Source organism: Mesorhizobium sp. 2RAF45 (genome assembly GCF_052115225.1).
Classification (GTDB): Bacteria; Pseudomonadota; Alphaproteobacteria; order Rhizobiales; family Rhizobiaceae; genus Mesorhizobium; species Mesorhizobium jarvisii.
Genome location: NZ_JBFRGG010000011.1, coordinates 165,186 through 216,702 on the forward strand (window position 1 = coordinate 165,186; position 51,517 = coordinate 216,702).

Annotated in this window: 70 protein-coding genes, 2 tRNA genes and 1 pseudogene; 51 read left to right on the forward strand and 22 right to left on the reverse strand. The window is 61.0% G+C overall.

The genetic code is table 11. From position 1 onward, the window contains the following. Nucleotides 1–96 precede the first annotated feature (96 nt). From AB4Z43_RS24780 to AB4Z43_RS24800, 5 genes are all read left to right on the forward strand, one after another. Nucleotides 97–300 carry a DUF680 domain-containing protein gene (locus AB4Z43_RS24780; protein ID WP_019857363.1) on the forward strand — a complete coding sequence of 68 codons (204 nt, stop codon included), beginning with the start codon at nt 97–99 and terminating at the stop codon, nt 298–300. Between the two features lie 46 nt (nt 301–346). Continuing rightward, entirely contained in the window at nt 347–550 is a 204-nt protein-coding gene (locus AB4Z43_RS24785; protein ID WP_019857363.1) for a DUF680 domain-containing protein, read from the forward strand. Nucleotides 551–598: 48 nt separating this feature from the next. Beyond that, nucleotides 599–826 (forward strand): DUF680 domain-containing protein, encoded by a 228-nt coding sequence (locus AB4Z43_RS24790; RefSeq protein WP_019857364.1) that lies wholly within the window; start codon nt 599–601, stop codon nt 824–826. A gap of 386 nt (nt 827–1,212) precedes the next feature. Further along, complete coding sequence (locus AB4Z43_RS24795) at nt 1,213–1,446, forward strand: DUF680 domain-containing protein (RefSeq protein WP_019857365.1); 234 nt, start codon at nt 1,213–1,215, stop codon at nt 1,444–1,446. Nucleotides 1,447–1,658: 212 nt separating this feature from the next. Then, nucleotides 1,659–1,898, forward strand: a complete 240-nt coding sequence (locus AB4Z43_RS24800; protein ID WP_019857366.1) for a DUF680 domain-containing protein — start codon at nt 1,659–1,661, stop codon at nt 1,896–1,898. Between the two features lie 46 nt (nt 1,899–1,944). Here AB4Z43_RS24800 and AB4Z43_RS24805 read toward each other — a convergent pair whose 3' ends face one another. The 4 genes from AB4Z43_RS24805 to purM are packed head-to-tail and all read right to left on the reverse strand — an operon-like array spanning nt 1,945 to nt 4,642. Beyond that, complete coding sequence (locus tag AB4Z43_RS24805) at nt 1,945–2,454, reverse strand: SixA phosphatase family protein (RefSeq protein ID WP_019857367.1); 510 nt, start codon at nt 2,452–2,454, stop codon at nt 1,945–1,947. Then, nucleotides 2,454–2,795: a hypothetical protein gene (locus AB4Z43_RS24810; protein WP_019857368.1), complete on the reverse strand. Its 342-nt coding sequence runs from the start codon at nt 2,793–2,795 to the stop codon at nt 2,454–2,456. The genes AB4Z43_RS24805 and AB4Z43_RS24810 overlap by 1 nt, the downstream gene beginning before the upstream one ends. A gap of 12 nt (nt 2,796–2,807) precedes the next feature. Further along, nucleotides 2,808–3,521 (reverse strand): phosphoribosylglycinamide formyltransferase, encoded by a 714-nt coding sequence (gene purN / locus AB4Z43_RS24815; RefSeq protein ID WP_441939228.1) that lies wholly within the window; start codon nt 3,519–3,521, stop codon nt 2,808–2,810. After that, nucleotides 3,518–4,642, reverse strand: a complete 1,125-nt coding sequence (purM, locus tag AB4Z43_RS24820) for a phosphoribosylformylglycinamidine cyclo-ligase (RefSeq protein WP_441939230.1) — start codon at nt 4,640–4,642, stop codon at nt 3,518–3,520. Before purM ends, purN begins: the two co-directional genes overlap by 4 nt. Before the next feature lie 205 nt (nt 4,643–4,847). Here purM and AB4Z43_RS24825 point away from each other — a divergent pair, with 205 nt between their 5' ends. The 3 genes from AB4Z43_RS24825 to hdaA are packed head-to-tail and all read left to right on the forward strand — an operon-like array spanning nt 4,848 to nt 7,286. Next, a complete protein-coding gene (locus AB4Z43_RS24825) occupies nt 4,848–5,405 on the forward strand; it encodes a CDP-alcohol phosphatidyltransferase family protein (RefSeq protein WP_441939232.1) in 558 nt (185 codons plus the stop codon). Beyond that, on the forward strand, nt 5,377–6,585 hold the full coding sequence (locus tag AB4Z43_RS24830; RefSeq protein ID WP_020628823.1) for an AI-2E family transporter: 1,209 nt from the start codon (nt 5,377–5,379) through the stop codon (nt 6,583–6,585). Before AB4Z43_RS24825 ends, AB4Z43_RS24830 begins: the two co-directional genes overlap by 29 nt. Next, entirely contained in the window at nt 6,582–7,286 is a 705-nt protein-coding gene (gene hdaA / locus AB4Z43_RS24835) for a DnaA regulatory inactivator HdaA (RefSeq protein ID WP_069091839.1), read from the forward strand. Before AB4Z43_RS24830 ends, hdaA begins: the two co-directional genes overlap by 4 nt. Before the next feature lie 403 nt (nt 7,287–7,689). Here hdaA and AB4Z43_RS24840 read toward each other — a convergent pair. Beyond that, nucleotides 7,690–7,766 (reverse strand) — tRNA-Pro (locus tag AB4Z43_RS24840). 125 nt (nt 7,767–7,891) lie between these two features. Between AB4Z43_RS24840 and AB4Z43_RS24845 the strand changes: the two genes are divergently transcribed. Together AB4Z43_RS24845 and AB4Z43_RS24850 are read left to right on the forward strand one after the other, a co-directional pair. Then, nucleotides 7,892–8,197 carry an ETC complex I subunit gene (locus tag AB4Z43_RS24845; RefSeq protein WP_015318428.1) on the forward strand — a complete coding sequence of 102 codons (306 nt, stop codon included), beginning with the start codon at nt 7,892–7,894 and terminating at the stop codon, nt 8,195–8,197. A gap of 45 nt (nt 8,198–8,242) precedes the next feature. Next, nucleotides 8,243–8,319: transfer RNA gene (locus tag AB4Z43_RS24850), tRNA-Arg, on the forward strand. A gap of 87 nt (nt 8,320–8,406) precedes the next feature. On the opposite strand, the gene AB4Z43_RS24855 is transcribed toward AB4Z43_RS24850, so the two are convergent. From AB4Z43_RS24855 to AB4Z43_RS24885, 7 genes are all read right to left on the reverse strand, one after another. Beyond that, nucleotides 8,407–9,432 (reverse strand): tyrosine-type recombinase/integrase, encoded by a 1,026-nt coding sequence (locus AB4Z43_RS24855; protein WP_441939235.1) that lies wholly within the window; start codon nt 9,430–9,432, stop codon nt 8,407–8,409. Between the two features lie 216 nt (nt 9,433–9,648). Further along, on the reverse strand, nt 9,649–10,053 hold the full coding sequence (locus AB4Z43_RS24860) for an HNH endonuclease (RefSeq protein ID WP_051726762.1): 405 nt from the start codon (nt 10,051–10,053) through the stop codon (nt 9,649–9,651). Continuing rightward, complete coding sequence (locus tag AB4Z43_RS24865; protein ID WP_441939237.1) at nt 10,050–10,562, reverse strand: hypothetical protein; 513 nt, start codon at nt 10,560–10,562, stop codon at nt 10,050–10,052. The genes AB4Z43_RS24860 and AB4Z43_RS24865 overlap by 4 nt, the downstream gene beginning before the upstream one ends. A gap of 65 nt (nt 10,563–10,627) precedes the next feature. After that, nucleotides 10,628–11,650 carry a phage recombination protein Bet gene (bet, locus tag AB4Z43_RS24870; protein ID WP_441939239.1) on the reverse strand — a complete coding sequence of 341 codons (1,023 nt, stop codon included), beginning with the start codon at nt 11,648–11,650 and terminating at the stop codon, nt 10,628–10,630. Continuing rightward, complete coding sequence (locus tag AB4Z43_RS24875; protein WP_441939241.1) at nt 11,650–12,174, reverse strand: siphovirus Gp157 family protein; 525 nt, start codon at nt 12,172–12,174, stop codon at nt 11,650–11,652. Before AB4Z43_RS24875 ends, bet begins: the two co-directional genes overlap by 1 nt. Further along, on the reverse strand, nt 12,171–12,377 hold the full coding sequence (locus tag AB4Z43_RS24880; RefSeq protein ID WP_441939243.1) for a hypothetical protein: 207 nt from the start codon (nt 12,375–12,377) through the stop codon (nt 12,171–12,173). The genes AB4Z43_RS24875 and AB4Z43_RS24880 overlap by 4 nt, the downstream gene beginning before the upstream one ends. Continuing rightward, nucleotides 12,377–12,595 carry a hypothetical protein gene (locus AB4Z43_RS24885; RefSeq protein WP_441939245.1) on the reverse strand — a complete coding sequence of 73 codons (219 nt, stop codon included), beginning with the start codon at nt 12,593–12,595 and terminating at the stop codon, nt 12,377–12,379. Before AB4Z43_RS24885 ends, AB4Z43_RS24880 begins: the two co-directional genes overlap by 1 nt. 398 nt (nt 12,596–12,993) lie before the next feature. Between AB4Z43_RS24885 and AB4Z43_RS24890 the strand changes: the two genes are divergently transcribed. Further along, nucleotides 12,994–13,293, forward strand: a complete 300-nt coding sequence (locus AB4Z43_RS24890; RefSeq protein WP_441939247.1) for a hypothetical protein — start codon at nt 12,994–12,996, stop codon at nt 13,291–13,293. Here AB4Z43_RS24890 and AB4Z43_RS24895 read toward each other — a convergent pair. Then, a complete protein-coding gene (locus AB4Z43_RS24895) occupies nt 13,290–13,976 on the reverse strand; it encodes a LexA family protein (protein WP_441939249.1) in 687 nt (228 codons plus the stop codon). The two genes, AB4Z43_RS24890 and AB4Z43_RS24895, sit on opposite strands and share 4 nt — an antisense overlap. Nucleotides 13,977–14,313: 337 nt before the next feature. Between AB4Z43_RS24895 and AB4Z43_RS24900 the strand changes: the two are divergent. From AB4Z43_RS24900 to nusG, 11 genes and pseudogenes are all read left to right on the forward strand, one after another. After that, a pseudogene (locus tag AB4Z43_RS24900) lies at nt 14,314–14,559 on the forward strand (DUF2312 domain-containing protein); the annotation flags it as partial. Nucleotides 14,560–15,095: 536 nt separating this feature from the next. After that, nucleotides 15,096–15,281, forward strand: coding sequence for a hypothetical protein (locus AB4Z43_RS24905; protein WP_441939251.1), 186 nt, complete (start codon nt 15,096–15,098; stop codon nt 15,279–15,281). A gap of 377 nt (nt 15,282–15,658) precedes the next feature. Beyond that, entirely contained in the window at nt 15,659–15,979 is a 321-nt protein-coding gene (locus AB4Z43_RS24910) for a transcriptional regulator (protein ID WP_044549986.1), read from the forward strand. Nucleotides 15,980–15,995: 16 nt separating this feature from the next. Then, the gene (locus tag AB4Z43_RS24915; protein ID WP_441939253.1) at nt 15,996–16,253 is read left to right on the forward strand and encodes a hypothetical protein; all 258 of its coding nucleotides are present in this window, start codon (nt 15,996–15,998) and stop codon (nt 16,251–16,253) included. Next, the gene (locus AB4Z43_RS24920; protein ID WP_441939255.1) at nt 16,250–16,975 is read left to right on the forward strand and encodes a hypothetical protein; all 726 of its coding nucleotides are present in this window, start codon (nt 16,250–16,252) and stop codon (nt 16,973–16,975) included. Before AB4Z43_RS24915 ends, AB4Z43_RS24920 begins: the two co-directional genes overlap by 4 nt. Continuing rightward, complete coding sequence (locus AB4Z43_RS24925; protein WP_441939256.1) at nt 16,972–17,193, forward strand: hypothetical protein; 222 nt, start codon at nt 16,972–16,974, stop codon at nt 17,191–17,193. Before AB4Z43_RS24920 ends, AB4Z43_RS24925 begins: the two co-directional genes overlap by 4 nt. A gap of 2 nt (nt 17,194–17,195) precedes the next feature. Next, nucleotides 17,196–18,032 carry a DNA cytosine methyltransferase gene (locus AB4Z43_RS24930; protein WP_441939347.1) on the forward strand — a complete coding sequence of 279 codons (837 nt, stop codon included), beginning with the start codon at nt 17,196–17,198 and terminating at the stop codon, nt 18,030–18,032. Beyond that, nucleotides 18,029–18,250, forward strand: a complete 222-nt coding sequence (locus AB4Z43_RS24935; protein WP_441939258.1) for a hypothetical protein — start codon at nt 18,029–18,031, stop codon at nt 18,248–18,250. Before AB4Z43_RS24930 ends, AB4Z43_RS24935 begins: the two co-directional genes overlap by 4 nt. Nucleotides 18,251–18,270: 20 nt before the next feature. Then, nucleotides 18,271–18,732, forward strand: a complete 462-nt coding sequence (locus tag AB4Z43_RS24940) for a DUF1376 domain-containing protein (protein ID WP_441939260.1) — start codon at nt 18,271–18,273, stop codon at nt 18,730–18,732. Beyond that, nucleotides 18,725–19,360: a hypothetical protein gene (locus AB4Z43_RS24945; protein ID WP_441939262.1), complete on the forward strand. Its 636-nt coding sequence runs from the start codon at nt 18,725–18,727 to the stop codon at nt 19,358–19,360. Before AB4Z43_RS24940 ends, AB4Z43_RS24945 begins: the two co-directional genes overlap by 8 nt. Then, on the forward strand, nt 19,357–20,001 hold the full coding sequence (nusG, locus tag AB4Z43_RS24950; RefSeq protein WP_441939264.1) for a transcription termination/antitermination protein NusG: 645 nt from the start codon (nt 19,357–19,359) through the stop codon (nt 19,999–20,001). Before AB4Z43_RS24945 ends, nusG begins: the two co-directional genes overlap by 4 nt. A gap of 282 nt (nt 20,002–20,283) precedes the next feature. Here the strand turns inward: nusG and AB4Z43_RS24955 are convergent, their stop codons facing one another. From AB4Z43_RS24955 to AB4Z43_RS24970, 4 genes are all read right to left on the reverse strand, one after another. Further along, entirely contained in the window at nt 20,284–20,670 is a 387-nt protein-coding gene (locus AB4Z43_RS24955; protein WP_441939266.1) for a response regulator, read from the reverse strand. A 123-nt stretch (nt 20,671–20,793) separates the two neighbouring features. Continuing rightward, on the reverse strand, nt 20,794–21,186 hold the full coding sequence (locus AB4Z43_RS24960; protein WP_441939349.1) for a response regulator: 393 nt from the start codon (nt 21,184–21,186) through the stop codon (nt 20,794–20,796). Nucleotides 21,187–21,265: 79 nt separating this feature from the next. Beyond that, on the reverse strand, nt 21,266–22,306 hold the full coding sequence (locus AB4Z43_RS24965) for a sensor histidine kinase (RefSeq protein WP_441939268.1): 1,041 nt from the start codon (nt 22,304–22,306) through the stop codon (nt 21,266–21,268). Between the two features lie 548 nt (nt 22,307–22,854). Beyond that, nucleotides 22,855–23,361 carry a hypothetical protein gene (locus AB4Z43_RS24970; protein WP_441939270.1) on the reverse strand — a complete coding sequence of 169 codons (507 nt, stop codon included), beginning with the start codon at nt 23,359–23,361 and terminating at the stop codon, nt 22,855–22,857. A 41-nt stretch (nt 23,362–23,402) separates the two neighbouring features. Between AB4Z43_RS24970 and AB4Z43_RS24975 the strand changes: the two genes are divergently transcribed. From AB4Z43_RS24975 to terL, 3 genes are all read left to right on the forward strand, one after another. Then, complete coding sequence (locus tag AB4Z43_RS24975; RefSeq protein WP_441939272.1) at nt 23,403–24,029, forward strand: putative metallopeptidase; 627 nt, start codon at nt 23,403–23,405, stop codon at nt 24,027–24,029. A gap of 285 nt (nt 24,030–24,314) precedes the next feature. Then, a complete protein-coding gene (locus tag AB4Z43_RS24980) occupies nt 24,315–24,779 on the forward strand; it encodes a DUF2280 domain-containing protein (RefSeq protein WP_441939274.1) in 465 nt (154 codons plus the stop codon). A 247-nt stretch (nt 24,780–25,026) separates the two neighbouring features. Then, on the forward strand, nt 25,027–26,154 hold the full coding sequence (gene terL / locus AB4Z43_RS24985) for a phage terminase large subunit (RefSeq protein ID WP_441939351.1): 1,128 nt from the start codon (nt 25,027–25,029) through the stop codon (nt 26,152–26,154). On the opposite strand, the gene AB4Z43_RS24990 is transcribed toward terL, so the two are convergent. After that, nucleotides 26,151–26,630, reverse strand: coding sequence for a pyridoxamine 5'-phosphate oxidase family protein (locus AB4Z43_RS24990; protein ID WP_441939276.1), 480 nt, complete (start codon nt 26,628–26,630; stop codon nt 26,151–26,153). The two genes, terL and AB4Z43_RS24990, sit on opposite strands and share 4 nt — an antisense overlap. A gap of 62 nt (nt 26,631–26,692) precedes the next feature. Between AB4Z43_RS24990 and AB4Z43_RS24995 the strand changes: the two genes are divergently transcribed. Continuing rightward, on the forward strand, nt 26,693–28,054 hold the full coding sequence (locus AB4Z43_RS24995) for a DUF1073 domain-containing protein (RefSeq protein ID WP_441939278.1): 1,362 nt from the start codon (nt 26,693–26,695) through the stop codon (nt 28,052–28,054). Here AB4Z43_RS24995 and AB4Z43_RS25000 read toward each other — a convergent pair. After that, the gene (locus AB4Z43_RS25000; RefSeq protein ID WP_441939280.1) at nt 28,051–28,821 is read right to left on the reverse strand and encodes a putative phage abortive infection protein; all 771 of its coding nucleotides are present in this window, start codon (nt 28,819–28,821) and stop codon (nt 28,051–28,053) included. The genes AB4Z43_RS24995 and AB4Z43_RS25000 overlap by 4 nt on opposite strands. Nucleotides 28,822–28,863: 42 nt before the next feature. Here AB4Z43_RS25000 and AB4Z43_RS25005 point away from each other — a divergent pair, with 42 nt between their 5' ends. Genes AB4Z43_RS25005 through AB4Z43_RS25030 form a run of 6 tightly spaced genes read left to right on the forward strand, consistent with a single transcriptional unit; the run spans nt 28,864 to nt 32,637 of the window. Continuing rightward, nucleotides 28,864–30,012: a DUF2213 domain-containing protein gene (locus tag AB4Z43_RS25005; RefSeq protein WP_441939281.1), complete on the forward strand. Its 1,149-nt coding sequence runs from the start codon at nt 28,864–28,866 to the stop codon at nt 30,010–30,012. Between the two features lie 2 nt (nt 30,013–30,014). Further along, complete coding sequence (locus AB4Z43_RS25010; RefSeq protein WP_441939283.1) at nt 30,015–30,452, forward strand: structural cement protein Gp24; 438 nt, start codon at nt 30,015–30,017, stop codon at nt 30,450–30,452. 14 nt (nt 30,453–30,466) lie between these two features. After that, on the forward strand, nt 30,467–31,420 hold the full coding sequence (locus tag AB4Z43_RS25015; protein ID WP_038645876.1) for a DUF2184 domain-containing protein: 954 nt from the start codon (nt 30,467–30,469) through the stop codon (nt 31,418–31,420). 10 nt (nt 31,421–31,430) lie between these two features. Next, entirely contained in the window at nt 31,431–31,766 is a 336-nt protein-coding gene (locus AB4Z43_RS25020) for a hypothetical protein (protein WP_441939285.1), read from the forward strand. A 5-nt stretch (nt 31,767–31,771) separates the two neighbouring features. Continuing rightward, complete coding sequence (locus tag AB4Z43_RS25025) at nt 31,772–32,257, forward strand: DnaT-like ssDNA-binding protein (protein ID WP_441939287.1); 486 nt, start codon at nt 31,772–31,774, stop codon at nt 32,255–32,257. Beyond that, nucleotides 32,257–32,637 carry a hypothetical protein gene (locus AB4Z43_RS25030; RefSeq protein WP_441939289.1) on the forward strand — a complete coding sequence of 127 codons (381 nt, stop codon included), beginning with the start codon at nt 32,257–32,259 and terminating at the stop codon, nt 32,635–32,637. The genes AB4Z43_RS25025 and AB4Z43_RS25030 overlap by 1 nt, the downstream gene beginning before the upstream one ends. On the opposite strand, the gene AB4Z43_RS25035 is transcribed toward AB4Z43_RS25030, so the two are convergent. After that, entirely contained in the window at nt 32,634–33,410 is a 777-nt protein-coding gene (locus AB4Z43_RS25035) for a hypothetical protein (RefSeq protein WP_441939291.1), read from the reverse strand. The genes AB4Z43_RS25030 and AB4Z43_RS25035 overlap by 4 nt on opposite strands. Before the next feature lie 25 nt (nt 33,411–33,435). Here AB4Z43_RS25035 and AB4Z43_RS25040 point away from each other — a divergent pair, with 25 nt between their 5' ends. From AB4Z43_RS25040 to AB4Z43_RS25115, 16 genes are all read left to right on the forward strand, one after another. Next, nucleotides 33,436–33,675, forward strand: a complete 240-nt coding sequence (locus AB4Z43_RS25040; RefSeq protein ID WP_441939293.1) for a hypothetical protein — start codon at nt 33,436–33,438, stop codon at nt 33,673–33,675. Next, entirely contained in the window at nt 33,675–34,715 is a 1,041-nt protein-coding gene (locus tag AB4Z43_RS25045) for a head morphogenesis protein (RefSeq protein ID WP_441939295.1), read from the forward strand. The genes AB4Z43_RS25040 and AB4Z43_RS25045 overlap by 1 nt, the downstream gene beginning before the upstream one ends. Continuing rightward, nucleotides 34,715–35,167, forward strand: a complete 453-nt coding sequence (locus AB4Z43_RS25050; protein ID WP_441939296.1) for an HK97 gp10 family phage protein — start codon at nt 34,715–34,717, stop codon at nt 35,165–35,167. Before AB4Z43_RS25045 ends, AB4Z43_RS25050 begins: the two co-directional genes overlap by 1 nt. A 1-nt stretch (nt 35,168) precedes the next feature. Continuing rightward, nucleotides 35,169–35,582 (forward strand): DUF4128 domain-containing protein, encoded by a 414-nt coding sequence (locus tag AB4Z43_RS25055; protein WP_441939298.1) that lies wholly within the window; start codon nt 35,169–35,171, stop codon nt 35,580–35,582. Nucleotides 35,583–35,634: 52 nt separating this feature from the next. Then, entirely contained in the window at nt 35,635–36,369 is a 735-nt protein-coding gene (locus AB4Z43_RS25060; protein WP_441939300.1) for a hypothetical protein, read from the forward strand. Nucleotides 36,370–36,381: 12 nt separating this feature from the next. Continuing rightward, the gene (locus AB4Z43_RS25065; protein ID WP_441939302.1) at nt 36,382–36,570 is read left to right on the forward strand and encodes a hypothetical protein; all 189 of its coding nucleotides are present in this window, start codon (nt 36,382–36,384) and stop codon (nt 36,568–36,570) included. Next, nucleotides 36,567–36,914 carry a hypothetical protein gene (locus AB4Z43_RS25070; RefSeq protein ID WP_441939304.1) on the forward strand — a complete coding sequence of 116 codons (348 nt, stop codon included), beginning with the start codon at nt 36,567–36,569 and terminating at the stop codon, nt 36,912–36,914. Before AB4Z43_RS25065 ends, AB4Z43_RS25070 begins: the two co-directional genes overlap by 4 nt. Nucleotides 36,915–36,952: 38 nt before the next feature. After that, nucleotides 36,953–37,150: a hypothetical protein gene (locus AB4Z43_RS25075; RefSeq protein WP_441939306.1), complete on the forward strand. Its 198-nt coding sequence runs from the start codon at nt 36,953–36,955 to the stop codon at nt 37,148–37,150. 9 nt (nt 37,151–37,159) lie between these two features. Then, on the forward strand, nt 37,160–40,249 hold the full coding sequence (locus tag AB4Z43_RS25080; protein WP_441939308.1) for a phage tail length tape measure family protein: 3,090 nt from the start codon (nt 37,160–37,162) through the stop codon (nt 40,247–40,249). A gap of 3 nt (nt 40,250–40,252) precedes the next feature. Next, on the forward strand, nt 40,253–41,008 hold the full coding sequence (locus AB4Z43_RS25085) for a hypothetical protein (protein ID WP_441939310.1): 756 nt from the start codon (nt 40,253–40,255) through the stop codon (nt 41,006–41,008). A gap of 3 nt (nt 41,009–41,011) precedes the next feature. Then, nucleotides 41,012–41,644 carry a hypothetical protein gene (locus AB4Z43_RS25090; RefSeq protein ID WP_441939311.1) on the forward strand — a complete coding sequence of 211 codons (633 nt, stop codon included), beginning with the start codon at nt 41,012–41,014 and terminating at the stop codon, nt 41,642–41,644. 8 nt (nt 41,645–41,652) lie between these two features. Then, nucleotides 41,653–42,060: a DUF6950 family protein gene (locus AB4Z43_RS25095; RefSeq protein WP_441939313.1), complete on the forward strand. Its 408-nt coding sequence runs from the start codon at nt 41,653–41,655 to the stop codon at nt 42,058–42,060. After that, on the forward strand, nt 42,045–44,327 hold the full coding sequence (locus tag AB4Z43_RS25100) for a hypothetical protein (RefSeq protein WP_441939315.1): 2,283 nt from the start codon (nt 42,045–42,047) through the stop codon (nt 44,325–44,327). The genes AB4Z43_RS25095 and AB4Z43_RS25100 overlap by 16 nt, the downstream gene beginning before the upstream one ends. Before the next feature lie 53 nt (nt 44,328–44,380). Next, entirely contained in the window at nt 44,381–46,168 is a 1,788-nt protein-coding gene (locus AB4Z43_RS25105; protein ID WP_441939317.1) for an SGNH/GDSL hydrolase family protein, read from the forward strand. 287 nt (nt 46,169–46,455) lie between these two features. After that, the gene (locus AB4Z43_RS25110) at nt 46,456–47,667 is read left to right on the forward strand and encodes an acyltransferase family protein (protein ID WP_441939319.1); all 1,212 of its coding nucleotides are present in this window, start codon (nt 46,456–46,458) and stop codon (nt 47,665–47,667) included. Between the two features lie 34 nt (nt 47,668–47,701). Further along, nucleotides 47,702–48,778, forward strand: a complete 1,077-nt coding sequence (locus tag AB4Z43_RS25115; protein WP_441939321.1) for an acyltransferase family protein — start codon at nt 47,702–47,704, stop codon at nt 48,776–48,778. On the opposite strand, the gene AB4Z43_RS25120 is transcribed toward AB4Z43_RS25115, so the two are convergent. Continuing rightward, nucleotides 48,775–49,155: a hypothetical protein gene (locus AB4Z43_RS25120; RefSeq protein ID WP_441939323.1), complete on the reverse strand. Its 381-nt coding sequence runs from the start codon at nt 49,153–49,155 to the stop codon at nt 48,775–48,777. The genes AB4Z43_RS25115 and AB4Z43_RS25120 overlap by 4 nt on opposite strands. Between AB4Z43_RS25120 and AB4Z43_RS25125 the strand changes: the two genes are divergently transcribed. From AB4Z43_RS25125 to AB4Z43_RS25135, 3 genes are all read left to right on the forward strand, one after another. Continuing rightward, complete coding sequence (locus tag AB4Z43_RS25125; RefSeq protein WP_441939325.1) at nt 49,144–49,959, forward strand: glycoside hydrolase family 108 protein; 816 nt, start codon at nt 49,144–49,146, stop codon at nt 49,957–49,959. The genes AB4Z43_RS25120 and AB4Z43_RS25125 overlap by 12 nt on opposite strands. Continuing rightward, nucleotides 49,956–50,249: a hypothetical protein gene (locus AB4Z43_RS25130; protein WP_441939327.1), complete on the forward strand. Its 294-nt coding sequence runs from the start codon at nt 49,956–49,958 to the stop codon at nt 50,247–50,249. Before AB4Z43_RS25125 ends, AB4Z43_RS25130 begins: the two co-directional genes overlap by 4 nt. 197 nt (nt 50,250–50,446) lie before the next feature. Continuing rightward, nucleotides 50,447–50,818 carry a DUF1515 family protein gene (locus AB4Z43_RS25135; RefSeq protein ID WP_441939329.1) on the forward strand — a complete coding sequence of 124 codons (372 nt, stop codon included), beginning with the start codon at nt 50,447–50,449 and terminating at the stop codon, nt 50,816–50,818. A 13-nt stretch (nt 50,819–50,831) separates the two neighbouring features. On the opposite strand, the gene AB4Z43_RS25140 is transcribed toward AB4Z43_RS25135, so the two are convergent. Continuing rightward, nucleotides 50,832–51,134, reverse strand: a complete 303-nt coding sequence (locus tag AB4Z43_RS25140; RefSeq protein ID WP_010916051.1) for a hypothetical protein — start codon at nt 51,132–51,134, stop codon at nt 50,832–50,834. Between the last annotated feature and the right edge of the window lie 383 nt (nt 51,135–51,517).

Here is a 51,517-nt window from a genome sequence, read left to right on the forward strand (position 1 = left end):
GGCATTCCCTACTTCGGGGTGGTCCGAGCGACGCGAAAATCCTCCCAAGGGCACGCCACTAGACGGACAGGACAGATAAATACTGGAGTAAAGAAAATGACCAAGATCGCTCTCACCGCCGCCGCCATCCTCGTCGCCACGGGCACCGCTTTTGCCGGCAGCGACAACTACGGCTCCAACAACGTCAATCAGCCCGCCGCCGCTGTCGACCATTCGGTCACCGCTTCGACCTCGAAGTCGACCGCGACCGTCCAGGCCCAGGCTCCGCAGGGCGCTGACCGCAACCTCTTCGGCCGCTAATCGCGACTGCCGAGATCAACCTAATTTGAATTCAGGAGTACTTAAAATGACCAAGATCGCTCTTACCGCCGCCGCCATCCTCGTCGCCACGGGCACCGCTTTCGCCGGCAGCGACAACTACGGCTCCAACAACGTCAACCAGCCCGCCGCCGCTGTCGATCATTCGGTCACCGCTTCGACCTCGAAGTCGACCGCGACCGTCCAGGCCCAGGCTCCGCAGGGCGCCGACCGCAACCTCTTCGGCCGCTAAATCGCGACTGCCGATATCAACCCGAACTTCAATTCAGGAGTACTTAAAATGACCAAGATCGCTCTCACCGCCGCTGCCATCCTCGTCGCCACGGGCGCCGCTTTTGCCGGCAGCGACAATTATGGATCCAACAATGTCAACCAGCCGGCTGTCAGCCAGTCGTCCTCTAACATCGACACCACGCATACCGGTTCGATCGTGAAGTCTTTGAAGGCACAGGGCGACGCCAATGCCGACGTCCCGGCTCAGTCGGGTCAGGGCATCTGGGGCCGTTAATTCCTTCAACCCCCCGGAAGACGACAAAGAGCGGTGGGCCTGGCCCGCCGCTCTTGTTTTTTATGCATGCGATTGTACCGATCTGAAATCGAACCGATCGGTTCAAATAATGTTGACGAACCGTGAGCGGACGGTCAACGCCGACTCGACAAATCGCCACAATGTGCACGGGCGCCTTCCGATAACCATATGATATTTATTAATAAATTTTCTTACACCTGACCCTTGGCCAAAATTCAAGGTCCGGATCTCGCGCGTGATGGAACATCTTCGTGATTGGAAGTCGGCGAACGAAAAACCCACTTCCAGCCTGTCCGAGCGACGCGAAATTCCTCCCAAGGGCACGCCACTAGACGGACAGAACTAGGAATACTGGAGTAAAGAAAATGACCAAGATTGCACTTACCGCTGCTGCCATCCTCGTTGCCACGGGCAGCGCCTTTGCCAGTAGCGACCATTATGGCTCGGACAACGTCAACCAGCCGGCCATCACAGCGCCTGCGGGCAACATCGACCACAGCCACACGGCCTCGATCCGCAAGCCGGTCGAGCATCACGGCTTCAAGCTGACGCCTGATTCTGTCCAGCCGGAATCCGGCCAGGGGATCTGGGGCAACTAAGCCAACGCTCAAGCAGGCCTCGATGACAAAGAGCGGTGGGTTCGGCCCGCCGCTCTTGTTTTTTGCGCAGCAGGGCAGGCACGGGCTGGCATCGGTTTGAGCAGCAGAGGGAAAGCTCCGCGTCCGGGAATAAAACCGGATGGCCTCGGGTCTTATTCCCAGCGGAACCGTCCTCCCAAGACGCCGCCTAACGGAGAAACCAGGAGATTGAAATGAACAAGATTGCTCTCGCTGCCGCCGCTATCTTCATTGCGACCGGCGGCGCCCTTGCCGGCAGTGACCACTACGGCTCCGACAATGCCAACCAGCCGGTTGCCTCGATTGCCGGCGTGGATCACGCCGCCACCAGCGCGGTCAAGAACACTGATATGGCCGGGCACAAGGCGGGCGATACCAGGATGAAGACCACCACCGACTGGCCGGAACCCGGCCAGGGTATCTGGGGCAACTGAGGTTTCGGGCGCGGCGGGCTTGCCCGCCGCATGCCCGGCAGGACTTCTAGCTCAGATCCTTGGGGCGCAGGCAATGCGTCAGTCGGGCGACCGACAAGCCAGACCAGTCGCCGTCGAAGACAAAGCGCGCGATGGCTGCCGTGGGGAACTTTTCCTCGAGCCTCTTGTGGGCCTTGGCCTCCGAGCCTGATCCGGCAAGCTGTTTCGCCAGATCCTCCAAGCCCGGATTGTGGCCGACCACCGCCAGGCAGCCGCTTGATGGGTCGACTTTACGAATCTGGCTTAGAATATCCGCCGCTGAAGTCTCGTAGAGCGCTTCGGCGAACACGACCTTGGGATACGCCGGCAGTTCCGCGGCGATCAGCCGCCATGTATCACGGGTGCGCAGAGCCGACGACACCAGCACCAGATCCGGCAGCCAGTCGCGCGCCGCAAGCTCCCGCCCTATCAATTTGGCCGCCTTCAACCCGCGTTCGGCCAGCGGCCGGTCGACATCATCGAGAGCAGGGTCGTCCCAGCTCGATTTGGCGTGGCGCAGAAGGAGTAGCTGTTTCATCATTTTGAGCCCGACCAGGGAATATCGGCATGAAAGTCTCTGCCATATCCGCCGCCGTGCTTGGTGCCGGCTTCAGTGTCGAAAGCTGCGGCAAGGGCACCGAAGATAAACAACCCGACGCGCCGCTCATCCTTATCCCACCGGACGACGATATCCGATCCGCTGATGGCCCAAGAGCCCGATCGTATGTGAATTGTATCAACGACGGAGCCTGACTCGTCTCCTTGGGCTCGATAGAGGTAAAAATATGCGGTGGCGTTTTGCGGGTCTCCCGCCTCGTCATATTCGAAAACGCCGGCCAGGTCGCCTCTCGTCCGGATCGCACTGTCGAAAACGCCCATTGGCCTCGGCCCTCAGGGCGTAATCCGCGCCAGATGTTCCAGATCGGCCTCCTCGCGCAGCGGATCGGGCGCCATCACCACCGAGGTGCCGTTGTCGGCATCGTCGGCAAAGTGGGCGAGCACCGTGCGCCCGGCCTCCATGCGCGCCTGGCCTTCGGCGACCAGCCCCAGCGCCAGCGGATAGAGCCGGTGCTCGGCCTTCAGCACCCGGGCAGCCAGCGTATCGGCATTGTCGCCGACCATCACCGGCACGGCCGCCTGGGCGATGATCGGCCCGTCGTCCATCTCTGATGTGACGAAATGCACGGTGCAGCCATGGATGCGCAGGCCCGCGGCCAGCGCGCGAGCATGGGTGTCGAGGCCCTTGAACGCCGGCAGCAGGGCAGGGTGGATGTTGATCATCCGGCCTTGCCATTTCTGGACGAAGCCGGAGGAGAGGATGCGCATGTAGCCGGCCAGTGCCACGATCTCGGCATTTAAGGCGGTGAGCGCGGCGTCGATCGCCGCGTCATGCGCCTGCTTGCTGCCATGGTTGGCGCGGGCAATGACCTGCGTGGCGATGCCGCGCGCTTTGGCGATGCCGAGGCCTGCGGCGTCGGCCTTGTCGGAAATCACGCCGACGATCTCGGCCGGGAAGGCCGGGTCGCTGGCCGCCGCGATCAGCGCGGTCATGTTGGAGCCGCGTCCCGATATCAGGACGACAGTGCGTTTTCTCTGCGTGCTCATAGGCCGATCGAGCCCCGATAGATGACGCCGGCATCGCGGCGCGGCACGATGCGGCCGATCGGCGTCACCGTCTCGCCGGCTTCCTGCAGCACGGCGGCGACCTGCGCCGCCTGGCCGGAGGCGACCGCCAGGATCATGCCGACGCCGCAATTGAAGGTGCGCATCATTTCTTCCGGCGCCACGCCGCCGCTCTTGGCCAGCCAAGAGAACACCGCCGGCACGTCTATGGCTTCCAGGTCGAGCTCGGCCGAGAAATCCTTGGGCAGCACGCGCGGAATGTTCTCCGGGAAACCGCCGCCGGTGATGTGCGCCAGCGCCTTGATGCCATGCGTGTTGCGGATCGCCTTGAGGATCGACTTGACGTAGATGCGGGTCGGTTCGAGCAGCGCCTCGGCCAGCGTCGCCTCGTCGTTGAACGGCGCCGGATCGCTCCACGCCAGGCCGCTGGCGGCGACGATGCGGCGCACCAGCGAAAAACCGTTCGAATGCAGGCCCGAGGACGCGAGACCCAAAAGCACGTCGCCTTCGACGATGTCGTCGGTGGGCAAAAGCTGGCCGCGTTCGGCCGCGCCCACGGCAAAGCCGGCGAGATCATAGTCCTTGCCGTGATACATGCCGGGCATTTCCGCCGTCTCGCCGCCGATCAGCGCGCAGCCGGCCTGCCGGCAGCCTTCGGCGATGCCGCCGACGATCGCCGCACCCTGGTCGGGGTCCAGCTTGCCGGTGGCGAAATAGTCGAGGAAGAACAGCGGTTCGGCGCCCTGCACGACGATGTCGTTGACGCACATGGCGACGAGGTCGATGCCGATCGTGTCGTGCTTGCCGGCATCGATGGCGATCTTGAGCTTGGTGCCGACGCCGTCATTGGCGGCGACCAGCACCGGATCGGTGAAGCCGGCCGCCTTGAGGTCGAACAACCCGCCGAAACCGCCGATCTCGCCATCCGCACCGGGCCGGCGCGTGGCACGCACCAGCGGCTTGATCTTCTCGACCATGAGATTGCCGGCATCGATATCGACGCCGGCCTCGGCATAAGTGAGCCCGTTCCTGCGCTTGCTCGTCTTGGCCTGGCCCGTTTTGGGCTGGCCCGTTTTGCGCTGGCTTGTGTCGCGCTTGCTCATCGCAATTTTCCTGCTCGTTTGCGGGCTCTTCGCATGAACGGTTTCGGTCCGCAAGGATAACGGCGGAGCCGAGCGCCATTTGACCTGACAAAAGCGTGGATAGAATGGCATCGGGTTTGGCGCTCGCACCTGGAACGAACTGTCCCTTGTGGCGGCTCTCCATCTCCTTCATCTATCTCCAAACAGCGCATGGCGGGACAATGAGTTGACCATCCCCAATCTGATCACCATCCTGCGCCTTCTCCTGGTGCCTGCCGTGGTGCTGGCCATGCTGCAGGCCCGCTGGGACTGGGCCTTTGCCGGCTTCGTCATCGCCGGCGTCTCGGATGGCGTCGACGGCTTCATTGCCCGCCGTTTCAACCAGCAGTCCGAACTCGGCGCCTATCTGGATCCGGTGGCCGACAAGCTGCTTCTGGTTTCGGTGTTCGTCGTCATGGGCTACATCGGGCAGTTGCCGCTGTGGCTGGTCGTCACCATGGTGTCGCGCGATGCGCTGATCGTCTGCGCGGTCCTGTTGTCCACGGTGATGGCGCATCCGGTCGAGATAAAGCCGTTCCTGGTGTCGAAGGCCAATACAGCCATCCAGATCGTGCTGGCGGCGGTCGTGCTGGGCGAACTCGCCTTTGCCATGCACCTCGACCCGCTGCGGCCAGCCCTCATATTGCTGTCCGGGGTCTTGACCGTGGCTTCGGCCGCGGCCTATCTCGTGGCTTGGCTGAGGCATATGAGCGGCTATGGCGAAGGCTCCAATCCGGACATCTGAGGAAGAAGCGGCGGTGATCGAGGCCGCGGCTGCCGATCTTGCCGCGGTCTCCGCGTTCCGCCGGCAGATCTCCTTCTGGGTGGCCGGCGTCGCTGCCCTTGCGCTGTTCCTCTATATGTTCAGCAACATTCTGCTGCCCTTCGTCGCCGGCATGGTGCTTGCCTATTTCCTCGATCCGGTCGCCGACCGGCTGCAGCGGCTTGGCCTGTCCCGTTTCATGGCGACGGTGGTCATCCTCATCACCTTCCTCATCGTGCTGGTGCTGGCCTTTGTCATCCTCATCCCGGTCCTGGCGACGCAGATGGCCGATTTCGCCGGCAAACTGCCGGAATACCTGACCCGGCTGCAGAGCCTGATCACCTCCTTTGATCCGAAATGGCTCGAGCAGAAATTCGGCGTCAACGCCAATGGCTTGCGCGATGGGCTGAATTCGCTGCTGACGTCGGGTTTCGGTCTGCTCACCACGGTCTTCACCTCGATCTGGAGTTCGGGCGTGGCGCTGGTCTCGGTGGTCAGCCTGTTCGTGGTGACGCCGGTCGTCGCTTTCTACATGCTGCTCGACTGGGACCGCATGGTGGCGGTCATCGACAGCTGGGTGCCGCGCGACAACGTCGCGACCGTGCGCGCCATTGCGCGCGACATCAACACCGCGACCGCTGGCTTCGTGCGCGGGCAGGGCACGCTATGCCTGGTGCTGGGCGCCATGTACGCCACCGGTCTGACGCTGACCGGGCTGAATTTCGCCATCCTCATCGGCCTGTTCGCCGGGCTCATCTCCTTCATCCCCTATGTCGGCTCGCTGACCGGGCTGGTGCTGGCCGTCGGCGTCGCTTTCGTCCAGTTCTGGCCGGACTGGACGATGATCGTCGCCGTCGCCGTGGTCTTCTTCATCGGCCAGTTCATCGAAGGCAACATCCTGCAGCCCAGGCTGGTCGGCAAAAGCGTCGGCCTGCATCCGGTGTGGCTGATGTTCGCCCTGTTTGCCTTCGGCGCGCTGTTCGGTTTTGTCGGTCTGCTGATTGCCGTGCCGGCTTCCGCCGCCGTCGCCGTTCTGGTGCGCTTCGCTATCGCCCGCTATCTCGAATCGCCGCTTTACAAGGGCCACGCGACAGAGGCCGCGCCGCCGCTGCCGGCCGATCGTGGCGGCGGCCACCGCACCCAACCACGTCGCTCGAAGTGACCGCCCAGCGAACCGATCCGCCGCGCCAGCTGCCGCTCGATCTCGGCCACGGCACTGGCTATTCGCGCGACGAACTCGTCGTCTCCGGCACCAACAACCAGGCGGCGGCACTGGTCGATCGCTGGCCGGACTGGCCCTCGCCGGTGGTGGTGCTGGCAGGCCCCGCCGGCTCCGGCAAGACGCATCTGGCTGCCATCTGGCGTGTGCGCGCCAATGCGGTCGCCGTCGACGCCCGGCGCATCGGCGACAGCATCGCCAGTCTCGGCGCTCGGCCGGCGCTGATCGACGATGTCGATGCCGGCGCGGTCGATGAACAAGGCCTGTTCCATCTGATCAATGCGGTGCGCGGCGCCGGCTCGACGCTGCTGTTGACCGCGCGGCGTTTTCCCTCGGCCTGGGGTGTGTCGCTGCCCGATCTGGCCTCGCGGCTGAAGGCGGCGGCGACGGTCGAGATCCACGAGCCCGACGACCTGCTGCTGGCCGGTGTCATCACCAAACTGTTCGCCGACCGCCAGGTCGAGGTCGAACCGCATGTCGTGCAATATCTGGTGCGGCGCATCGAGCGCTCGCTGGCGACAGCCATGCGCGTGGTGGAGCGGCTGGACCGCACCGCGCTCGAGCGCAAGATGCCGATCACCCGCGCGCTCGCCGCTGAAACGATCAACGCCATGGACGAGGGGCAGCGCGAGTTCGAGATTTAGCCGATCGCGATGCCTCGACCACCAGCAGACGCTGGGCATGTCCCATTTCGGGACAGAGCAGCTGGCATCTATCTTGCTGCACAAAGTTTGCCGGCTGACCCCGGTCCTGATTGCGTTCCAAATCAGGTTGTAGGCTCGCCGGGAATGAGTTTGGGGTTCTCGCCCGGCGAGCTTGCCTTCCAGCCGCTCTTGTATACCGGGCTCGATCTATCCACGACCGACATAGGAGGCGCGCTCCAGACTTGAAGTCGGGTGGAGTGGCGGCGGTCATCCGGCAGAACTGGACCGGCACGCGTATCGTCGCGTAGGCGGGGCCTGGAGCGTGTATCCGACCAAAGGCACGACAAATCTGCCGGCTCTCGTGGCGGGCGACGGCGCCTTGGCGCGGCGGATACGAAGAAGATGGTCGGAGTGGAGAGATTCGAACTCCCGACCCTCTGGTCCCAAACCAGATGCGCTACCAGCCTGCGCTACACTCCGAACGGTCTGTTGCCTATTCATTTCGGTGTTACATGGCAAGTGCAAAAACCTTGCCGCCATGCGCATTGCGCAGTAATGACGGGCGAAGGGGCGGCGATGCTGCCTTGCACAACCATGAGGTGGCCATGTCCGCGCGCATTTTCAGCCCAGCCAAAACCGCGATGCAGTCCGGCAAGGCCAAGACCGGCCACTGGGTGCTGGAGTTCGACCCCGAGATGCGCAAGAAGATCGATCCCCTGATGGGCTATACGACGTCGGGAGACATGAGAAGCCAGATCAGGCTGACCTTCGACACCCGCGAAGAGGCCGTGGCCTACGCAGAAAAGGAAGGTCTTGCCTTCCGTGTCGAGGAGCCGAAAGAGACCAAGCGCCGCCAGATTTCCTATGCGGAGAATTTCCGCTATGACCGCAGGACGCCCTGGACGCATTGAACGGCGCCAGCGCCAGATATCCAGCCGGCCCTTCGGCCGGCCAGCGGTCCCGTAGCTCAGCTGGATAGAGCACCGGCCTTCTAAGCCGATGGTCACAGGTTCGAATCCTGTCGGGATCGCCAACAATTTCAAGTAGTTAGATGCCATATTGCGGCCGGAAGACCAACCGAAATTGGCCGTTTTACAAACCGTTTTACAGTTTTCGTTCCTCATGGGTTCCGTTCCATGCGCAGGATCACCGCATCGCTGGCGTCCTGATCGTCGGCCAGGTAGTGCTTTTCCAGAACGGATTTGATCTCTGAAATCGAGTGGCCGGATATCTTGGCGATGTCCTCGACGCTCGATCCCTCCCGCGCCCGCTCAGTGATGAACGTTCCACGCAGATCGTGGAAGGTGACGCCTTCGATTTGGAGGCGGTTACACTCCTTCCCCCACGACGTTTTGAAGCCGTCCTTGGTCCATGGCCGCTTTCGAGAGTTGAGCAGGATGCGCATCTTGTCCTTGTCGAGGACATCCAGCATCGCTTTCAGCTTCGAATGGACGCGGACCTTCAGCTTCTTGCCACCCTTCGACTGGTGGAATTGAAGGTAGATCCCGTCGTAGTCCTTCCAGGATCGGGAAAGCAGGTCGCCTTGGCGCTGGCCGGTGTGCAGCGCCATTTCGAAGGCAAGCAGGAGGTGAGCAGGCGCGCCGGCACGGAAAGCCTTGATCTGCTCCTGTGACCACACCGATTCGCGCCGTGAGCCGTTGTACAGCCGTTCGATGCCGGTGCAGGGGTTCTTGTCGATCAGTTCGTCGGCGACGGCGTAGGAAAACACCTTGGACAGCGAGAACAGCAGCTTGTCGGCTTTGCGCGGGTTGGCAGCAAAGCTCCTGTGCCATTTCCTGATTTCGGCTTTCATGCCCTTTTGCTGGGTCAGCCTGACCGGAAGCTTAGGCCATTTCTCCTTGATGAGCCGGAACGCATAGAGATGGTCCGTCTGGGTCGTATCGGCCAGCGCCAGGAAATCAGGGTTGCGCTTTTCCTCCGGGCCGGTGAATCGATCAATCAGCGTCTCAAGGGTCTCGACAATCTTGGGTGTCGCGAGCGCCTTGAGCTTAGCGTATTCCAGCGCGAAGGCCTCAGTGTGCGGCTTTGCCTCAATCTTCGGGCCTCCGCGCCATGCGTAGTGGTAGACGCGCGTCGATCCGTCGGCCAGCTTGCGCTTGACCGTATGGATGCCTTTAAGCGCCACCAGCACCGCTCCTGTCTCTCCACGCTAGATACTCGTCCAGCGTATCAAAGGCTTCGGGCGAATCATCGTCGTCAACTGGCTTCTGTGCCTGTGCGAGACTAGCGGGGATAAGGCGGAAAACTGCCGACCCTATCTTGACTTCGACAATCCCGCGCTCCGCCTCGGCCGCTCGCAGCAATGTTTGGGCTTGGCGTTGCGAAAGAGCGAGCGCTCGCGTCATCCTTTTCTCCGCTCAACGCCATCTCGGGTCGGCGCGAAGCCGCGCGACCGGATCGGAGCTTTCGATTTCGGGTAGACGCCAAGATGCTTGGCGCGGACGCGATCAGCCTTTTCTCGCAGGGCGTTTTCGTCCGCCGATTTCGCCTTGTGTGGTTCGACCAGGGCGGGCCGCAAGTTGCTTTCGCGGTTCTCGCCGCCCAACGACAGAGGCTTGACGTGCTCAAGCTGCCATTTCTCACCGGCGCCGATTGGCCGCTGGCTGATATGGCACATGCCGTTGGCGCGAAGGAAGATGCGAGCGCGGACGGTCGGAGGCGGCACGGAATCCGGCGTCTTGCCGATCCATTCCTTCACGCTGCGGCCGCCGTTCGGATCATCGATCTTTCCAGTGCTGCCGATCATGCGGCCTCGCTTTTCGCGGTCGCGCCGCGTTCGACGCCGAGAAGGTCGTCGAGAAAATCGAGAACGGCCTGCTTGCTCTCCTGGAATGCCTTGGCGCCCATAGCCGGCACGGATTGGCTCTTGGCCGTCCAGATGCGCACCACGTTCTCGCGCGCCTCGATGATGGCATAGTCGTCTAGCGGGCGGATGGTGCGAACCAGATCCAGCGCGGCCGATTTCGTCGCGCAGACATATTCGCGCTCGTCACGGTAGCCTTTCCGTATCAGGGCCTTTTTGCGGAGGTGTTCGGCAGTCGGGTAGATTTCGACCAGTTCATCTGGAAGGTTCTGCCAGGCCGCATGGACGCAGGCAAAGAAATGCCGATGCGAATTGGCGGAACGGTCGTGATGCTCGACGATCCGGTAGACCTCGCCGACGACGAAAGCCTTGTCGGCGCGGGCGGCCCAAAACTGCGAGATCGGCACCATAGCCTCGCCGTCCCATCGCATAGTGATTGGTGCTTCGGTCATCGGGTCGTTCCTTTGAGAAATGCCCGGCGCGGTACGCGGACACAGCCGCGCCGGATCGCTGGAGGTCAGCCAGCGGAAACGGGGTGTTGTGCGATCTCGCGGCGCGCGGCAGCGTCGGCGATGTGGTCGATCTCGACCGGCGCGCGGCTGGCCTTTTCGATGGCCTTCTTCAGTTCGAGCGCATCGCCGGGATGCTTCGCCCAAAAGAGCTGGAGGCCGGCGCGGTTGGCGCTGTTCCACTTGACGACGGTCTGATGGTCGCTTTCGCGGATGAAGGCCAAGCAGCGGTCCATGAACTCGCCGGCTGGCACATTCTCCAAAGCCCAGCCGTCGCCCCATGACATCGTGATGGCGTCGTTGCCGGCAACAAGCCGCAGGCGGTTTTCTTCCTGCTCATGCGCGACGATTTCAGACGCTGCCATTTCCAAGACTTTGGCGCGATCCATCTCGGCCTCATCGTAGAGGCCGGTGAACTGCTCGGGCCAGCCGGCGCGCAGCGCCTGCATCTCTGCGCACTTGGCAATCATGAGGCGCGGCATCCGACACCAGTTGCCAGAATCGTCCAACTGCGGTGTCGCGCCATCGCGCAAAACGCGCTTCTTCTTCGGCTTGCCGCTGTCCTCCCAGGTCTCCCCGGTATCGATCATCTTGTAAGCGTCGTAGGGATACGAGATCGGCGCGAACTCGTCCCAATAGGACTGCCCGGCGACCTCGAACCACGCTGCAGTCTTCGCGTCCTGCTTCCACAGATAGACAGTGGCCGACACGATGCCTTGCGGGTTCGTCTCGCTCTTCAACTCGGCGTCGAATTCATACGACGGCGGTTTACTGGCCGGACGATAATCGCCGCAGCGCTGCGCGATGACGCGCTGGCCGTCGCGCGAAATGATGATCGTCATTTTGCGCTTGTTGGCGTCACCCTTCGAAAAGATCATCGGGATGATCTGACCAAGGAACGGGTCCAGGCCTTTCGCGCGGGCGACCTCAACGAACAGGTTGAATTCATCGTTGTTGCAGTCCTTGGCGACCGTCTTCTGGATCAAAGCCAACTGGCGCGGCGAATGAGTGTATGTCGTGATCGCGTTCATCATTTCCTCCGGATGGATAGTGAGACTGTGCCGTTGTCGAGCGCAGCGCCTGGCACCTTGCGACCGTCTGCCAGGGCGGCGACGAGCGCTCGCTTGTCGAGCTTCGGAGCCGGCCGCTCCTGCTCCACGAAGAACTCAGACGGAATGTCCGCCTCATTCTCGACGAGCAGTGCTGGCTTGCGCTTCGATATGAAAACTGTCGCTGTCGGCAGCGGGATATTGATCTGCTCGGCCGCGATCATCGCCTGCTCGATCGCCGCGCGAAGGTTTTCAGCGCGTGCTTCGATAGCCTTCCGGCGATCCGCGAAAGCCTCTTCTTTGGCCTTCAAGCCGATGACCATGACATCGAGGTTGTCGATCTGGTCTATCGCGGCAGCGACAGTTTCGTGCAGTGAGGTTTCGCCCTCGATGATGTCAGCGGCCAGGTCGGTATCGCCGCCGTGACCCGCATCCTGCAGCTGTGCGAGCAACCGCTTGGCGGCTTCAGCCTCAATCCTAAGCCCCCGAGAGACATCGATGGTCACGACGGCCTCCCACGATAGATTTCGCTGGCAATCCGGATGAACCGGCGGCGGACGATGTTGATGTCATCCTCGGGCGGGCCATAGCCGGCCTGCTTGTCGCGCTCGGCCTGTTCGACGTACTCGCGAAGCAGGTCCAGCTGATCCAAGGGCTGCTTGCCCTCGATGGCGCGCAGGGCGCGGTCGGAGAAGAACGGCGAGAGCATCAGTCGCGCTCCCCGTCCGTAGCCAGATCGACTTCGAGCAGGTCGAGGTCTTCGGCAGGAATGCCGCGCTTCAACTGGTCAAGGGTCAGCTGACCTACGCGGTAATAACGGCCGCCAGCGGCGACTGTGTACTCGGGACCGAGGAGGCCACCGAAAATCTTGGTGACAATGCGGAAGTCCGCGCTTTCTGCGATGGTTTGGCGAAGGTGGGCGTTCATTGCCGGTCCTCATCTGGTATGAGGAAACTATGCGATAATCGCACAATCGAAGTCAAGGGCAATTATGCGAAAATCGCACATAAGCCAATTTCTGTCGAAACTGAGCGCTCGAATCGGACTCGACTCGGCGGCGCGGTTCTGCTTTCTCTATGGGAACAAATGGAGAACGAAATGGGCTTGGCGTTAAGGAAGGAAACTCGGGTTTTCACGCTCCACGTTCGGTGCTCGAACTGCCTCCGGGAGAGCACAGTGCACATCGAAATACCCAACGAGGAGGGCGCCCCGGCTGACGCTGACGATCTGGTGGAAAGCGGCTGCCTGGATCACGTTCGCTATCAATGTAGCCCGTGCGAGAGTGTGATCGGGCAGCTAATTGGTGTCAGTGGTGGAGAGGTGAGATGAGCCGGCAAGAAGAGGTGAAGCAGTTCATTATCGTCGCGCCGGCAAGCCGCAAGAACGAGATCGCGCTATGCCGCGAGAGGCTAGCGGACTACCTAGCCCGCCGCTTCCCGCGATATGCGTTCGACATTGCGAAGCTCGCACCAGTGCAGGACGAGGATCATTTCATCCCCATCCCAATCATGAGTTACCGGTCTCCAGATGGAGACAATTTGATATGCAAGCCGGTGGATAAGTGGGTAGTGAGCGAGATCGCTGAAGCGTGCGCGGACTTCAAGCCGTCGGTGACGTTGAGCTAGGACAAAGGCACCTCGTTGACGATGCGACGAACAAGCCCGATGATTTCGACGGCGACCCCGTTGTCTGCGCTCGCGTCGTGGTCGATGACGATTGGTTTATGCTTGGCGTTGGTGGATCTTGGGTGGAATTCCGTTCGCCCTTGGTAAAGCTCGATTTGCTTGACCGACCATTCGCGGAATTGCCCGGCATCCCGCGTCCTTTCGACAACCACGACCATGCCGTCGCGTAGGGGGACAAGGTGAGCAACGTCTTCGTAGGCGACACAAATTACCCGGTCTCCAGGTAGAATCGGGCGTGGCTTCAAATCGGTCATGCTGTCTCCTGAAACATCGACAGCGAACTGCCGTGCGTTTGGAAACTGTTCGTCCGGGGGCAACGAGAGCATGACCGGATCAGATTGATCCAAGTCATCCACTTCCCGAAACATACCGGCTTCGGCACGGCCGGCCACCGGGACTGGCACCAGGCCACCGAGTGCTGGCCGTGTTTCTGCGCTCGGTGCAGCGACGCCAAAGTATGCAGCAGCGCGCGCCACCTCGGACGTCTTCAATTGCCGTTTGCCTGAAACGAGCTTGTTCATCGCTGATGGGTGAACGCCCAACGCGTTTGCCAAGCCAGTCTGCGACTTGCCGGGCTTTGCTAAGTTCTCGATTACCCAATCTCGGTATGGATCAGAATTCATGTGCGATTGTCGCACACAAAAATTTTGGTCGTCCTGTGCGAAGATCGCATAATTCGCTTGACGCGCTTGTGCGATAATCGCATATATGGCGGATGCAGACCGCTCTCGACCCCGCGAACTCCATAATCGAACGTTTCGGCGGCCAAGACTCCGTCATGGAGATCACCGGGGCCAGTCGCACGCGGGTCTACCGGTGGACACAGCCCCGCGAGAAGGGTGGGACCGACGGTCTTATCCCCATGCCTCATGCCTCGAAGCTTTTGCAGCACGCCAAAGAAAACGGTCTGCCGGTGACGGCGGACGATTTCATGCCTGCGCCGCGCCGTGGGAGGGCAGCATGACCGACATCACCGAAACCAGCCAGACAATCGCCGCCGGTCAGCTGCGCGCCTTCATCGAACGCATTGAGCGCGTCGAGGAAGAAATCAAAACGCTGAACGCCGACAAGTCCGAAATCTACAAGGAACTGCGCGGCGTCGGTTTTGACGTCAAGGCGGTTCGGCAGTGCGTCGCAGCTCGCAAGCTGGACAGTGCCGAGCGCGAAGAGCGCAACGCGATTTTCGACCTGTATTGGGAGGCTCTTACAGGCGCCTCTCGCGTGCACGTGCACGAGGAGCCCAAGCCCACGGCCACTAAAGCCCGCGCGGAGAGGGCTTCCAGCGGGAATACGGCCAAGCTGGTTACCAACGTTCCGCACGACGCCGAAACCGGCGAAATTTTCGAACAGAATTCGTCCGCTCCGACCTCCTCCCCGGAGCAGACGGACCAGCCCGGCACGGAACCTCCCTCCGTGTCGGGCACCAATACCGAGATTCCTGACCACGCCACTTCGGGGGCTGCTGACGGCCAGCCCAGCAAACCAAGCTCGGAAGCTGCTCGCGCAAAAAATGACGGTCCTCAGAAGGCCGTCATTGGTCAGGAAGGGCCTGTACGGGGCCATTCCGAGCGAGCCGTCACCATTTCGGATGCCGACGTTCCGGCATTCATCAAGAAGGCACCGTCGCCGGCGCCAAATCCCGATTGCCAGAAACCGCAGTCGTGCCGCTGGTCGCATAGCCAGGCCTCCTGCGCAAAGTGCGCCAACGACGCCGCCATCGCACGGCAGCGGGGGAGGGCAGCATGACCTGCCTTGCCATCTATCTCTACGCTGCAGGTTCATTGCTGGCGGTCCAGTACAGCCACGAGATCGGCGACGGACGGCTGTCGATTGGCACCGTCGCGCTCGCCTTGTTGTGGCCTGTCACGATCCCCTTTGTTTGGTGCTGGGGCATCGTTCAGACGGTTATCGACGCGGTGCGGTCATGAGCGCGTCTTTCGTGATCACCTGCACATGTGACGGGACCTGGACCGCTCGCGATCCACACACCGGGGCATTCGCCACCGGTGCCACTCGTTCCAAGGCTGAGGCGGAGTTGCGCCGCCTCATCGCCACCGCGAGGGAGGCAGCATGATTATCGTTCGCCCCCCTCGTTGCTACCCGCGCGTCCAGTTCTTGCAGGAGCCTGCGCGCGGCCTGACCAATCGTCTCGAACTCATTGTTTGTATCGTGTCTGTGGGGCCTTTCCATGTTGTTCGATCCTCTCTGGAGCCGCCATCAGGCGGGCTCTCCGCTCTTCCGCGAAGTCGACCCGATGTCGACGCCCCGGCTGGCTGGACTTCAATCCAGCATGGGGCACCACAGAATGTCTTCGACCTTCGACCACAAAACTTTGCGGCTCGACATGGATGGCTTTTGCCGGTTCGCGCGGCGAGCGTTTCCGACATCAACCGCGGCACATCTCGCCAGCGTCGTCGGCGCCACAATGTCGACGGCAGAGAAATGGCTCAGCGGCCACACACGACCATCGGGCGAGCATCTTGCCGCGATGATTTCCGCCTTCGGCCCGGCCTTCCTCGCCGAAGCAGTTCCATCAACCCGCCAGTGGGCCGCGCCGATCATCGAGCGCGCCAGACTGGCTGAAATCTCACGGCAGCTTTCCGAGATCCTGGAGGCTGCGGAATGATCCGAAGGAGTTTGCAATGCCAGCGTTCCAGCATGCGGGGATAATGACCGACGCCGCCACCGTGGCGAGGGATGCGCTGAACCGCACCGTTGTTGGCATGGCGCATTTCGCGGGCTCCGGGCCGTCCGGCTCATCATGCAGTGCGTGCGACCACTGGGTCACAAATCGAAACAAGATGATCTGTGACAAGTATCGCCAGCTCACCGGCGACGATCGCAAAGAGATCCCGTCGGGGACGCCTTGCTGCCGGTATTTTGTCGCGAGGCCGAAATGATCGGCTACACGCAAGCTGAAATCGACAGCATTGCGGCCTGGCTGAGGGCAGGGGATTCCGCGTCCAAAGCCGCCGCCAAGCTGTCAACCATGCGGGGCCGTGCGGTCTCACGCAATGCCATCATCGGCATCGTTCACCGCAACGCTAAGCTCGCTGCAATCGGTTTTGGCCGCGCCAAATCATCGCCTGCATCCGAAGGGACCAGCACGTACACGCCCGAGGAAATCAAGCTGGTCGCGGACTGTCTGAAGGCGAAGAGAAACTACGTCCAGATTGTCCAGCGGCTTGCCCTTAAGAGCGGGCGGGTCATCTCGCGTTTTGGGGTGAAAAGCCTTATCCGGCGCACCCCCGAACTCAACGAGATCGGCTTCAGAGGCAAGAAGGGCAGGCCGAGCGACAGGAAGAAGGCGGCGCCTGGCCAACTGCCCGGCAGGCTGTTTATCGCGGCCACGGCAGACATTGATCGTGATCCGAGCGCTTTCGACTATCTCACGCGGCCGGTTGTGCGGACTTTGGCGCCGCAGCCGCACTTCGCAGCGATGCGGTTTGTTGACTGCCTTCCGGCCCGCTGCCGGGCTCCGCTCAGCTATGACCTCGAGGAGCGGCCAGGTCCGGACATGCTGTGCTGCGGTCATCTCGCCGTGCCATTGCGCCCCTACTGCGCCTACCATGAAAACAGGCTGACCGCCCGTAGGGCCGAGTTCACTGCGGAGGCGGCATGATCTCCGCTGGCCAGCCCATCACCTACGACGTCAAGCTTTCGACGGTGCGAGCGCTCATCGCCGGAAAGCAGGATTGGCTTTCTCGGTTCGCATTTGGGAAGGCCAAGCGGCCTGATCACGAGATCGACCAGAAGCGAACCGAACTCCTCGTGCTCGGCACCATCGCCGAGGACTACGAGCGCGCCGTTGAGGTCACGAAGACGAGGGCGGCCGGGTGAATGTGGCTCTATGTCCCGAACACATCGACATCCTCAGCCTCTGCACGGGAGGGGCGGGCCTCGATCTCGGCGTCGAGCTGGCAATTCCGGGCGCTAGAACAGTCTGCATGGTGGAGAGGGAAGCCTTCGCCGTCGCGCACCTGGTGGCAGCGATGGAACAAGGTCTCCTGGCTCCAGCTCCTGTTTGGAGTGATGCCAGAACCTTCAACGGCAGAGCTTGGCGTGGCGCGGTGGACGGCCTCATTGGCGGCATCCCCTGCCAGCCATGGAGCCGAGCCGGAAAGCGCATCGGCAAGGACGACGAACGGGACTTATGGCCGGCAGCGCGACGCATTGTTGTGCAGTCGCGAGCTTGGTTCGTCCTCATTGAGAACGTCCCCGGCATGGTCGACGAAGGCGGAGCCGAAAGAATTTGGCGAGACCTTCAGCGACTTGGCTTTACGCTGGAGGGTGGACTGTTCAGCGCGGCTGAAACGGGCGCAGCGATCCGGCGTGACCGGTTATTTATTCTGGCAGTCGCCGACGACGCGCGATGCCAAAGGACAATCGGGAAGAGGCAACCGGATCAAAAGGGGCAATGGCGATCGTCTCCACGTAGCCAATCTCTGCGACCAGTTGGAAGACATGGACCGCCCAGACCTGATCAGGTCAGTCTCATTCCGCGAGACCCTGATGGGCTGGCCGCCCGCATTCTGCGACATCGCCACGACGCGCTTCGGATGTGTGGCAACGGTGTTCACCCGTTGGCGGCTGGAAATGCGATCCGCACTCTTGCAACTCGCCTCGCCAACAGCGGCTCCGCCGGCGCAACTCGCCTTGTTCGGATGATGGCAAAATGAAAACCTGCTGCCCTCACTGCCATGGTGTCTTCGAAGACGGTCGCGCCAGCGGCGCCTATTTGCGTGACGAACAGGCGCTTGCTGCCATCATCCTGTGGGGCTCAGGCCAGTTCGACACGGCCGACATCGCCAAGGCGCTGCAGTGCCGCGAGGATGCTGTTTATCGGACCCTGCAGATGGCCAAGGACGGCGCACGTGCCGACCGGAGGCGGGCGTGAGCAAAAGGCGCCTCCCATACATGCCGCTCTGGGTCGACGACTACCAGCGCGACACCCGCCACCTCACCACGGAGGAACATGGCGCCTATCTGCTCCTACTCATGGCAGCCTGGGCATCACCGACCAATTCCTTGCCCGACGACGATGACATGCTGGCGCGCGTCGCGGGCGTTTCTCTCGCCCGCTGGCGGAAGATGAAAGCCATTGTCATGGCCTTCTGGAGCCTCGACGGCCGGAGCAAAAGATGGGCTCAAAAACGCCTCAAGAAAGAGAGGCGATTGGCGGTCGATAGAAAGACGAAAGCGAGCAATGCCGCCGCAAGCCGTTGGAAAGACAAGAAAAAGGGTGATGCTCAAGCGATGCTCGGGCAATGCCATCCTTCCATAACCATCAAAGAAAAACCTAACGGTTTTTCAGAGCGCGCAGGCGCGCCGAAAAAATCCCGCAAACAGAAAATCGAGGAGGCTTTCGCCGATGCATGACCTCGTGGCCAAAGATGATTTCGACAAGCTGCCGGAAAAGTACCGGGACCGTGCCAGGGCGATCAGAGCCCGCGTTGCCGAGATCGACGGGCTGATGGTCCCGTGCCAGCCGCAGGACGTTCGCGCGTCGGTGGTCCGCATGGCCGGACAGTTCCGCGATCAGCCGGACATCGACCACGCCGACATGGCAGGGGAATTCCTCGCCGCATGCCGCGACCTGCCGGCATGGGCAGTCTGCGAAGCAGCCAGCGACTTTCTTGCCGGCCGTGTCGACAATCACACCGGCCAGTTCATGCCGACATGCGCCGAGTTCGCCAAGCGGGCGAGGGCGATCATGATGCCGTTCCTGTCCGAGCGGGCCGCGCTGCGCACTGAAGCCTCGAAACTGATCGAGCGCGCAACCGATGATCACAAGCGCCATCTGGTCGAGATGGAAAGGCAGGATCCTGGAGTGCGCAGCCGGGTAGCCGCCTTGGCCGAAGCCGTCACCGCCGGCGCGGCGAAGCGTCAGGGCTTGCCGCGCCTCGGGCTGAACGAAGCCGAGCAGAAGCGCATCGACGCGCTCAAGCGGCCCCGACAGGAAATCTCGAAACTTGAGCAAACCAAAATCGTGAAAGGTCGGTCATGAGCAATTCGGCAAAATGGTTCATCGCCAGGATCGGCATCGGCGGCGCGAAGTCGGCCAAGGATCGGATTGGAACGCCGGAGGAGAGGAAGGGTGAAATCGTTGCCGAACGGTCGATCCGCGACGCCGGCTTCGAGTGCTACTATCCCCGCATGCGCAAAGAGATCATCCATCACCGGACGAACGTGCGCATTGTGCGCTGCTTCCCTCTATTCACCGGCTACATCTTCGTTGCCCTGCCGTCCGCGAACGGCGAGCACCTCAAAGACTGCGACGGGCTCGGCCGGCTGCTCAGCTATGACGGGGAGTTCGGCAAGCCTTGGCAGGTTCCGACAGGCGCGGTCGAGAGCTACATGCGCGCCGAAGCCGATCTCGAGTTCGATGACACTAAGGAATCGAGGATCAAGCGGAAGCTCGAAGGCAAGACCAGGCGCGAGACGATCGCTATGACGTTCCCCGAGGGCCAAGCCATCCGCGTCAAACAGGACTGGCAACACAAGCACATGCTCGCCGGTTTCCACGGCGAGGTGGTCAGCGTCACAGGTCGCGGCACCGTCAAGAGCATGATTGAACTGTTCGGGCGCCTGGTAGCGGCTGAATTCGATGCCGACGATATCGAGCCCTATCCGTCCCGTGCGGCCTGAGCTTCGGCGGCAGGGGTGGCTGGCGCGTACCGCGTTAAATCCTGGTCGACCCTTCGTCGGCTCTCCAAGGTGAAAGCATTGTACGGCTTTGCGCCTCAACATGGACGTGGTGGCCAATTCTGCGGTTGCCGAAAAGCAGACATCTGAGACGGCCCCTGGAGGTCCCTGCCGCTCTACGAACAGCTCGGCCGACAGGGACGGTTGGGTCGTCGGCGGCAGCGCGGGTTCGCTCAATGTAATGCAACGGTCAGAGCGCAACGTGATCAAGCGCAGGCAGGCATATCAGGTGTGGTCGGAATGCTGTTGATTCAGCAGGGTCGACAGGGCCGTGATGATCTGAGGCAGGAAAAAGGGCTTGGTAATCATGACGCTTTCCGGAACACCCTCGGCGCCCCAGTGAATGGCGCTATCGCCACTCATGTAGATCACGGGTATTGTCGGGTTGGCCTGGCGCAGATGCCGTGCGACTTCCCAGCCGGATTTCCCCGCCCCTAAGCGTATGTCGGTGACGAGGCCCTTGAACTTGCCCGGCTCGGCGTCGAAGGCCGCCAGGGCCTGGGCAGCATTGTGAGCCGCCACGACTTCGAAGCCGGCTTCTTCCAGGGCCGACTCGACGTCAAGCAGGATCAATTGCTCATCCTCCACGACCAGAACCGCGCCATTGCTCATCTCGAGAATCCCCTCGGCAGTCCCCCACTACGGTTTCGACCGCAATTTAGTTCCATCTAACAAATTCAACTGGATGTGAGGCCGGACTTAAAGCCTTAAAAGAATGCGACAGACGATCCGCGCCTAAAGCTTCCCACGCGTTTCAATCGGCGACAGCATCCGGCGCATCTGTTCGACGATCGTTCTGTCGCTATAGGGCTTGGGAAAAAAGTGACTTCCTGCGGGAAGCCGGCTCTGTTCGATGATCGACCGGCCGGAAGCGACGATCAGCTTGACCGGCGGCCATCGGTTTCGGATGTAATGGGCCAATTTGATCCCGTCCATCGTCCCGGGCATGCCGACGTCGGTGAACACCAGAACGATGTCCGTTCGTGCCTCCAGCAGCCGAATTGCCTCCTCGGCATTGCTGGCCTCGAGCGCCTCGTAGCCGGCATGGACGACGAGGTCGGCGGCTCCCATCCTGATGACGGCGTTGTCTTCGACGATCAAAATGACGGCCTTGCGGTTTGCCGTCATGTCTCCGGCGTGCGCGGAATCAAGTTTTGCATTGGGCAATAGTTGCCCCGCGTCAGCGGATTTTGGGGTGGTCATCTGGCTATGCTGCCGCCGGCACGTTGTCGATGACGTCGGCAAGGTGCCTAACAGATACGAGAGTTCCGGGATCTGCGTCGGTCACGCTGATGTCACTTTGCAAGTTCCTGGCAAGCGCCTCTACGATACCGGTGCCAAGCCCGGCCTTTGTGTCACTGTCGCCCATGCCGATCCCGTCATCGCTAACTGACAGGGTCCAATCCTGCCCCTGCGAACGGTAATCGACTGAGATCTTGCCGGACCGCTCCTGCGGAAACGCATGCTTCAGCGCGTTGATCACCAGTTCGGTGACGATCAGCCCCAAACTGATCGAAATGTCCGACTTCACGACGCTGTCGTCGACGGAAACGACGATTGAAAGCCGGTCCCTGTCGGAGATCATCGACGCGCCAAGGCTTTCACTCAATTGCGTAAAATAGGTCCGCAGCGAGACATTCTCCACGCCGGACTGGGCGAGGTGCCGCTGCACGGCCGCGATCGACATCACCCTGTTGTGGGCGTCGTGCAGATGGCCGCGGGCCTCCTCGGACTGCACCCTTCGCGCGCTCTGCATCAGCACGCTGGCTATGATCTGCAAGCTGTTGGCGACCCGGTGCTGCACTTCCTGCATCAGGATTGCCTTGTCGCGAATGAGATCGTCCTTTTGACGGGCCTCGGCGCGAGCATCCGTGACGTCGGCTACGGCCAGCAGCAGGCGAATTCGATCGGGATCGCCGTCTTCGAGCACACGCGCGTTCACGACCAACTGGCGGGTCTTCTGGCCCGCCCGCTTCAGGTCGATCTCATAGGCCTCGATCTTGGCGCTGCCGGCGGCGGTTGCCTTGAGCAATGAGTTCAGCTTCGGCATGTCCCATTCGCCGGTGCCGATTTCCGAGAGCAATTTGCCTGAGACCGTTGCGGGATCGATCTGAAAGGTCCGGCAAAACGAGGCACTGACAACAATGATCCTCAGATCATCGGTCAGAAACAGAAGCGGCTCGTTCGACGAAACGACCACTGCGAGCGTGCTCGCGGCTTCCAGATGGGATGCTGAAACGGATGCCATGGAATTGGCCCTCAAGGGCCGAAAGCTCGCGAAGCGAGCCATCACTCGGCATCAAAGCCGGCCCGAATTCATGCCCGGCCGGAAAACATGGTACACCTTATCACATTGTGGGTCGCTGGCTATGCAATTTAACTCTGCCTCACATAGGAAAGCGATATGACGACAAGACGGTCAGTCCCGGAGGCCCAGAAGCGGCAGACAGCTTTTGACCCCGAAGCTGCCAGACCGCAATGCGCCTCTGGCGTCATTCAGGCAGCAACTGCCGGTCCGGTTTCGGCCCCAAACAGCCCCGTATCGTCTGGTGCATCGCGTCGGCAGTTGGCGCAAACCGCCATACTCCCGTTGAACTGCTCTATCCGACCTTGGGGCGATTTTCCGTAGGCTCGGCTTTGGAACGCATCAAGAACATCCCTTGCATTCTGGCGCACAGGTGATCTATCATCCGTGCTCAGGTGATTTGGCTGTTCTGTAGCGGACCTCCGTCGGAGGGGATACTCGCCGGGCCATAGGGGAGAGCGTCACCGCTCCCCGCCCAAAGTGCAAATTTGTCAGCTTGTCGGATCTGTATAAAGAGCTTCGTCCCAAACTGGCGTCTCTGTCCCGTCCGCCTTATTTAAAGTCTGGATTTTCGCAATCTTGGAATTGTCTATTGGCGGTTCTGGATTGCCGCCCATGTCCGAGATCAACTTGAAAACCTCCTGGGGGCTGTTGCTGACAAGCTGGACCGCATTTCCGATCTGGACAGCTGAGTTGGCTTTGCCTTCCTTTAAAGCTTGCTGGTTCACCGATGATAGCGGCACTGGGCCGCTCGCCTTTGCGCCGTCAAACCAAACGGGCTTGCCACCTGGTTGGTTTAAACTCGTAAAAGTTTTGATCTCAGCGCGAACTGCATCGGCGATAGTTTGAGGCATATCCATATAAAATGGCACTACCAGGCCGTCGACGCGTGAATTCCCATGTTCCTTAAGAACTGGAATCACGGACTGTCTCACTCGGACAATTAGCTCCGCTTTTACTTCGACGGCCACGCCGTCAAACCGTGTAAGTTTGATCATTGTATTGCCTCCCGTGGGTCGAAATCATAAGTAAATCACCAATGGCGTTCGTCCACAAGCAGCGTCCGCTTCCTCCTGCCGAATTACTTGAAGCAAACGAGATCAAATTCTTGGCAGCCGGGGAACTGGTCCAATGGGCACTCGCCACCTTCATTGTTGAAGAGGCTTCACTCCGAAACGATGACCACAGCCACCTTAACCAGGCAAACATCGGAGCACTTTGGACAAACGTCCCGAACGGCAGGTCAGGGCGATCGATCATCGGCCAGGCTGAGCGAGGATTGCCGCCGGCGGGAAAATGGCTTCGGGCTCGTATCGAGCGTCAGATCCTCGACTGGTTCGGCGACGTCCCGGATTTCATCCTGACGTTTGATGCTCACTACGCCAGCCAGTGCAGTGATGCCGAGTTCTGCGCCCTGGTCGAGCATGAGCTTTACCACTGCGGGCAAGAGCGCGACATGTTCGGTCAGCCGAAGTTCCGTAGGAGCGGGTTGCCGGCCTTCACCATTCGCGGTCACGACGTGGAAGAGTTCGTTGGAGTTGTCAGGCGATATGGTGCTGATGCTGCCGGCGTTCGTGCATTAATCGATGCGGCCAACAAAGGGCCGGAGGTCGCTAATGTCCATATCGCTCAAGCCTGCGGCACCTGCCGCCTGCGTGTGGCCTGATACCTCTCGGCAAGTCGCTTTGAAAGTGACACGATCGTATTTGATGCACTCTGAAAGCTGTCCGGGCTGACGCGATAGATAGTCCCTGATTGGGCACTCGCCCTTTCGACCGTCTCTTCGCCAAGGGCAGTTGCGAGGTTGATAATAGCCTCTTCAAGCTTTTCTCTTTGCGAAAGCTCCCGGTTCTCTGTGGTTCCCTTAAAGACGCCATATCGAGCTATGGCTTGTACGAATTGGGCAGGCAATGAGCTTCTCCTTGTGATTTGACAGGGCTTTGACACACCCATGACCAAAGCGAAACTGTCGGATGAGGTGAAGACCTATATCGTTCAAGCGCTGGCCTGTTTCGACAGCCCGTCGGTCGTTGCAAAAGCGGTCAAGGCAGAATTCGCTCAGGAAGTGAGCCGGCAACTTGTCGAAAGTCATGACCCGAACAAGAAGGCGGCAAGTGGCCTGGCACCTAAGTGGCGGTCGCTGTTCGAGGAAACCCGCAAGACGTTCCTTGAAGACACGGCCGCCATCGCCATCAGTCATCGCGCCGTCCGTCTCCGCGCTCTCCAACGCATGGCCGACAAGGCCGAGACAATGGGCAACATGAGCCTGGCCGCGCAGCTTCACAGGCAGGCGGCCGAGGAAGTCGGCAACGCCTACACGAACCGCCGAGAGTTGACGGGAAAGGACGGGAAGGAGTTGCCGGTTCCAGTTTCACCGGTCACCATCTTCCAGTTGCCCGACAATGGCAGGAGTTGAGAAAGGGCAGGGCGGCCCAACTATCGTTCGTCCACAGGCCGGGCCACAGACAACCTTCCTGGCCAGCTCGGCGGATATCGCGATCTACGGTGGCGCAGCTGGTGGCGGAAAGACATGGGCGCTGCTCATGGAGCCGCTTCGGCACGTGGCCAATCCTGGGTTTGGCGCGGTCTTCTTCCGTCGCAACCTCACTTAGGTCAGGAACGAAGGCGGCCTGTGGGATGAAAGCGAAAAGCTCTATCCTGGCCTGAATGCGCAGCCACGATCGGCGCCCGACTTAAGCTGGACCTTCCCAGCCGGCGCCACCGTCTCGTTCGCGCATCTCGAGCACGAAAAGACGATCTACAACTGGCAGGGCGCACAGATCCCGCTGATCTGCTTCGACGAGCTGACGCATTTCTCGGCCAAGCAGTTCTGGTACATGCTGAGCCGCAATCGCTCCATGTGTGGCGTGCGGCCCTACGTTCGAGCGACCTGCAACCCTGATGCTGATAGCTGGGTGGCCGAGTTCATCTCCTGGTGGATCGACCAGGATACGGGATTCGCAATACCCGAGCGCGCCGGCGTCATCCGCTGGTTCATTCGCATCGGGGACACGATCATTTGGGCAAGCAGCAGAGAGGAGCTTGCTCGCCACGTCAATCCGATTGACGGCGAGCCGATCCCGCCGAAGTCTGTGACGTTCATCCCTGCCAAGCTCAGCGACAACGCTTTGCTGATGGCAGCGGACCCCGGCTACCTCGCCAACCTGATGGCGCAGCCGACGGTAGAGCGGGAGCGCCTTCTCGGCGGCAACTGGAAAATCCGCCCGGCTGCTGGCCTGCTGTTCCAGCGTGGCTGGTGCGAAGTCGTAGACGCAGTGCCCGCTGGCGTCACATGGATGCGCGGCTGGGACTTGGCCTCGACACCGAAGGTCGAAGGCAACGATCCTGACGGCACGGCTGGGACGAAGATCGGAAAGCTACCCGATGGCCGCTACATCGTCGGACATCACGTCAAGGACTTCCTCTCGCCTGCCGGCGTCGAGCGCCTGATCAAGAACACGGCCGAAGCCGACGGCGCGAATGCGAAAATCTCGCTTCCACAAGATCCCGGGCAGGCGGGTAAGTCGCAGGTGACGAACCTGGTAAAACTGCTCATCGGCTTCGATGCCAGGGCAACGCCAGAATCCGGCGATAAGATCACGCGGTTCAGCCCGTTCTCTGCGCAGGCTGAAGCGGGCAATGTTTTGGTCCTGCGAGCGCCGTGGAATGAAGCATGGTTCTCAGCGCTCGAAGGGTTTCCCGAAGCCGCGCACGATGACGATGCTGACAGCACAAGCAGGGCATTCAACGCCCTGATCGATGCCAGCACCTACACCTTGGCGAATATCTAGTTCAGGCTAACCGTCGCTACGCTGTCCTTGTAGTCTTCTTTCGGATCGCCCAGCCCAAGAAACATCTTGGCGCCGGCCACGATGCTCGAGGCGTCTTTCCAGATTTCAGCTTCGCCAGGATCAAATCGCAGGAGGCAGAGCTTTGGATCATCCTTGCCGCCTTCGAACCAAGCGGCCACGAAACGGTTCCAAAGCCGATCGATAAGCGCGCGGTCGTTGTCGACCTGCAGTGTCCCTTGGACTGTCGCGAACAGATCATGGCCTTTCGATGCATATACCAAAGTTGCGTCGGTCGGGGCGGCAGCGCCCGATGCCAACGCGGTGTCTGACGCCGTAAAGAAGTAGATCGTTCGACGATCGCCATCAAATTGAGCTGTCATGGGCTTCGGGTGCAACTTACGTGTCCCAATCATCGCGGTCATGTCAGACCTGATCGAGTCCCAGAACTCGTCGGCAAATTCTTCATCATTCGGCATGGGGCTCTCCTTTGCCGTGCCAACGTCAGGCCAAGTAAATCGTTCCGGGGATCGAGGTTGGAATGGCGAATGTCATTGCGCTGGTTCGCGACAGTTTGACCAACCTCGTATCCCGCATGGGAACGGGCCGGGACAAGGCGGCGTCGAGCTTTTACGCCTTCACGCCTCTTTCGGACCCCGAACTGCTGGCGGCCTATCGCACGGCATGGTTGCCTAGGAAGATCGTCGACATTCCGGCCTTTGACGCCGTTCGTTCCTGGCGCGACTGGCAGGCCGAGGGAGACAGCATCGAGCCGATCGAGGCGGAGGAGAAGCGGCTCAACGTTCGCGGCAAGGTTTTCGAGGCCAAGGTCAAGGCAAGGCTATGGGGCGGGGCTGCCATTCATATCGGCACCGGCGACGCGGATTTGGCAGCGCTACTTGAGATTGAGCGTGTCGGCAAGGGCGGGGTCAAATACCTCACCGTTCTGTCGCGCCGCCAGCTGACCGCCGGAGAGATCGACCGCGACCCGGCATCTGAATTCTACGGCCAGCCGAAATTCTTCACGCTGACGGCCGGCACCGCGCAGGTGCAGATCCACCCGTCGCGCCTCGTCATCTTCCAGGGCAACACCCAGCCAGACGTTGACTTGGTCGAGGGCCAGTCGTCTTGGGGCGATAGCGTGCTCCAGTCGGTGATGGATGCGATCAAGCAGGCCGACGGCACCGCGGCGAACATCGCCAGCTTGGTGTTCGAGGCCAAGGTCGACATCATCAAGGTGCCGAACTTCATGGCGAGTCTGGCGAGCGAGGACTACAAGGCCAAGATCCTGGAGCGGTACACCTTGGCCAACACTGCCAAGGGCATCAACGGGACGCTGCTCCTCGACAAGGAAGAGGAATACGAGCAGAAGTCTGCTTCGTTCGCCACGCTGCCCGATGTCCTTGATCGGTTCCTGCAGATCGTCTCCGGCGCCGCCGATATCCCGGCAACGCGCCTTCTTGGCCAAGCCCCTGCTGGCATGAACGCGACGGGCGAATCCGATCTTCGCAACTATTACGACCGCCTCAGCGCCATGCAGGAAGTCGAGATGACGCCGGCGATGCATCGCTTGGATGAGGCGCTGATCCGCTCCGCTCTCGGCTCCCGTCCTTCCGACGTCTATTATGAGTGGGCGCCGCTCTGGGGCATGTCGGAGAAGGAAAAGGCCGACGTTTTCAAGACCAAGGCCGACGCTGGCCGAACTCTTGCCGGCGGCAACGGTCAATCGCCACTGATCCCGATCGATGCGCTTTCTGAAGCGCTGATCAACGCGTTCGTCGAAGATGGTTCGCTCCCTGGGCTCGAGGCCGCGATCGAGGAGTTCGGCACATTGGCCGAGCAGGAGCCGAGCGAGGAGGATATCGTGGCCGCGGCTGCTGCCAATCAGAATGCAGCAGCCTAGTCTGCTCTGGGCGCGAAGGCCTCCGGTGGGTAGCACCTTTCGACGTGGCTACGAATTGGACCTGCGGTCATATACTTCAACATGCGAAATCGGCCCAGGTAGGTCGCCAAATCCTTGGATTCGCGGGTTAGACCATTAAGAGCCAGTAGTTCTATTTCCGGGCTTCCCAACTGTCCGCGAAGCAGGTTGCTGTACGCCACTTTCTCGTCGGCGGACAGCACGGTTTCAGAGTCTATTCGCTTGAGAAGGGTGTAGATCAGACGGAAATAGGGGCCGAGGCCAGCTTCTGACCGCTTGTGTACGTTGCTGCTGTAAATATTACCGATTTCGATGGCGGAAAAATCGCGGTCCACAGGCTTCTTGGCCAGCAGGTAGTATCTCGCGTCTGAGGCTGCGCCCTGCAGTGCCTGGGCTCCCTCCATCGTGATTGGCTTTTCATAGCTTGACGGAGTGTATCTAAGCTCCGATCTGACATCTCGCAAAAGTGCGAGAAGCTTGAAAAAAGTCTCGTCAAAACGCTGGCGATGCTGATCACGTTGGGCGTCATTGATCTGGCGCTGCTGTATCCAAAGTGTGATCAGAACGGCTGAGAAAGCGAACGCGGAGAACAGCGCGTTCAGAGCTCCGAAGCTATCTCCCCATTGACCTCGGCTTGGTAGATCAGGAACCGCATCGAAGAGCATCGGCAACGCCCAAAACTGAGCTGCCCACAGGCCCCATGCGACCACCAACACAACGGTGATCGCCGCAATTATCCATCTGCTCATATTGCCCTCCGCTCCTGGGTTTCTGACAGAGGCTTTGAAGCAATGCAATTCACCGACGCTGTAACTGTCGCGGGAACGCGCCAGACCGCCGACGGCTACCTCGTAGCGACGGCAAGGGCTGTCCGCACAGGCATCCAGCTTTACGCGGGGCACGAGGTCGGCAAGCCGGGTCAGGACGTAGTGCGGGTCTATCGCGCGGCCGACCAGGTGTTCGCGCCCGACAGCCTGCAGTCATTCTCCCACGCCCCGATCACGGTCGATCACCCCGACGAAGAGGTGACGGCCGAGAATTGGAAAGCCCTGTCCGTTGGCGAGGTCTCGACCGCCGCCAAACAGGACGGCCAATGGGTCATGCTGCCGCTAGTCCTCAAGGATGCGGCCGCCATCAAGTCCGTCATCGATGGCAAACGCGAGCTTTCCGCCGGCTACACCTGCGATCTGGATTTCACGCCCGGCGTAACCGCCGATGGCGAGGCCTACGACGCGCAGCAGCGCGGCATCAAGATCAACCACCTGGCGCTCGTCGATCGAGCTCGGGCCGGTTCAAAAGCTCGCATCGGCGACGATGTGGGACCGTGGGGCGCCGCCCCGATTTCAACCACTGACAAGGAGACCATCACCATGAGTGATGCACTTCGCACTGTGGTCGTGGACGGACTGTCGGTGACCACCACCGATCAGGGCGCCCAGGCCATCACCAAGCTGCTCAAGGATCTCGAATCCTCGGCGGCAAAGCTGGTCGATGCCGAGACGAAGCATCAGGCCGCGCTTGCTGCCAAGGATGCCGACCTCGCCAAGGCCCATGCCGAACGCGACGCCGCCAACGCCAAGGTGCTTTCGGATGCCGACCTCGACAAGCGTGTCGCGGCCCGCGCCGACCTGATCACCAAGGCCAAGGCAATCGCCAAGGACATCAAGACCGACGGGCTCAGCGACGGCGCTATCCGCAAGGCCGCAGTCACCGCCGTTTTGGGCGACGCGGCAGTGAAGGACAAGGCCGACGCCTACATCGACGCGCGCTTCGACATCTTGGTTGAGGACGCAGCGAAGAAGATTGGCGGCGCCGATCCGTTCCGTCAGGTCGTTCAATCCGGCCTGCAGAGCAATGACGCGGCCGGCAACGTCACCACAGCGCACCAGGCCATGACCGATCATCTCGCGTCGGCTTGGCAGAACAAGAAGGAGGCCTAGTCATGCCGGCAATCCAGATCAACTATAGCGCACAGCATGCGCGTTGGATCGAGGGCATGGTCCTCGACATGGAGCCGTCCGTCATCGTCTCGCGCCTTTGCGAGGACGCGGAAGGGATCGGCTTCGGCAAGGTCGCTGTTCAGGGCACGGCCGACAACCAGGTCGTTGACAGCGAAGCCACCGTCAAGTTCTGCGGCATCGCCGTGCTCGACGAAACCCAGCCGACTGGCAAGTACGAGCAGTATGCCACGGCTGCGATCATGAAGAAGGGCGTCATCGTCGTCCAGGCTTCGGTCGCGGTCGCCGTCGGCGATCCCGTCTACTACGTCCCGGCAACCGGCGTTCTCACGAACTCCGCTTCCGGCAACACCCTCATCGCCAACGCTCAGTGGGATACCAGCACCGCCGGTGCCGGCCTCGCTGCGCTGCGCCTCGGCTAACAGGAGCGGCCACAATGAACGCACACATCATGCAGGACGCTCAGCAAGTCGCGATGAGCTTTCTTATCCGTCAGGCCTCGCTCATCGAGCCGACGGTTTACGCGATCCGGTATCAGGACATCCAGTATCCGTCCCTGATCCCGGTCGACACTTCGGCGCCCGAGTGGATCCAGTCCGTCACCTATTTCTCGATGGATTCGGTCGGCCAGGCGCAGTGGTTCAACGGCAATGCGCACGACGTGCCCAAGGTCGAGCTGACCCGCGAGAAGTTCGAGACCACCGTTTCCATGGCGGCGATCGGCTACGGTTACAATCTCGAGGAGCTCGGCACCGCCCAGCTGCTCGGGATGAACCTCAGCAACGACAAAGCGAGTTCGGCCCGTCGCGTCGCCGAGGAGAAGATCGACCAGGTCGCCTTCATCGGCGATGCCGGCAAGGGCTTCTCGGGTCTCGTCAATGCATCGACCCCGACTGCAACCACGGCTCCGGCCGACGGTACCGGTTCGGCGACGACATTCGTGTCGAAGACGCCGGATCAGATCCTGCGCGACATCAACGGCCAGCTGACCGGCATCTTCACCGGGACGCTGGGCGCGGAGATCGCGGATACTCTGCTTCTGCCGTATTCGGTGCTGCTCGACCTGTCTACGCGCCGCATCGATGCGGTCAACCAGACCACGATCCTGGAATGGATCGAGCGCAACAACATCTACACCCGCACCACGGGTCAGCCGCTCACTATCCGCGGGGTGTTCGGCTACCTCGATACGGCCGGCGCCGGCGGTACCAAGCGCATGGTCGCCTATCGGCGTAGCCCGGAAGTGCTGAAAATGCACATGCCGATGCCGTTCCGGTTCCTGCCGGCGTGGCAGACAGGCCCGATCAAGTTCGACGTGCCCGGCATCTTCCGCCTGGGTGGCGTCGATATCCGCCGGCCGAAGGCCGTTCGCTACCTCGACGGCATCTAAGGAGGCGACCATGAAAGTCACCAACAACCAGGCAGGCCCGCGCGGCCTGAACACCCAGGATGGACCGGTTCTCGTCGAGCCGGGTCAGTCCGCCGAGGTCGAACTGTCGGACGCGGAACTGAAGGTTGCCAAGGCGACCGGCTGGTTCGGCTTCGAGGGAGGGGGTAAGGCCGACAGGCCCCACGAGCCTGGCGATGCAAAGACGGCGCCCGAAGTCCTCGCTCTGGCCGACGGCAACTTCATGGCGTTCAAGTCGGCGGCTTCCAAGCTGCTCGGCGATAAGACACCTGAGAAGAAGGCCGAGATCGTCGCGGCTCTCGAAGATCTGGCAACGAAGCCGGAGTAACGACCATGGCCGGCTACGGATCGGATAGCGCCCTCAAGGCGTATTGGGACGCGGCCGGCTACACCTATGCGGCGGATGCCCCGATTGCTGCACTGAGGCAGCGGGGCAGCGCCTACATCGATGGGACTTATGGTCTCAGGTTTACGGGCCAGCCCACCGGCGGCATCGTGCAAGAGCGGGAATGGCCCCGTACCGGCGCGACTGCTTATGGTTCGGCCCTTGCATCTGACCTGGTACCCACGAGGGTTGAGCTGGCCAGCTATGAGGCCGCCTATATCGAATTGAAGAAGCCTGGGTCACTATCGATCAGCTTCGATCCGGCGAAGAAGGTAAAACGCCAGAAGGTTGAGGGCATCGAACGCGAGTTCTTCGAACCGGGATTCACCGGCAATATCTTCGCGCCTGACGCGCCAGTGTCGACCATCATCGAGGGTCTTCTGGCGCCGCTGATCGGGCCTGTCCATGGCTTGCCGGCGATCTTGGTGGTGTGATGGCGGGCTTCTACGATGACATGGCCGAGATGGTCACCGAACTGCTGCAGCCAGACGCCGACGGCGGGCTAGGGCAGGGCGTTGTGCAGTTGAAGCGCGAAACGCCCGGCGCCGTCGATCCTGACCAGCCATGGGTGCCGGATGAGCCGACCGTGCAGATCTGGCCGCTCAATGCCGCGGTGAAGCGCATGCACCAGCGCTACGAAAACGGCGTCTTGATCGTCGAGACTGGCGACATGGTGACGTTCGACGTGCCCGCCGTTGTACCGCTATTGACCGATCTTCTCGTCATCCACGGCACCGACCGCACAATCACAAATCTGACGCCTATTCCGGCAGCGGGTTCAACGGTGGCGTGGAAGGCGTTCTGCGCTACCTAACTTCCGCCCAAGAGCAATAGAACAGCGCTCAATGCGCGCTCAGCTGCTATCCCGAGCGCGGCACCTGCAAAGTTTGAGGATAGCCAACGCAATGCTCTCACGAGAACAGCCTCAATAGCTGACATCGTCACTGTCTGTGCCGTTAATAATAGGATGCCGGCATCTAATTCGAATTTTATCCGATCCCGATCGGCTGGCCCGATGGTATTGTCGCCTATCAGTGCTTCACTTGCGCCGGCTATCGAGCCAATGGCTTCCTGGTAGCTGGCTTTATTATGATCGATTTGAACGATCCGGTCGGAAGCCGGGATTTCCTCGATTTCTACAGGGTTGTTCCGTTGGCGGGTGAGGTACCGCCGCAGGTCGCGAAACATCGGCTCGAACAAGTGCTCCGTCATTTCGTGGAGCGTGTCGTTGATATTGTTTGAGCGGCTGTAGAAAAAATTGTGAGCGAATTGCCAAGCAGTATCCTCTTTGTCAGTGAATGACTGAAGAAGATTGAGCTGGGCGCCGAGCGATTGCTCCAAGTCCTGTGGCCAATTCATGCGACCGGAGCCTACCATACCCTGCGGGGCTACTAACACGTCAGCCTCTACTTTCCCGATTGGGAAGAGTGAGCGAAGCCATCGGACTCTTGTCGATGTCGCCTCCGGGGCTCGATCAAACATCTGCATGACGCGCTTGGCCAGAGCGGCAAAGTCTTGATAGCGCGCCCTAAGAAGCCGCTCTGTAAGATCGTCGTACTCGTCCAAGAAGTCTTGGAATTCGTCCATTGATCCCCCCTACGATGAATACCCCATGCGCATTTCAGCAGATAATGACGACGCTGGCTATGTGTCTGCAGAGCGCCGCCGTGGCGTCCGCATCTACCTTGATGGCATCGACTTGAAAGATGTCATCACGGCAGATGAAGAGGACGGTTATATTCTGCGGGCCCTGCGTGATGATCTCCAGCTCTTGGTGTTCGAGAACGGACAGTTAGTCACTGAAGAGATGCGTGGCAAAGTGAAGATCATTGCCCCACAGAGAATTCAGTAATGCTCGTCAGGCTCACGGCTCGTCAGCGCCTTGAAATTCTTGTATCCCAGTTCGAACCAGCCGTTCGCAACGCGTTTATCCAGGCGATCGACGATATAACCTCGAACATAGTTCTGCGCCGAATCGTCGAGCGGCTGGAGCGCGGCGACATAAACGGCGCGGTCAATGCCATGAACCTCGACCCGGCAGCCTTCCGGCCACTGGATGAGGCGATCAGAGCAGCGTTCAACGGCGGTGGTGTTGCCGCTGTCGGCGCCATGCCGACGCTACACGATCCATTGGGCCATCGCGTCGTGGTTCGCTGGGATGCACGCAATCTGGCAGCAGAGCAATGGCTACAGACGCATTCTAGCCAGCTGATCATTGGTATCGTTCAGGACCAGCAGTCGGCGATCAGGACTGCACTGGAGACAGGGCTGGCACGCGGGGACAATCCGATGAGGACCGCGACGGCTGTTGTCGGCAAGGTCAGCGCCGTCACTGGTAGGCGTGAAGGCGGGTTGATCGGGCTCACCACAGCGCAAAGCGAATACATTGCCCGAGCCCGCCAAGAGCTGCTTACTGGCGAGCCCGACCAGTGGAAGGCCTATCTGAACCGGCAGCGTCGCGACAAACGTTTCGATCGCACGATCACAGCCGCGATCCGAGATGGTAAACCAATCCCTACCGCGTTGGTCGACAGGATCACCGGGCGGTATGCGGACAACCTTTTGAAACTGAGGGCCGACACGATCGGCCTGCACGAGACTTTCGCAGCCCTCGGCGCGTCGAAAGACATCGCCTTCCGTCAGCAGATGGAGAAGGGCAACCTTCAGACCCAGCACGTCACGAAGGGCTGGAAACACACCCCGCAAGAACACGGCAGGATGCAGCATATAGCCATGCAGGGCCAGGTCGTGCCGTTCGATCAGTCGTTTACCGCACCTGACGGGACGGCCATTCCTTACCCGCATGCGCCAGGCGTTCCGACCAGGCACACGCTCGGGTGCAAGTGCTTCGCCGAATACAAGATCGATTTCGTCGCCCAGTTGGTGCGATAATGGCGCAGTCCTTCGCCGCGACGGTCGGCGACTGGTGCCTGAAGGTGCCGGTCGCCGTCGAGATTGTGTTTAAGGAATCGGCACAAGAGCTTGTTTCCCAACTCGACCAGCTGCTAGCCGATGAGGTCTACGCCAAGCCGCAGGCGCCCGGATACAAGCGAACCGGCTTCCTCCGCGCCTCGTTGATGGCGTCGACCTCGGCAATGCCAACGCTGTCGCGGGACAATCCAGGCGTAGCAGTGCCGCCCGACCTTGGTGACGTCATCCTGGTGATCAATGGCGCCGATCTCGGCGACACGCTCTACCTCGGCTACACGGCCAACTATGCGGCATTCGTGCACTACGGGGCCAACGGCACGACGCCGCGGCCTTGGGTGACGATGGTGGCGCAGCGCTGGGTCATGATCGTCGAGGCCAAGGCGGCCGAAGTGAAGACGCGACTGGGGCTCTGAAATGCCATCCATTGAGACCCAGATCTGGCTAGCCTTGAAGGCGAGGGTCGCCGCGTTGACCCTATCACCGGCCTTGCCCGTCGCATGGCCGAATGAGGATTTCATCAAGCCGATCACCGGCTATCTCCGTGTCACTCACGTACCCAACGTCAATCGCCGGCTCTTCATCGGCTCAACCGAACCCCACCAGCGCATCGGGCTTCTGCAGGTCGACGTGTTCAGCAAGAAAAACCAGGACGCGTCCGTCGCGGCCGAGATTGTCGGGCAGGTCGTGGCCTGGTTCCCGACCGATCTCCGGATGATCTACGGCACCGTCGCCGTTCGCGTCACCAAGGCACCTGACGTCGCCCAAGCCATCGCCGACGACACGCATTGGCTGGTGCCGACGAGCGTCGAATACGAGTGCTTCGCATAGCCGCTTCGCCCTTCGGCAAGGCCACTCCCCAAAAACCCGAAAGGAGGCAGCAATGCCTATCAAAGTGTCCCCTGTGGCGGGCAGCCGCTTCTATATAGGTTCGGCTCCGGTCGACGTCCCCGATACCGACGTGACCGAAGCCGATTTCTCGGCGGTGACTTGGATCGAGGTCGGCCAGTACGAGACCATGGGCAATTCTGGTGACTCCGCCCAAGGCAACACGGTCAATTTGCTGAACCGTCGCCGCACCTACAACTGGAAGGGGTCGCGCCAGGCCCCGCAGCGCTCCGACAACTTTGCCCTGAACACGAGCGACCCCGGCCAGCTTGCCATGATCGCGGCCGAGGCGACTGACTTCAACTATCCGTTCAAGGTCGAACTCAACGGCGCTCCGATCCCGAAGTCCGCCACCGCGACCATCACCATCGCGTCACCTGGCGTCGTGACGTGGACCGGCCACAACCTTGCGGCCAACACCGCAGTCAAGTTCTCCACCACTGGCGCGCTGCCTACCGGTCTGACCGCCGGCGCGACGTACTACGTGAAGACGGTTCTTGACGCCGACACCTTCACCCTTTCCGCCACGAAGGGCGGCCCCGTGATCGCCACGACTGGAACCCAATCTGGAACCCACACCGCCACTACCATTCCGTCAGGTCCGCAGCGCCTGTTCATGGGCCAAGTGTTGGCGGCGGAGGAAGGCATGGGCGGCGCCAACAACGCCCAGATGCTGAACTGCACGGTGCTGCCCAACACGAACTATGCCCGAGCCGCCGCGCTGGGCTGATAGGAGGCTGAGATGAAAGTGTTCAATCGCGGGGCCGACGCCCACAAGCTGTCGCACAAGGGCGAGGAGTATCTTCTCGCGCCCGGCAATCACGTGGAACTGGAACTGACACACGCGGAAGCGAAGGCCATGCCGTCGCCTTTCGAAGCCACGGGTACGCCGATCAAGGCACCTAAGGCCGAACCGGAGAAAAAGGCATGAACAAGCCAGCATTGGGCGCCGGGAACGTCGATATTGATCTCGACGGCGAGACTGTTGTGCTGCGTCCGTCATTGATGGCGGCACAGGCCATTTCACGTCAGAGCGGCGGCATATCCAGCGCGGTCCGAGCCGTCGGCAACTTCGATTTCGACGTGATCGTTTCTGTCGTCACGCTTGGCCTTGGCGCGACCGGCCAGGAAGCGAAGGCCATCCCTGAAAAGGTGTGGCGCACCGGCCTGACCGATCTCATTGGGCCCGTTTCGACCTACCTCACGATCATTGCCAATGGCGGCCGACCGATGTCGGGAGGAGAGGAAGCGGCGGACCCTCAGAGGAAAGAATAAGCCTCGCCGAGTTCTATGACGATCTCGCCGAGAAAGCCTTGGGCTGGCTTGGCTGGACCGAAGAACAGACCCTTCGGGCCGACGTGAACGCAATTCTAGCCGGCCTTAATGGGCGAGGGGACATGATCGATTCGATCATATGCGCCGTGTTTGGCGAGCCCGAAAAGCCGGCGATCGAGGTGACCACTCAGCCGATGAGTGAGCATTATTTCGATGCCATGTTTGCGGTGGAATGAGGTGGCGAAGTGACTGTTGCTTCTCTCGGCTTCGCCGTAGATTCGTCTCAGGCCGTCGCGGCGAAGACGAACCTCGACAACATGTCGGCGGCTTCGGCCAAGGCCGAGGCTGCGCAGAAGCGTCTGTCGTCGACCTCGTCGGCGTCCAACGCGGCGCTCACCAAGATCGCCGCCGGCGTCGAGCAGGCAAACGCCACGCTCGTCAAGCTGGCCAGCATCGCCGAGGGCAGCAATGCCTCGCTGGTCAAGCTCGTCGCCACTGCGGAAAAGACCAACACGACGCTGGCGACTATCGGCACCGGCTCGACGCAGGTTGTGTCCGGCATCGGTAAGGTGGCGCCGGCGGCGGACAAGTCGACCAAAGCCCTCAATGACAACGCCAATGCAGCGCGGCTGACTTCGAACCAGATGCTCAATCTTTCGCGCCAAGGCAACGACGTCATCACGATGTTCGCCTTGGGTGCATCCCCGGTGCAGATCTTCGCCTCCCAGATTGGCCAAGTCTACGACGCGTTGGAAAGCGGTCCGCGCGGCCTTCGCGGATCGCTGTCGGCCATCGGCGCTACGGCTAAATCGGCTGGGCAGGCGCTCCTCGCATTCATGGTGACGCCGGCTGGTCTTGCCGCTGGTGCCGGCGTGGCGGCTGTTGCTGGCCTTGCCACCTACATCATCTCGACGCGCAAGGAAGTGAAGAGCCTCGACGATCTGTTGAAGGATCACGCCTCCGTCTTGCGCGGTATCGGCGACATCTATGGGTCGATTGCCGATAAGGCTAAGAGCGCCTTCTCCGTCTCGAACCTGAACGGTTTGCAGTTGCTGTCTTCTTCGACGCAGGCCGGGCTGAAAATTCAGATCGCGAACCAGACCCAAAGCGCGATGTCGGACCTCGGCCGGTTCGTCAATCCCGGCAAGAGCGCGGGCGGGTTTTTCAGCACTGCTGGGGAGTTCAAGCCCTTCTCCGATGCGATCGACTATCTGCGGAAAACAGCTCGCGAGGGAACGCCCGACATCATCGGCTTCCGCAAGATAGTCGAGGACAAATGGGCGCTTGATCCGAACAATGCAGCGTTGACGGCTTCGGCCGGAAAACTGATCGATCTGACCAAGGACGCGGATGCCGCAGCACGCGCGTTGAAGCAGTTGGAGATCGCCCAAGAGGCTCTGGCGAAAAGTGTCGGCCCCGGCGGCCTGCCATTGCGTCGTGGTGCTCTCAGCACCGAAGACATGGGTGCCTATGAGCGGTACAAGGCGGCCGGCTCTGTGTCGGCCGATCGCGCACAACAGGCATTCGATGCTCAGCGTCAGGGCCTCTATGCCCGTTCGCCAGCGGAACTGGCGGCCGCTGCGCGAGCTCAGGCCGGCGCACAGTACAACGACAACGAGAACCCGGCCGAGCGCGCCCGGCGTATCGACATGGCCGGCCAGCAAGCCGCGCTTGCCGCGCAGCACGCATTGGATGAAGCGCAGAAGGATCGGAAGCGGTCGCTCGACCAGACGCTTGCCTCGCAGCAACTCGACCTTGACCTGATCGGCAAAACGACCGGCGCCGCTGAGGCGATGCGGATGCAGTTCCAGTTGACGCAGCAGCTTCGTGAGGAAGCGGCGCGCAACAATGTCCCCGTCGATCAACAAGAACTCGAGCTGATCAAACAGAAGGCCGATGCCTACGGCAAGATGGCCGACCAGATTGCGCGTGCTCAATTGGGAAATGATCTGGCGTTCGAGCGCTCGCAGCAATTCCTGTCTGCCGGCGAGCAGCAGATCGCCTCCCGCCTTCGCAACACCGGCATCGGCATGGACTCGCCGGAAGCGCAGCAGATGCGCGACATGGCCAAATTCGCTGACGCCAAGGGGCTGGCGGTCGGGTTCCTGACCGACTTCAAGTCGGAATTGCTGCGCAACGGCGGCGATGTCGGCAAGGCGCTCGGCACGTCGATCCTTAATGCGCTGACCAAGTCGATGGATGATCAGTTGGGCAAGATCTTCGACACCATGGCGACCTGGTTGGCATCAGCGATCACTGGACAGCGGCCGGGTGTGGGCGGCGCCGCCTTCGGAACCGCCGGCGGCTTCGCTGACATGATTTTCGGCTCCGCTTCGAACGACAACTATGCGCCTGGCGCGGTGACGCGCGCTCCGCTGGCAGCGGTCGGTGGCAATATGGCGGCTTACGCGGCCGCCATTCGATCGATCGAGAGCGCAGGCAGCGGCGGCTATTCGGCGCTCGGCCCGGTTCTGAAGAACGGCAACCAGGCTCTTGGCGCCTACCAGGTGATGAAGAGCAACCTGCCGTCATGGTCCCAGGATGCGCTAGGCAAGACTTTGTCGCCAAGCCAGTTCCTTGCCGACCCGGCCGCACAAGATGCGATTTTCGAAAAGCAGTTCGGAAAGTATCTGACAAAATACGGCAACCCGCAGGATGCAGCATCCGCCTGGTTCACTGGCGGGCCGCTATCTACCGGCGCCAAGGCCAAGGACGTGCTTGGCACTTCCGGCTCTGTCTACGTCGACAAGTTCAACGCTGCCGTTGCCAAGGCTTCCGACAGCCTTGGCGGTCTCGACCAGACGGTAACAAACACAGTGCAGAGCCTGGCGGGCAGCATTGGAGGGCAGGGCGGTCTTGCCTCGATCCTGGATGGACTGAAGCCGGGGAATTTCCAGGCGAACACCACGCTCTCGGACATCCTTGGGTATTCCGGGGTCGGCACATCCGCTGGCGGTTCGTCAGGCGGCGGTTTCCTTGGTGCGATCCTCGGCTTCCTTCCCAAACTGTTCGGTTTCGCCGACGGTACGGAAAGCGCCCCTTCTGGCTGGGCTTGGGTCGGTGAGCGCGGCCCGGAACTGCGTAAGCTGCGCGCCGGCGACGTCATCCGCAACAATCCGCGGTCGATGCAAATGGCGGCCCAAAACAACAACGGTTCGCCACCTGTGACCCCGAAAATAGACCTTCATGTCCACGTCACCGGCGCCAGCGGCGACGATCACATCCGCACGCTGTCCAGGCAGGGCGCGCAAGAGGCGATCAGCGAGTATCACCAGGGCCAGATCAACGGCGGCTTCGGCGAAACACAGCGGCGCTACACGTCGCAGAAGGGTTAAGCGATGGGGCGCTACACCGATCTCCCCACGCTCGACGTCGACTTCCTGAAGCCTACGAAGATGTCATTCGACACCAAGGGTGGCGGTTTGGAAGGCGGCCGCAATGGTCTCGGGGAATCTGTCTCGATCGAGACCAGCGGCGGCGGGGTTCTGGTCGGCTCCTATGAGGGCTGCGTCGTCAAAGATCGAGAGCAGCACGAATACATCAACTGGATCGCCGCGCGCATGAATAGCTCTGTCCGGTTCATGAACGTGCCGATCATGTCCGACTGGATCGGGCCTTTCCCACTTGATGCGAGAGGTATTCCGCAGCCTGTCATATCAGGCATCCCGCATTCCGACGGAGCGTTGTTTTCTGATGGCGCCGGGTACAGCCAGACGACGGTGATCGCCAATATGGATGCCGCCGCGCTCAATGCCGGAAAGATCACGCTTCGGATCTATGGCGCCGCCCGCAAACTGCGCTGGTCTGACTGGTTTTCGATCTACCATCCAAACAAGGGTTGGCGCGCCTACCGAAATTGGGATCACACTGACCCTGTCCCGGCCTTTGAGACCATCGACGGCGTGGCGCGTGCCGGCCAGCGCTACACGCTGTCGCTTGACCGTCCGTTGCGCGAGGCGGTGATCCAGGGAACCCGGGTCGAATTCGCGCGGCCGCGCAGCGTCATGAAATTCCCGGCCAATTTCTCGCTGGCATGGGAAGCTGAAGGCTGGTGGCAGTCGTCTCCGACATTGCAATTCGTCGAGGGTTTCTGAAACATGGCCTGGCAGGATCTTGTCGGCTCCTACAGCCTCCAATATGTGCCGCAATCCGTTCTCGACCGCATGGCGTCGAGCCATATGCTCGGCATCTTCTTTCGGCTCGATACGGACCCCGGCCTGCACATCTGGGCCGGCGTCAACGACATCCCGGCCGGCTTCGACAGCCTCGACGATAACGGCACGGTCTATCTCGGCGGCGGCCGGCTGCTCAACATCCCGATGCTCGAGGTGCTGGTCAACGGGCAGAGCTCGAGTGTCGAATTCGGCATCTCCGGCATCGATCCGGATACCGCCTCCAAGGTCCTCGACACCATGCCGGATGTTCGCGGCAAGGATCTGAAGATCGGCATCACCACTCTCGACGATTACTACCAGCCGACGAGCCCGATCATCGCGCTATGGACGGGTACGGCATCGCATCCGACGGAATCGAGCCCGGCAGTGTCCGGCTCTGAAAACCCCACGACGACGATCACCCTGGCCACGGTGTCGGGCAACAACACCAGGTCGCGGGCGTCGCTGGTGCTGTGGTCGGGGCCACACCAAAAGGCGATGTATCCGACCGACAAGTTCTGCGACGGCACGGCGCGCCTGGCGCGCGGCGTCGCACCGGCCTGGCCGAATTACTGAGGCATTAGATGACGCTGCGAGAATACATCCGGCTGCCGCACCGGTGGCAGTGGGGCTACACCGACTGCACGCTGTTCGCGGCCGACTGGGTTGTCGCCGCGACCGGCAAGGATCCGGGTGCCGAATTGCGCGGCACCTATTTCGACGCTGATGCCGCTGCCGCAATCCTGCGCGCCTCTGGCGGGGCCGAACGGCTGGTCGGCGCGAAACTCTCCGCTCTGGGCTTCCATCGCGTCCAGGCGCCGCATGACGGCGATATCGGCATGGTCCTGGTGATGACCGGCTTCGACGCTGCCGGCGCCAGGGTCAAGGAAATCCCGGCCATCCGCTTCGGCCCGCTCTGGGCCGTCATGTCGGCGCGCGGCGTCATGGTCAAGCATCTCGATTGGACTGGCGTGGCATGGCGCATAGTGTGAACCCGTTCGACGATGCGCTACGCCAGGCGCTGGCGACAGCGTCGCGCAAGGGCACGTACAATCCCGGCATCGGCGCCTTTGAGACGGCGACGACGCAGGAGATCGTCGCCCATGGCTGGAGTGGCGAATATCGTTGGCCGGTCCATCGCGACCCGATCTTCACGCCGATCTTCACCGCCATTCTCGGCAGCGGCGGTTTCTCGCTCTTCGGCGCAACTATTTCCTACGCGGCGATCGCCTCGGCGATCGTCACCACGGCGATCGTCGCCGGCGTGCAATATCTCCTCACCCCGAAGCCGCCGAAACCCGAGGACGGTCGTGCGCCGCTGACGCAACCGATCCCCTATCGCTTCTGGGGTGTTGGCGAGGCCAGGCTGGCCGGCGCGATGATGCTGTGGGAAGCGCTCGACAACCGCATGTTCTCGGTGCAGGCCATCGTCGGACATCGCATCAATGCCTACACTGGCTTCTATCTGAACGATGACAAGGTTGACGTCATCGGCGGTCACGTTCAATCGCCCGGCGGCGGTCGCTACGTCGACGACGACAGAGATCTTGTCTTTGTCTACCCCGCCCTTGGCCTGGTGCCTGAGACGCCGATCACCGATTTCGTTACGATCTTAAGCGGCCAAGGCATCTGGACGAACAATCATCGTGGCGACGGACAGGCCTCCATCGGCATGCTCTGCGTCGGCCCCGGGGCCGACAATTTCCTGAAGTCATTCCCCTATGGCAAGCCGGCGCTGTCCGTTGTTGCCGAGATGGCCTTGGTCTGGGATTTCCGCAAACCGTCGCAAAGTCCGGAAGACCCATCAACCTGGGCGTTCTCCCGCAATCCGATCCTTCACCTCGCCTGGCACGAATGCTTCAATCCGTTCGGCACCAAGCGCGATTTCCGCAAGGCGCTGCTGCCCGTGCTCGATATGTGGCAAGAGGAAGCCGATGTCTGCGACGAGGACGTGCCAAGGGCTTCCGGCGGCACGGAAAAGCGCTATGAGTGCGGCGGCTTCGATACCACCGAGCACGATCCGAAAAGCGGCACCAACGCCATCCTGGCGACGTGCGACGGCTGGATGTGCGAGCGCGGCGATGGCGCCTTGCTTGTCGTCGCCGGCAAATTCCGCGAAAAATATGTCGCCACGCTGACCGATGCCGACATCGTCGGCCATACCGTGCAGCATGACGTGTTGCCGGAAGAAGAGGTCAATCAGTTCATCCCGAAATTCACCTATCCGGCGACGGATTACACGACGACGGATACCGACTATTTCGAGGATACCGCAGCGCAGGTCGCGGCTGGTCGCGTGCTGCCGCAGGACGGCAATTACATCTGGTGCCAGCAATGGCGCCAGGCCCGCCGGCTGGGCAAGCGTGAATTTGCCCGTGCGCGCGCCAAAAAGCGCGGCACGCTCGACGTTAGGTTCACGGGCATCAATGCCATCTACGCTCCGTGGGTTCGGCTGAACACGCCGCGTCGGTTGCCGTCGCTCAACGGCAAGCTGATCAACAACCGCCGGTCCGTCCTGTCGGTGTCGCGCGGCGGCTTCCAGATGACCTTCGTGATGATGCCCGACGATATCGACGCCTGGGACCCGGCCGTCGATGAGGGATCGGCGCCGCCTGTTCCGCCAAAGCCGGTCTCGGACGGCATTCCGACCCCGATCATCGATACAGCGGTTGCAGTCTCCGGGGGCGGCAGCGTTTACATCCGCGTCGCGCTGATCGATCCGAACCGGATCGATCTCACGCCGGTTGTTCACTACAGGATAACGGATGTCGGCGGTGGCGTTCCCGGCGCCTGGGTGGAGCAGAAGTTCCCTGGCGCGACGCCGTCGGCTGGCCTCATCGTCCTCAACACAAATCCGGTTCCGGCTAACAACTCGATCGGCATTCAGGCCGCCTATATCGGTGCCGACAATAGCTACGGCACCTGGACTAGCACCGTGACGCTGGTCTCGACGGTCGATACGACGCCGCCCGGGGCGGTCACCAGCGTTGTCGCCACGGGCGGTGTCGGCCAGGTCGCGCTCACCTGGAACACGCCGAATTCCGGCAACTATGTCGCTACCAACATCAGGCGCAACACAGTGAACAATGAGGGCACCGCTACCCTCGTTCGCACCGAATACGGCGCGCCTTCATCGGCCGATGCCTGGACGGACACCGGGCGCGCGGCAGGCACCTATTATTATTGGCTGCGCTCGGCCAACGGATCCGGAGTGGAGAGCACCACAAGCGTCGCCACCGGGCCGAAAGTCGTCACCTAAAGCCCACTCGATCATTCTCATTCGCCCGTTCTTCGCGAAAAGGAAAACCATCCATGGCAGTCGTACCCTTCAACACGCTTTTCGCTGACGGCCCTGTCGGCAACCCGTATCAGCCGACGAAGCAAGACCTTCGCGACACTTTCAATGATCTCTCCAGTCGCGTCGACAATGCGATAGCCACGCAGGGTAGCGGCGGCATTAGCAAACTTGCCGTCGACATGTGGAACGGGTCGGCTGTGTCGATCGAATGCTTCGGCGATAGCACTCAATTGGGCGTTGATCCTCTCGTGCTCTCCAGCCCCTACCTTGCGGCATTACCAGCTCCGCAAAAACTGCAACTCTTCCTTCGAGACTATTACAGCAACAACAACATCATCGTCACCAACCGCGCAGTAAGCGGCACGCTCTCTACGCAGATGCTCGATGGAACAGACGGTTCCGGGTCCACATTCGCCGCAAAGATGGCGGTCAGCTCGGCGCAGGTTGTGTATTGCAACCACGGCATCAATGACTGCCAGAACGGCACACCTACGCCTCCTTTGACCTATCGCAGCAATCTTTTGCAGTTCGTCAATATCTGCCGAGCGAACGGCAAAATCCCCATCCTGCAGACGCCCAACCCTATCTTTGCCGTGCCCACACTTGGCACTGCGGACAAGGCAAACCGGCTGAAAAATTACGTCCAGATCATGAAGGATGTGGCGGCGGAGACCGGAACCGTTCTCGTCGACATCAACACGGTGGTCTATTCCCTGATCAGGTCCGGCGACTATCGAGTGCTGGATGTTGTGCCGGATGGCGTGCATCCCACAAATATCGTCTACCGCCTGATCGGCCAGATGATGGCGATGCCGTTTGTGTATCCGCAGCCTGGGCTGTCGATGGCGAACCAGTTTATGTCTTGCGTCGAGGGGACGGTGAATATCACCCCGGCGAATACCCCGCTTATCGCCGAGGCTACACGAACCGGTTTCCAACAGATTTCCGATGCCATCAACCAGCCGAAGAGCCTCAGAGCTCTGGTGAAGGTGGATGAGCCAGGGCTCGACATTTGGATTGGATATCCGATTTGGAGCGGCGGCCTGACCAGCGTCGGTGTGGGCTTCGACCAAGGCGTCACCGTCGGAAGTATCAATCAGCAGTCCGCGATCAGCCTGACTGGCAGCGAGTTTGTGCAGGACCACGAGGTTTGCGTCGCGCGGAACGTCCCCGTCGGGCTGCACATGGTGACACTATCATCGAGTGCAGGGGCCGCCGCACTTGGCCTCAGCTACGTCCGGACGCGCCGATCGTCGGTCAAGAAGTCGTTCGGCAGAACTACGGTGACTGGCTTTGACCGGCACAAGGATCTTCTTGGCGGCCAGAGTGTCACGATCTTCGCCAATGGCGCCGATGCTGTGGAATTGTGGGACGAGCTTCCCATTTCTCGGCTAATCGCGACGGAAGGTATAGACATCACCTTCGCCGCCACCTTCGCGAAGGATACACAATTCGTTCTGCACGGAGTCAACACCGCCCCGCCGACCGGCGCAACAGGCATGAAAGCTCGCATGGGCGTCGGCGTCGGCTGTGCGGCCTCGACCGGATTTGTCACGGTCTATCAGTTGACCGGGGAAAACACCTACACGGCCACCGCAGTCAATGCGGTGGATTTCAGTGGGGTCTCCAAGCAATATCGGCTTGTCATTGACCCGGGCTCCAGCAGCCTCAAGGTCTATAATGGGCCGCTGCTCGGCACGGTGGCGCTCACAACGCCCTATCTCGGCGGGTTCATGGGGCTGCGATCTAACGTCAGCGGCAGTAGCCCGATCATATCTGACTTGCGGTCTATTGAGCACTAGGCCCGAGGACAGGAGCGGTATCCAGCGCCATTGCCTCATCTCTGTTCGGTGACCGGTGTTCCCAAGAACTTCCACCCCACCGGGTCATAACAGTGCCCGTTGCCGTGGTTCCATCCTGAATAAAGACAGGCTTTCTGGCATAGGAATAATGCCACTCGCCGTCCCTGGGCACTGTCTCGATTGGGGTAGTCGTGATGATCCAGGTTAGAAGTACGAGCGCGGCCAGACCGACGGCGAGCATCTCTGTCTTGTTCAACTTGGTCAGCATGGTGATGGGCTAATATCACATGCTGGCCGACGATCTCAACCGTTGCGCCAAAATTCCAATCCCTGTAGGAGCAATGCATCTGGCGGGGGCTCGCCGGGTGTCCAAATTGACGACGCAGATCAAACGGCCGGATCGCTTTCCCTATCTCAGCGCCCTGCGCGGGATGGCTGCCCTATGGGTGGTGATGGTCCATGTAGCGCATATGCCTAATCCGCATTTGGCGCTTCCATGGTGGGCAGAGGGGTTCGTCGGAAACGGCGTTATGGGCGTTAATCTGTTCTTCCTCGTCAGCGCGTTCTCGCTTTGCCTGACAATGCCGAAGCATGACAAAGAAGAAAGGCCCTATCTGGGGTTCATGCTGCGGCGGTTTTTCCGGATAGCTCCGCTCTTCTATTTGTTGATCATCGTGACAGGCCTGATGCACATCTTTCCCTTCAGATGGAGTGCGCTAGCCGCGAACATATTGTTCGTCTTCAACTTCATTCCCGGCAGCGGGTATCAAACAGGGATGGTCCTGGCGGGCTGGACGATTGGCGTGGAAATGGCGTTCTACGTGGTGTTTCCCTTCATCTATGCCAGAACCAAAAGTGTGACGATGGCCATTCGGGCGCTCATCGTTGCTTTCTTCGTTGCTGCGGCCTTTCGAGCGGTCATCGGGAACTTGGTGGCGGCCCCCGCGTCCTACATCAATCAGTCCATATTTGGTTTGGTGCCGATGTTCGTGTTCGGGATCGTTGCGTTTTATGCGGTCCGAGCTGCTGGCGAATGGAAACATAAACGAGTGATCGGCGCTGTCCTGCTGGCTTCGGTACCGCTGCAGTTCTACGTGATTATCTATGGCTTGGTGCCATTCGGCCCGGCCATCTATTGGCAAGGGCCGATGTTTGGGTGCCTCTTGGTGGGGCTCTACCTTCTCCCACTGAGGCTGTTGGTCAACGCGGCAACCGTGTGGCTTGGCAATATCAGCTATTCCATCTATCTCGTGCACAGCCCGGTAATCGTTGCGTTAGCCTACAGATCTACGGCGTTCCAGCGACTTCAAGGGCTGGGACTAGGCCCGGTTGAAACCTATGCGCTGGCCCTGGGATTGACGCTGGCTTGCGTGATCCCGACTGCTGCCTTGACCTTCTACGGCTGGGAAAACTGGCTCAACGAATGGGGCAAGGGGTTTGCCTCGCGGATGGCGGGGAGAAAAGAACGACACCGCATAGTCGTTCAGGAGGCGGCCTGAGATGGAAAGGCGCGCACGATGGTAGTTGGCGCCAATGATCTATAAAAACATCCAGGGTCTTCGCGCCATCGCGGCATTGATGGTGATGTTCGCCCATATCTACCCAGCATTGCCGATGCAGGCTCATTGGACGCTTCCTTATGTGGGCACCATTGGACCCAGCGGCGTTGATCTGTTCTTTGTGATTTCAGGGTTCGTCGTCTATTTGTCCGCCGACAGACTGGGCAAAAAGGCCGAGATCGTTGGCCGGTGGTGCTCCTTTCGAGAATTCACCGTCAAGCGAGTGTTTCGCATCTATCCCGTCTATTGGATCGCGTTTTTCGTCGCTTCGGTTCTGCTTTTGACGACCTCGTTGGAGGTGGCTCCACCGCAGATATCGGAGAGACCCCTGTGGGGGCTGCTTCTTCTGATTGACCAGCCCAACAACAGAATTGGGGCGGCATGGACGCTGCAGTATGAGGTGACCTTTTACGCAATCTGCGCGCTGGGAATCCTGCTGTTTCCACGGCGCATCCTGCTCATGCTGGGTCCGGTAGGAGTGGCCGTTTTCTTTGGGTGTGTCGCCGGCATCGTTAAGCCAATGGCATATCTTTTCTTGGAATTCGTCTTTGGCATAGTCGTCGCCTTGTTGGCGCAGCGGAAGATCTCCGGGCACGCAGCGTCATCGCTGGCCGTAGGGGTCGGCGGCATGCTTGTTGGCGCGATCTATTTCCATTCTCAAGGCGGCTGGTGGGCTCTTGGTCACATGTGGCGTGTCCTGTGTTTTGGCCTGCCCAGCGCCTTCATCGTTTATGGCCTGGTGGCCATGGAGATCAGGGCCGGATGGGTATTCTCGAGGCCGTGGGTTGGTGTTGGGGATTCCTCCTACTCTCTGTACCTCTGGCACTATCCCCTGTTCGCAGTGCTGGCCGCCTGCTACGCGGACCTGGGGATTATTGGCAAAGTGCCGGTGGAGGTTTTGGCGCTGACTTCCTGTTCGATTGCCGTTCTCGTCGGCCTTGCCAGCTACTACGCAATCGAGCGACCCATCAACAAGTCCGGATGGGTGGCCCGACTGGCTGGCGTGCAGTCTAAAGCCATGATTGGGCGTTCTGCCGAGGTCGCCGCCTAGTCCACCTTCCGAAGCGCTTCCCGAACCACAGCGGCATCGTTGCTGTCGCCGCTCTTCAGCACAATCCAGACACCATCAACGAGCGCCAGCAGTCCGCCGTCATAGGTGTTGATCTCGGATGACCGCAAGGCTTTCGCCTGAATGCTGGCGCTGGCTTTTGCCCATGGCATGCTGAGATAGCTTAGGTCCCCCGTTGGCCCATCATTGTCGGCGGCTGGCCCGCTGAGATCCATCGGGATTTCATCCGGCAGCTTGTCATCCTTCCTCACCATCGCATCGGCCTCCTCTGGGGCCGGCGACCATACCATCATCACCCGAAAGGAAAACTCATGGCTGTTTCCCGTGAAAAGGAATCGCTTGCCCGCGTGCTTGCGCATGAAGGCGGCTATTCGAACAATCCCAATGATCCCGGTGGCCCGACGATGAAGGGCGTCACGCAGCGCGTCTATGACGGCTTTCGGAAGGGCAAAGGCCTTGCCACTCGCTCAGTAAAAAGCATCACCACCGCCGAATTAAATGAGATCTATGTTCGTCAGTATTGGGACGCGGTGCAGGGCGACACGTTGCCGGCCGGCGTCGACTACGTGGTTTTTGACGGTGCGGTGAATTCCGGTCCCGGTCGCTCGATCATGTGGCTTCAGCAGGCGTTGCGGCCTGCCTATACCGGCCGCATAGACGGCGTCCTCGGCATGGGCACGCTTGCAGCGCTGAAGGCGGACAAGAACAACGACGCGCTGATCGACCGCATCTGCAACGCCCGCATGGCCTTCCTGAAGCACCTCAGCACGTTCGGAACCTTCGGCCGGGGCTGGACGGCTCGCGTTGCTGAAGTCCGAGCAATCGGCCAGGCATGGGCAACCGGTCAGGTGCCACAGGCGGCTAACTTCGTCGACGGCGGCCAAGCGAAAGCCTTTGTCGATGATGCCAACGCCGCACCGTCGACCGCGCCGGCGGACTTGGCAACTGGCGCCGGCACCGGTGGCCTCGGTCTGTCTGGCTACCTCTATGATCTGCAGAACCAGCTGTCCCCGCTGTCCTACACCAGCGAGTGGATCGGCAAGGTGGTCGTGGTCGTGGCACTCGCAAGCGCGGTGCTGGCGATCGGCGGGCTCGGCTATCGCTGGTACGCCAATCGCAAGGCCAAGCGTCTCGCCGCGGCGCTTGGAACGGCGCCGGCGTGACCCGGCTCATCACCCTTGTCGCCGGCGTCGTCGGCGTGCCCCGGCCGGTCGCTGTCATCATCGCGTGGACGGCGATTGCGGTTGCCATCTCGGGCGTCGTGTTCGCCGGCTACGAGTTCATCAAACACAAAGGCGCTGACGAGGTTCGCGCCAAAATCGAGAAGGGAAATCAGGATGCGATACGCAAGGGTATCGACGCTCGCATGTCTCTTGATGAGTGCATTGACGCTGGCGGCGTGTACGACTTCGGACGTCAGCGGTGTGGCGCCGCTACGCTCGGCCCTCGGTAGCAGCCTTCCCGGCGCACAGGGCAAGACGGTTGCCGATCAGAACAAGATCGACCGCACCGTAGCGCCAGGCTGCGCGGTCAAGCTCTACACCCGTGCGGAATGCGATCTGCACACCAAGGCCAGCGCAGCGCGCCGGGCTGAACTGAAATTATAGCAGGGCAGGGACGATGCCGACGTCRGGAACGAAGAGTCTGGAAATGATGATCGGCGGCCTGCTGCAAGCCACGCAGGATATGCAGCGGGACATCACCGAAATCCGCCGTGACATCAAGGACAGCGATGCGCGAGCCGCGCTGAGCTACGAACAATCGGAACAGCGCGCCGCCGCCAGCCGCGCGAAAATGTATCAGAAGACCGACGAGCTGGTCGAACGCGTCAGCGCCACCGAAAGCGCGGTCAGCAAGCTCAACGCCGACATGACCAGCGTCAAGGAAGTCACCGCTGAAGTGACACGCTGGAAGCTCATGGGGCTTGGCGCCCTCGGCGTCACCGGCATGGCCGCAGCGGCGCTGGCATCCTTGATCACGGCCTATTGGTCCGATATCTGGCGCGTGATGCGGGGCGGGTAGCCAGCCACCTCCGTTAGGTGATCTCGTAATAGAAATCGCAGATAAGATCAGCGACTTTCACGGCTTCGAAGTCCGACATGTGCGCCGCGTTCTCAACGGCGACCGTCTCCAAATCGTCTTGGTCGATAGCCAGAAGGTCGAGCAATTTTGCGAATTTGATTTTGAGTTCGCGGTCGCCGTCGAATTCGTCGATCGTGACATTCAGAACGTTTACATTCGCTTCGATCACCCTCGTCTGAATGCTGTCCGAGGAGGCTGCCAGCGCGCGGATCGCGGCGAAGAAGTGTTCACGAGCATTGGTATATTTGTCGTCCATTTTGGTACCTCTATGGGTAAAAAGCGCACCCTGGACGCGGGGTGCGAGCCGCGACCTACGCCTTTCATGGAGCGGATGTCAACAACCTCGGCCCGGGCTCCTGGCGCGCGCGGCGTCATCAAGGCAGCTCAGGCGGCGTAGGACGACAACCAGCCCTGCCGCCGTTCGTCGACCCCTGCTGGTTGATCCCAGCGTACTCTAGACCTTGGCCCGATTTCCCCAAATAAGGACCGGCGGGCTCTTTTTGCGTATAAGCGGAACCTCATATCCGCCGGCTTGTTCCTGTGATGGCAGCACTCCGCTGCTGACCAAGACCCGCATCCTTGGCCGGGCCCACTTCTTTCGCCAATGAGGCGGGCCCACTTCAGACTACTCCGTGTGAA

What these genes read in the sequence shown, in the direction of transcription:
- AB4Z43_RS24780 (WP_019857363.1), top strand. Translation starts at nt 97, where the DNA reads ATGACCAAGATCGCTCTCACCGCCGCCGCCATCCTCGTCGCCACGGGC.
- AB4Z43_RS24785 (WP_019857363.1), top strand. Translation starts at nt 347, where the DNA reads ATGACCAAGATCGCTCTTACCGCCGCCGCCATCCTCGTCGCCACGGGC.
- AB4Z43_RS24790 (WP_019857364.1), top strand. Translation starts at nt 599, where the DNA reads ATGACCAAGATCGCTCTCACCGCCGCTGCCATCCTCGTCGCCACGGGC.
- AB4Z43_RS24795 (WP_019857365.1), top strand. Translation starts at nt 1,213, where the DNA reads ATGACCAAGATTGCACTTACCGCTGCTGCCATCCTCGTTGCCACGGGC.
- AB4Z43_RS24800 (WP_019857366.1), top strand. Translation starts at nt 1,659, where the DNA reads ATGAACAAGATTGCTCTCGCTGCCGCCGCTATCTTCATTGCGACCGGC.
- AB4Z43_RS24805 (WP_019857367.1), bottom strand. Translation starts at nt 2,454, where the DNA reads ATGAAACAGCTACTCCTTCTGCGCCACGCCAAATCGAGCTGGGACGAC.
- AB4Z43_RS24810 (WP_019857368.1), bottom strand. Translation starts at nt 2,795, where the DNA reads ATGGGCGTTTTCGACAGTGCGATCCGGACGAGAGGCGACCTGGCCGGC.
- purN (WP_441939228.1), bottom strand. Translation starts at nt 3,521, where the DNA reads ATGAGCACGCAGAGAAAACGCACTGTCGTCCTGATATCGGGACGCGGC.
- purM (WP_441939230.1), bottom strand. Translation starts at nt 4,642, where the DNA reads ATGAGCAAGCGCGACACAAGCCAGCGCAAAACGGGCCAGCCCAAAACG.
- AB4Z43_RS24830 (WP_020628823.1), top strand. Translation starts at nt 5,377, where the DNA reads ATGGCGAAGGCTCCAATCCGGACATCTGAGGAAGAAGCGGCGGTGATC.
- AB4Z43_RS24845 (WP_015318428.1), top strand. Translation starts at nt 7,892, where the DNA reads ATGTCCGCGCGCATTTTCAGCCCAGCCAAAACCGCGATGCAGTCCGGC.
- AB4Z43_RS24860 (WP_051726762.1), bottom strand. Translation starts at nt 10,053, where the DNA reads ATGATCGGCAGCACTGGAAAGATCGATGATCCGAACGGCGGCCGCAGC.
- AB4Z43_RS24865 (WP_441939237.1), bottom strand. Translation starts at nt 10,562, where the DNA reads ATGACCGAAGCACCAATCACTATGCGATGGGACGGCGAGGCTATGGTG.
- bet (WP_441939239.1), bottom strand. Translation starts at nt 11,650, where the DNA reads ATGAACGCGATCACGACATACACTCATTCGCCGCGCCAGTTGGCTTTG.
- AB4Z43_RS24880 (WP_441939243.1), bottom strand. Translation starts at nt 12,377, where the DNA reads ATGCTCTCGCCGTTCTTCTCCGACCGCGCCCTGCGCGCCATCGAGGGC.
- AB4Z43_RS24885 (WP_441939245.1), bottom strand. Translation starts at nt 12,595, where the DNA reads ATGAACGCCCACCTTCGCCAAACCATCGCAGAAAGCGCGGACTTCCGC.
- AB4Z43_RS24890 (WP_441939247.1), top strand. Translation starts at nt 12,994, where the DNA reads ATGAGCCGGCAAGAAGAGGTGAAGCAGTTCATTATCGTCGCGCCGGCA.
- AB4Z43_RS24895 (WP_441939249.1), bottom strand. Translation starts at nt 13,976, where the DNA reads ATGAATTCTGATCCATACCGAGATTGGGTAATCGAGAACTTAGCAAAG.
- AB4Z43_RS24905 (WP_441939251.1), top strand. Translation starts at nt 15,096, where the DNA reads ATGACCTGCCTTGCCATCTATCTCTACGCTGCAGGTTCATTGCTGGCG.
- AB4Z43_RS24910 (WP_044549986.1), top strand. Translation starts at nt 15,659, where the DNA reads ATGTCTTCGACCTTCGACCACAAAACTTTGCGGCTCGACATGGATGGC.
- AB4Z43_RS24915 (WP_441939253.1), top strand. Translation starts at nt 15,996, where the DNA reads ATGCCAGCGTTCCAGCATGCGGGGATAATGACCGACGCCGCCACCGTG.
- AB4Z43_RS24920 (WP_441939255.1), top strand. Translation starts at nt 16,250, where the DNA reads ATGATCGGCTACACGCAAGCTGAAATCGACAGCATTGCGGCCTGGCTG.
- AB4Z43_RS24925 (WP_441939256.1), top strand. Translation starts at nt 16,972, where the DNA reads ATGATCTCCGCTGGCCAGCCCATCACCTACGACGTCAAGCTTTCGACG.
- AB4Z43_RS24935 (WP_441939258.1), top strand. Translation starts at nt 18,029, where the DNA reads ATGAAAACCTGCTGCCCTCACTGCCATGGTGTCTTCGAAGACGGTCGC.
- AB4Z43_RS24940 (WP_441939260.1), top strand. Translation starts at nt 18,271, where the DNA reads ATGCCGCTCTGGGTCGACGACTACCAGCGCGACACCCGCCACCTCACC.
- AB4Z43_RS24945 (WP_441939262.1), top strand. Translation starts at nt 18,725, where the DNA reads ATGCATGACCTCGTGGCCAAAGATGATTTCGACAAGCTGCCGGAAAAG.
- nusG (WP_441939264.1), top strand. Translation starts at nt 19,357, where the DNA reads ATGAGCAATTCGGCAAAATGGTTCATCGCCAGGATCGGCATCGGCGGC.
- AB4Z43_RS24955 (WP_441939266.1), bottom strand. Translation starts at nt 20,670, where the DNA reads ATGAGCAATGGCGCGGTTCTGGTCGTGGAGGATGAGCAATTGATCCTG.
- AB4Z43_RS24960 (WP_441939349.1), bottom strand. Translation starts at nt 21,186, where the DNA reads ATGACGGCAAACCGCAAGGCCGTCATTTTGATCGTCGAAGACAACGCC.
- AB4Z43_RS24965 (WP_441939268.1), bottom strand. Translation starts at nt 22,306, where the DNA reads ATGGCATCCGTTTCAGCATCCCATCTGGAAGCCGCGAGCACGCTCGCA.
- AB4Z43_RS24970 (WP_441939270.1), bottom strand. Translation starts at nt 23,361, where the DNA reads ATGATCAAACTTACACGGTTTGACGGCGTGGCCGTCGAAGTAAAAGCG.
- AB4Z43_RS24975 (WP_441939272.1), top strand. Translation starts at nt 23,403, where the DNA reads ATGGCGTTCGTCCACAAGCAGCGTCCGCTTCCTCCTGCCGAATTACTT.
- AB4Z43_RS24980 (WP_441939274.1), top strand. Translation starts at nt 24,315, where the DNA reads ATGACCAAAGCGAAACTGTCGGATGAGGTGAAGACCTATATCGTTCAA.
- AB4Z43_RS24990 (WP_441939276.1), bottom strand. Translation starts at nt 26,630, where the DNA reads ATGCCGAATGATGAAGAATTTGCCGACGAGTTCTGGGACTCGATCAGG.
- AB4Z43_RS24995 (WP_441939278.1), top strand. Translation starts at nt 26,693, where the DNA reads ATGGCGAATGTCATTGCGCTGGTTCGCGACAGTTTGACCAACCTCGTA.
- AB4Z43_RS25000 (WP_441939280.1), bottom strand. Translation starts at nt 28,821, where the DNA reads ATGAGCAGATGGATAATTGCGGCGATCACCGTTGTGTTGGTGGTCGCA.
- AB4Z43_RS25005 (WP_441939281.1), top strand. Translation starts at nt 28,864, where the DNA reads ATGCAATTCACCGACGCTGTAACTGTCGCGGGAACGCGCCAGACCGCC.
- AB4Z43_RS25010 (WP_441939283.1), top strand. Translation starts at nt 30,015, where the DNA reads ATGCCGGCAATCCAGATCAACTATAGCGCACAGCATGCGCGTTGGATC.
- AB4Z43_RS25015 (WP_038645876.1), top strand. Translation starts at nt 30,467, where the DNA reads ATGAACGCACACATCATGCAGGACGCTCAGCAAGTCGCGATGAGCTTT.
- AB4Z43_RS25020 (WP_441939285.1), top strand. Translation starts at nt 31,431, where the DNA reads ATGAAAGTCACCAACAACCAGGCAGGCCCGCGCGGCCTGAACACCCAG.
- AB4Z43_RS25025 (WP_441939287.1), top strand. Translation starts at nt 31,772, where the DNA reads ATGGCCGGCTACGGATCGGATAGCGCCCTCAAGGCGTATTGGGACGCG.
- AB4Z43_RS25030 (WP_441939289.1), top strand. Translation starts at nt 32,257, where the DNA reads ATGGCGGGCTTCTACGATGACATGGCCGAGATGGTCACCGAACTGCTG.
- AB4Z43_RS25035 (WP_441939291.1), bottom strand. Translation starts at nt 33,410, where the DNA reads ATGGACGAATTCCAAGACTTCTTGGACGAGTACGACGATCTTACAGAG.
- AB4Z43_RS25040 (WP_441939293.1), top strand. Translation starts at nt 33,436, where the DNA reads ATGCGCATTTCAGCAGATAATGACGACGCTGGCTATGTGTCTGCAGAG.
- AB4Z43_RS25045 (WP_441939295.1), top strand. Translation starts at nt 33,675, where the DNA reads ATGCTCGTCAGGCTCACGGCTCGTCAGCGCCTTGAAATTCTTGTATCC.
- AB4Z43_RS25050 (WP_441939296.1), top strand. Translation starts at nt 34,715, where the DNA reads ATGGCGCAGTCCTTCGCCGCGACGGTCGGCGACTGGTGCCTGAAGGTG.
- AB4Z43_RS25055 (WP_441939298.1), top strand. Translation starts at nt 35,169, where the DNA reads ATGCCATCCATTGAGACCCAGATCTGGCTAGCCTTGAAGGCGAGGGTC.
- AB4Z43_RS25060 (WP_441939300.1), top strand. Translation starts at nt 35,635, where the DNA reads ATGCCTATCAAAGTGTCCCCTGTGGCGGGCAGCCGCTTCTATATAGGT.
- AB4Z43_RS25065 (WP_441939302.1), top strand. Translation starts at nt 36,382, where the DNA reads ATGAAAGTGTTCAATCGCGGGGCCGACGCCCACAAGCTGTCGCACAAG.
- AB4Z43_RS25070 (WP_441939304.1), top strand. Translation starts at nt 36,567, where the DNA reads ATGAACAAGCCAGCATTGGGCGCCGGGAACGTCGATATTGATCTCGAC.
- AB4Z43_RS25085 (WP_441939310.1), top strand. Translation starts at nt 40,253, where the DNA reads ATGGGGCGCTACACCGATCTCCCCACGCTCGACGTCGACTTCCTGAAG.
- AB4Z43_RS25090 (WP_441939311.1), top strand. Translation starts at nt 41,012, where the DNA reads ATGGCCTGGCAGGATCTTGTCGGCTCCTACAGCCTCCAATATGTGCCG.
- AB4Z43_RS25095 (WP_441939313.1), top strand. Translation starts at nt 41,653, where the DNA reads ATGACGCTGCGAGAATACATCCGGCTGCCGCACCGGTGGCAGTGGGGC.
- AB4Z43_RS25100 (WP_441939315.1), top strand. Translation starts at nt 42,045, where the DNA reads ATGGCGCATAGTGTGAACCCGTTCGACGATGCGCTACGCCAGGCGCTG.
- AB4Z43_RS25105 (WP_441939317.1), top strand. Translation starts at nt 44,381, where the DNA reads ATGGCAGTCGTACCCTTCAACACGCTTTTCGCTGACGGCCCTGTCGGC.
- AB4Z43_RS25110 (WP_441939319.1), top strand. Translation starts at nt 46,456, where the DNA reads ATGCTGGCCGACGATCTCAACCGTTGCGCCAAAATTCCAATCCCTGTA.
- AB4Z43_RS25115 (WP_441939321.1), top strand. Translation starts at nt 47,702, where the DNA reads ATGATCTATAAAAACATCCAGGGTCTTCGCGCCATCGCGGCATTGATG.
- AB4Z43_RS25120 (WP_441939323.1), bottom strand. Translation starts at nt 49,155, where the DNA reads ATGCGCAAGCACGCGGGCAAGCGATTCCTTTTCACGGGAAACAGCCAT.
- AB4Z43_RS25135 (WP_441939329.1), top strand. Translation starts at nt 50,447, where the DNA reads ATGATGATCGGCGGCCTGCTGCAAGCCACGCAGGATATGCAGCGGGAC.
- AB4Z43_RS25140 (WP_010916051.1), bottom strand. Translation starts at nt 51,134, where the DNA reads ATGGACGACAAATATACCAATGCTCGTGAACACTTCTTCGCCGCGATC.